Origin of the sequence: Pseudidiomarina terrestris (genome assembly GCF_030466405.1) — a bacterium.
Taxonomy (GTDB): domain Bacteria; phylum Pseudomonadota; class Gammaproteobacteria; order Enterobacterales; family Alteromonadaceae; genus Pseudidiomarina; species Pseudidiomarina terrestris.
Map to the genome: position 1 here is coordinate 346,029 of NZ_JAGGJF010000003.1, position 53,297 is coordinate 399,325.

54 protein-coding genes, 2 tRNA genes and 4 pseudogenes (1 of these 60 only partly in view) are annotated in these 53,297 nt (G+C 51.4%); 36 read left to right on the forward strand and 24 right to left on the reverse strand.

The genetic code is table 11. From position 1 onward, the window contains the following. The 7 genes from trpS to J6J34_RS08440 form a co-directional block, all read left to right on the forward strand. On the forward strand, positions 1-219 hold the end of the coding sequence (gene trpS, locus J6J34_RS08410; protein ID WP_301721170.1) for a tryptophan--tRNA ligase. The gene continues 786 nt to the left of window position 1, outside the view; the window shows 219 of its 1,005 coding nt (coding positions 787-1,005); its start codon lies beyond the left edge, outside the window; its stop codon occupies positions 217-219. A gap of 19 nt (positions 220-238) precedes the next feature. After that, a complete protein-coding gene (locus tag J6J34_RS08415) occupies positions 239-832 on the forward strand; it encodes an anthranilate synthase component II (RefSeq protein WP_301721169.1) in 594 nt (197 codons plus the stop codon). A gap of 184 nt (positions 833-1,016) precedes the next feature. Further along, entirely contained in the window at positions 1,017-2,219 is a 1,203-nt protein-coding gene (locus J6J34_RS08420) for an aspartate aminotransferase family protein (RefSeq protein ID WP_301835418.1), read from the forward strand. 15 nt (positions 2,220-2,234) lie between these two features. Then, on the forward strand, positions 2,235-3,254 hold the full coding sequence (gene astA / locus J6J34_RS08425; RefSeq protein ID WP_301721168.1) for an arginine N-succinyltransferase: 1,020 nt from the start codon (positions 2,235-2,237) through the stop codon (positions 3,252-3,254). A 27-nt stretch (positions 3,255-3,281) separates the two neighbouring features. Next, positions 3,282-4,766 (forward strand): succinylglutamate-semialdehyde dehydrogenase, encoded by a 1,485-nt coding sequence (gene astD / locus J6J34_RS08430; RefSeq protein ID WP_301898866.1) that lies wholly within the window; start codon positions 3,282-3,284, stop codon positions 4,764-4,766. 15 nt (positions 4,767-4,781) lie between these two features. Further along, positions 4,782-5,186, forward strand: a complete 405-nt coding sequence (locus tag J6J34_RS08435; protein ID WP_301721363.1) for an OsmC family protein — start codon at positions 4,782-4,784, stop codon at positions 5,184-5,186. Further along, entirely contained in the window at positions 5,187-6,053 is an 867-nt protein-coding gene (locus J6J34_RS08440) for a 23S rRNA (adenine(2030)-N(6))-methyltransferase RlmJ (RefSeq protein ID WP_301898867.1), read from the forward strand. A 10-nt stretch (positions 6,054-6,063) separates the two neighbouring features. On the opposite strand, the gene J6J34_RS08445 is transcribed toward J6J34_RS08440, so the two are convergent. After that, positions 6,064-6,957 carry a phosphoribulokinase gene (locus J6J34_RS08445; RefSeq protein ID WP_301774748.1) on the reverse strand — a complete coding sequence of 298 codons (894 nt, stop codon included), beginning with the start codon at positions 6,955-6,957 and terminating at the stop codon, positions 6,064-6,066. An 87-nt stretch (positions 6,958-7,044) separates the two neighbouring features. Further along, positions 7,045-7,281 carry a SlyX family protein gene (locus J6J34_RS08450; RefSeq protein WP_301898868.1) on the reverse strand — a complete coding sequence of 79 codons (237 nt, stop codon included), beginning with the start codon at positions 7,279-7,281 and terminating at the stop codon, positions 7,045-7,047. An 87-nt stretch (positions 7,282-7,368) separates the two neighbouring features. Here J6J34_RS08450 and fkpA point away from each other — a divergent pair, with 87 nt between their 5' ends. Further along, complete coding sequence (gene fkpA, locus J6J34_RS08455; RefSeq protein ID WP_301721163.1) at positions 7,369-8,160, forward strand: FKBP-type peptidyl-prolyl cis-trans isomerase; 792 nt, start codon at positions 7,369-7,371, stop codon at positions 8,158-8,160. Between the two features lie 271 nt (positions 8,161-8,431). On the opposite strand, the pseudogene J6J34_RS08460 reads toward fkpA, so the two are convergent. Next, positions 8,432-8,638: pseudogene (locus tag J6J34_RS08460) on the reverse strand (transposase); the annotation flags it as partial. A 62-nt stretch (positions 8,639-8,700) separates the two neighbouring features. Here J6J34_RS08460 and J6J34_RS08465 point away from each other — a divergent pair. The 9 genes and pseudogenes from J6J34_RS08465 to J6J34_RS08500 all read left to right on the forward strand — a co-directional run. Next, a pseudogene (locus tag J6J34_RS08465) lies at positions 8,701-8,951 on the forward strand (IS3 family transposase); the annotation flags it as partial. Between the two features lie 29 nt (positions 8,952-8,980). Further along, positions 8,981-9,187: pseudogene (locus J6J34_RS12515) on the forward strand (polymorphic toxin type 44 domain-containing protein); the annotation flags it as partial. 547 nt (positions 9,188-9,734) lie between these two features. After that, a complete protein-coding gene (locus J6J34_RS08470; RefSeq protein ID WP_301835402.1) occupies positions 9,735-10,310 on the forward strand; it encodes a hypothetical protein in 576 nt (191 codons plus the stop codon). After that, the gene (locus J6J34_RS08475; RefSeq protein WP_301835404.1) at positions 10,301-10,576 is read left to right on the forward strand and encodes an RHS domain-containing protein; all 276 of its coding nucleotides are present in this window, start codon (positions 10,301-10,303) and stop codon (positions 10,574-10,576) included. Before J6J34_RS08470 ends, J6J34_RS08475 begins: the two co-directional genes overlap by 10 nt. A 44-nt stretch (positions 10,577-10,620) precedes the next feature. Then, the gene (locus tag J6J34_RS08480; protein WP_301721156.1) at positions 10,621-10,938 is read left to right on the forward strand and encodes a hypothetical protein; all 318 of its coding nucleotides are present in this window, start codon (positions 10,621-10,623) and stop codon (positions 10,936-10,938) included. 123 nt (positions 10,939-11,061) lie between these two features. Continuing rightward, positions 11,062-11,544 (forward strand): hypothetical protein, encoded by a 483-nt coding sequence (locus J6J34_RS08485; protein ID WP_301898869.1) that lies wholly within the window; start codon positions 11,062-11,064, stop codon positions 11,542-11,544. Positions 11,545-11,579: 35 nt separating this feature from the next. Continuing rightward, positions 11,580-11,798 (forward strand): annotated as a pseudogene (locus J6J34_RS08490) (RHS repeat-associated core domain-containing protein); the annotation flags it as partial. Between the two features lie 66 nt (positions 11,799-11,864). After that, positions 11,865-12,167: a hypothetical protein gene (locus tag J6J34_RS08495; RefSeq protein ID WP_301898882.1), complete on the forward strand. Its 303-nt coding sequence runs from the start codon at positions 11,865-11,867 to the stop codon at positions 12,165-12,167. Further along, positions 12,157-12,537 carry a hypothetical protein gene (locus J6J34_RS08500; protein WP_301898870.1) on the forward strand — a complete coding sequence of 127 codons (381 nt, stop codon included), beginning with the start codon at positions 12,157-12,159 and terminating at the stop codon, positions 12,535-12,537. The genes J6J34_RS08495 and J6J34_RS08500 overlap by 11 nt, the downstream gene beginning before the upstream one ends. Before the next feature lie 359 nt (positions 12,538-12,896). Here the strand turns inward: J6J34_RS08500 and rsd are convergent, their stop codons facing one another. Continuing rightward, positions 12,897-13,367, reverse strand: a complete 471-nt coding sequence (rsd, locus tag J6J34_RS08505; RefSeq protein ID WP_301836843.1) for a sigma D regulator — start codon at positions 13,365-13,367, stop codon at positions 12,897-12,899. 88 nt (positions 13,368-13,455) lie between these two features. Here rsd and nudC point away from each other — a divergent pair, with 88 nt between their 5' ends. From nudC to J6J34_RS08525, 4 genes are all read left to right on the forward strand, one after another. Beyond that, complete coding sequence (gene nudC, locus J6J34_RS08510; protein ID WP_301898871.1) at positions 13,456-14,277, forward strand: NAD(+) diphosphatase; 822 nt, start codon at positions 13,456-13,458, stop codon at positions 14,275-14,277. A 69-nt stretch (positions 14,278-14,346) separates the two neighbouring features. Next, positions 14,347-15,411 (forward strand): uroporphyrinogen decarboxylase, encoded by a 1,065-nt coding sequence (gene hemE / locus J6J34_RS08515; RefSeq protein WP_301721145.1) that lies wholly within the window; start codon positions 14,347-14,349, stop codon positions 15,409-15,411. A gap of 109 nt (positions 15,412-15,520) precedes the next feature. Further along, positions 15,521-16,576 carry an efflux RND transporter periplasmic adaptor subunit gene (locus J6J34_RS08520; protein WP_301721144.1) on the forward strand — a complete coding sequence of 352 codons (1,056 nt, stop codon included), beginning with the start codon at positions 15,521-15,523 and terminating at the stop codon, positions 16,574-16,576. Between the two features lie 2 nt (positions 16,577-16,578). Beyond that, positions 16,579-19,686 (forward strand): efflux RND transporter permease subunit, encoded by a 3,108-nt coding sequence (locus tag J6J34_RS08525; RefSeq protein ID WP_301898872.1) that lies wholly within the window; start codon positions 16,579-16,581, stop codon positions 19,684-19,686. Here the strand turns inward: J6J34_RS08525 and J6J34_RS08530 are convergent. From J6J34_RS08530 to rsgA, 3 genes are read right to left on the reverse strand one after another with little or no spacing between them, the layout of a single operon-like run. Then, complete coding sequence (locus J6J34_RS08530; protein ID WP_301898873.1) at positions 19,683-20,411, reverse strand: glycerophosphodiester phosphodiesterase; 729 nt, start codon at positions 20,409-20,411, stop codon at positions 19,683-19,685. The genes J6J34_RS08525 and J6J34_RS08530 overlap by 4 nt on opposite strands. 5 nt (positions 20,412-20,416) lie before the next feature. Then, positions 20,417-21,286 (reverse strand): archaetidylserine decarboxylase, encoded by an 870-nt coding sequence (gene asd / locus J6J34_RS08535; protein WP_301898874.1) that lies wholly within the window; start codon positions 21,284-21,286, stop codon positions 20,417-20,419. Next, positions 21,283-22,347 (reverse strand): small ribosomal subunit biogenesis GTPase RsgA, encoded by a 1,065-nt coding sequence (rsgA, locus tag J6J34_RS08540; protein WP_301898875.1) that lies wholly within the window; start codon positions 22,345-22,347, stop codon positions 21,283-21,285. Before rsgA ends, asd begins: the two co-directional genes overlap by 4 nt. A 114-nt stretch (positions 22,348-22,461) precedes the next feature. On the opposite strand from rsgA, the gene orn reads away from it, so the two are divergent. The 3 genes from orn to J6J34_RS08555 all read left to right on the forward strand — a co-directional run bounded on the left by orn (position 22,462) and on the right by J6J34_RS08555 (position 23,272). Continuing rightward, positions 22,462-23,016 carry an oligoribonuclease gene (gene orn, locus J6J34_RS08545; protein WP_301774763.1) on the forward strand — a complete coding sequence of 185 codons (555 nt, stop codon included), beginning with the start codon at positions 22,462-22,464 and terminating at the stop codon, positions 23,014-23,016. Positions 23,017-23,093: 77 nt separating this feature from the next. Next, positions 23,094-23,168: transfer RNA gene (locus tag J6J34_RS08550), tRNA-Gly, on the forward strand. A gap of 28 nt (positions 23,169-23,196) precedes the next feature. Further along, positions 23,197-23,272 (forward strand) — tRNA-Gly (locus J6J34_RS08555). A 12-nt stretch (positions 23,273-23,284) separates the two neighbouring features. Here J6J34_RS08555 and dgcN read toward each other — a convergent pair. The 4 genes from dgcN to J6J34_RS08575 all read right to left on the reverse strand — a co-directional run bounded on the left by dgcN (position 23,285) and on the right by J6J34_RS08575 (position 26,109). Further along, positions 23,285-24,289, reverse strand: coding sequence for an N-acetyltransferase DgcN (dgcN, locus tag J6J34_RS08560; protein WP_301898876.1), 1,005 nt, complete (start codon positions 24,287-24,289; stop codon positions 23,285-23,287). A gap of 95 nt (positions 24,290-24,384) precedes the next feature. Further along, a complete protein-coding gene (locus J6J34_RS08565; protein WP_301721131.1) occupies positions 24,385-25,275 on the reverse strand; it encodes a LysR family transcriptional regulator in 891 nt (296 codons plus the stop codon). 60 nt (positions 25,276-25,335) lie between these two features. Next, on the reverse strand, positions 25,336-25,725 hold the full coding sequence (locus tag J6J34_RS08570) for an Lcl C-terminal domain-containing protein (protein WP_301836837.1): 390 nt from the start codon (positions 25,723-25,725) through the stop codon (positions 25,336-25,338). Positions 25,726-25,737: 12 nt separating this feature from the next. Then, the gene (locus tag J6J34_RS08575) at positions 25,738-26,109 is read right to left on the reverse strand and encodes a DUF423 domain-containing protein (protein WP_301721128.1); all 372 of its coding nucleotides are present in this window, start codon (positions 26,107-26,109) and stop codon (positions 25,738-25,740) included. Positions 26,110-26,168: 59 nt separating this feature from the next. On the opposite strand from J6J34_RS08575, the gene J6J34_RS08580 reads away from it, so the two are divergent. From J6J34_RS08580 to J6J34_RS08595, 4 genes are all read left to right on the forward strand, one after another. Beyond that, positions 26,169-27,452: an acetyl-CoA hydrolase/transferase family protein gene (locus J6J34_RS08580; RefSeq protein WP_301721127.1), complete on the forward strand. Its 1,284-nt coding sequence runs from the start codon at positions 26,169-26,171 to the stop codon at positions 27,450-27,452. 153 nt (positions 27,453-27,605) lie between these two features. Beyond that, complete coding sequence (locus tag J6J34_RS08585; protein ID WP_301898877.1) at positions 27,606-29,693, forward strand: cytochrome D1 domain-containing protein; 2,088 nt, start codon at positions 27,606-27,608, stop codon at positions 29,691-29,693. A 53-nt stretch (positions 29,694-29,746) separates the two neighbouring features. Beyond that, positions 29,747-31,888 carry a TonB-dependent receptor domain-containing protein gene (locus tag J6J34_RS08590; RefSeq protein ID WP_301721125.1) on the forward strand — a complete coding sequence of 714 codons (2,142 nt, stop codon included), beginning with the start codon at positions 29,747-29,749 and terminating at the stop codon, positions 31,886-31,888. Positions 31,889-31,997: 109 nt separating this feature from the next. Next, positions 31,998-32,363 carry a MaoP family protein gene (locus J6J34_RS08595; RefSeq protein ID WP_301721124.1) on the forward strand — a complete coding sequence of 122 codons (366 nt, stop codon included), beginning with the start codon at positions 31,998-32,000 and terminating at the stop codon, positions 32,361-32,363. Between the two features lie 53 nt (positions 32,364-32,416). On the opposite strand, the gene purD is transcribed toward J6J34_RS08595, so the two are convergent. From purD to cutA, 11 genes are all read right to left on the reverse strand, one after another. Next, positions 32,417-33,703 carry a phosphoribosylamine--glycine ligase gene (gene purD, locus J6J34_RS08600; protein ID WP_301898878.1) on the reverse strand — a complete coding sequence of 429 codons (1,287 nt, stop codon included), beginning with the start codon at positions 33,701-33,703 and terminating at the stop codon, positions 32,417-32,419. Positions 33,704-33,731: 28 nt separating this feature from the next. After that, positions 33,732-34,583: a class I SAM-dependent methyltransferase gene (locus J6J34_RS08605; RefSeq protein ID WP_301836835.1), complete on the reverse strand. Its 852-nt coding sequence runs from the start codon at positions 34,581-34,583 to the stop codon at positions 33,732-33,734. A 67-nt stretch (positions 34,584-34,650) separates the two neighbouring features. Beyond that, positions 34,651-36,222 carry a bifunctional phosphoribosylaminoimidazolecarboxamide formyltransferase/IMP cyclohydrolase gene (purH, locus tag J6J34_RS08610; protein ID WP_301721361.1) on the reverse strand — a complete coding sequence of 524 codons (1,572 nt, stop codon included), beginning with the start codon at positions 36,220-36,222 and terminating at the stop codon, positions 34,651-34,653. 91 nt (positions 36,223-36,313) lie between these two features. Next, positions 36,314-36,607, reverse strand: coding sequence for a DNA-binding transcriptional regulator Fis (gene fis / locus J6J34_RS08615; RefSeq protein ID WP_301721120.1), 294 nt, complete (start codon positions 36,605-36,607; stop codon positions 36,314-36,316). A 19-nt stretch (positions 36,608-36,626) separates the two neighbouring features. After that, positions 36,627-37,592, reverse strand: coding sequence for a tRNA dihydrouridine synthase DusB (gene dusB / locus J6J34_RS08620; protein ID WP_301721119.1), 966 nt, complete (start codon positions 37,590-37,592; stop codon positions 36,627-36,629). Between the two features lie 124 nt (positions 37,593-37,716). Further along, the gene (gene prmA, locus J6J34_RS08625; protein ID WP_301721117.1) at positions 37,717-38,598 is read right to left on the reverse strand and encodes a 50S ribosomal protein L11 methyltransferase; all 882 of its coding nucleotides are present in this window, start codon (positions 38,596-38,598) and stop codon (positions 37,717-37,719) included. A gap of 5 nt (positions 38,599-38,603) precedes the next feature. Further along, positions 38,604-39,953, reverse strand: a complete 1,350-nt coding sequence (gene accC / locus J6J34_RS08630; protein WP_301721115.1) for an acetyl-CoA carboxylase biotin carboxylase subunit — start codon at positions 39,951-39,953, stop codon at positions 38,604-38,606. Positions 39,954-39,976: 23 nt separating this feature from the next. After that, a complete protein-coding gene (gene accB, locus J6J34_RS08635) occupies positions 39,977-40,438 on the reverse strand; it encodes an acetyl-CoA carboxylase biotin carboxyl carrier protein (protein ID WP_301721114.1) in 462 nt (153 codons plus the stop codon). 29 nt (positions 40,439-40,467) lie between these two features. Further along, complete coding sequence (aroQ, locus tag J6J34_RS08640) at positions 40,468-40,941, reverse strand: type II 3-dehydroquinate dehydratase (RefSeq protein ID WP_301721113.1); 474 nt, start codon at positions 40,939-40,941, stop codon at positions 40,468-40,470. 145 nt (positions 40,942-41,086) lie between these two features. After that, positions 41,087-42,916: a protein-disulfide reductase DsbD gene (locus J6J34_RS08645; RefSeq protein ID WP_301834390.1), complete on the reverse strand. Its 1,830-nt coding sequence runs from the start codon at positions 42,914-42,916 to the stop codon at positions 41,087-41,089. Then, the gene (gene cutA, locus J6J34_RS08650) at positions 42,916-43,236 is read right to left on the reverse strand and encodes a divalent-cation tolerance protein CutA (RefSeq protein WP_301721111.1); all 321 of its coding nucleotides are present in this window, start codon (positions 43,234-43,236) and stop codon (positions 42,916-42,918) included. The genes J6J34_RS08645 and cutA overlap by 1 nt, the downstream gene beginning before the upstream one ends. A gap of 170 nt (positions 43,237-43,406) precedes the next feature. On the opposite strand from cutA, the gene J6J34_RS08655 reads away from it, so the two are divergent. The 4 genes from J6J34_RS08655 to J6J34_RS08670 all read left to right on the forward strand — a co-directional run bounded on the left by J6J34_RS08655 (position 43,407) and on the right by J6J34_RS08670 (position 47,050). After that, entirely contained in the window at positions 43,407-43,700 is a 294-nt protein-coding gene (locus J6J34_RS08655) for a co-chaperone GroES (RefSeq protein WP_301721110.1), read from the forward strand. 38 nt (positions 43,701-43,738) lie between these two features. Next, positions 43,739-45,373 carry a chaperonin GroEL gene (gene groL, locus J6J34_RS08660; protein WP_301721109.1) on the forward strand — a complete coding sequence of 545 codons (1,635 nt, stop codon included), beginning with the start codon at positions 43,739-43,741 and terminating at the stop codon, positions 45,371-45,373. A 277-nt stretch (positions 45,374-45,650) separates the two neighbouring features. Continuing rightward, entirely contained in the window at positions 45,651-46,448 is a 798-nt protein-coding gene (locus J6J34_RS08665; RefSeq protein WP_301775139.1) for a DUF2884 family protein, read from the forward strand. Between the two features lie 86 nt (positions 46,449-46,534). Further along, entirely contained in the window at positions 46,535-47,050 is a 516-nt protein-coding gene (locus J6J34_RS08670; RefSeq protein WP_301721107.1) for a DUF3016 domain-containing protein, read from the forward strand. On the opposite strand, the gene epmB is transcribed toward J6J34_RS08670, so the two are convergent. Further along, entirely contained in the window at positions 47,051-48,064 is a 1,014-nt protein-coding gene (epmB, locus tag J6J34_RS08675) for an EF-P beta-lysylation protein EpmB (RefSeq protein WP_301721105.1), read from the reverse strand. It abuts the gene before it with no gap. Positions 48,065-48,175: 111 nt separating this feature from the next. On the opposite strand from epmB, the gene efp reads away from it, so the two are divergent. The 3 genes from efp (at position 48,176) to J6J34_RS08690 (ending at position 50,206) form a co-directional block, all read left to right on the forward strand. Next, positions 48,176-48,745: an elongation factor P gene (efp, locus tag J6J34_RS08680; protein WP_301721104.1), complete on the forward strand. Its 570-nt coding sequence runs from the start codon at positions 48,176-48,178 to the stop codon at positions 48,743-48,745. Positions 48,746-48,762: 17 nt separating this feature from the next. Continuing rightward, positions 48,763-49,734, forward strand: coding sequence for an elongation factor P--(R)-beta-lysine ligase (gene epmA / locus J6J34_RS08685; RefSeq protein WP_301721102.1), 972 nt, complete (start codon positions 48,763-48,765; stop codon positions 49,732-49,734). 115 nt (positions 49,735-49,849) lie between these two features. After that, the gene (locus tag J6J34_RS08690; RefSeq protein ID WP_301898879.1) at positions 49,850-50,206 is read left to right on the forward strand and encodes a MerC domain-containing protein; all 357 of its coding nucleotides are present in this window, start codon (positions 49,850-49,852) and stop codon (positions 50,204-50,206) included. Here J6J34_RS08690 and trmA read toward each other — a convergent pair. After that, positions 50,190-51,287, reverse strand: a complete 1,098-nt coding sequence (gene trmA, locus J6J34_RS08695; RefSeq protein ID WP_301721099.1) for a tRNA (uridine(54)-C5)-methyltransferase TrmA — start codon at positions 51,285-51,287, stop codon at positions 50,190-50,192. The two genes, J6J34_RS08690 and trmA, sit on opposite strands and share 17 nt — an antisense overlap. 221 nt (positions 51,288-51,508) lie before the next feature. On the opposite strand from trmA, the gene J6J34_RS08700 reads away from it, so the two are divergent. Further along, positions 51,509-53,107, forward strand: coding sequence for a S8 family serine peptidase (locus J6J34_RS08700; protein ID WP_301721098.1), 1,599 nt, complete (start codon positions 51,509-51,511; stop codon positions 53,105-53,107). Positions 53,108-53,297 lie beyond the last annotated feature (190 nt).

Here is a 53,297-nt window from a genome sequence, read left to right on the forward strand (position 1 = left end):
CCCGACTACGAAGGTAAAATGTACGGTCATCTGAAAACCGATACTGCGGACGCTGTGGTGGCAATGCTTGAGCCTATTCAACAGCGCTATCATGAGTACCGTACAGATATGGACTTCCTGAATCAGGTCATGGCGAAAGGTGCTGACAAAGCAAGCAGCTACGCTGACGAGACCTTGCGTAAGGTTTATGATGTTATCGGTTTTGTGCCCCGTCCTTGAGGGCTAAGAGCGACGTACCATGCTGTTGATGATCGACAATTATGATTCGTTCACCCACAACGTGGTGCGTTACTTTCGCGAACTCGGCGCTGAAGTCAAGGTTGTGCGCAATGATGCCATCACCTTGGCCGACATCGCTGCACTGCCTGTCACTGGCATCGTACTCTCTCCCGGGCCTTGCACGCCCAACGAAGCGGGTGTCTGCCTGCAGGTTATCGAGCAACTGGCAGGTAAAGTGCCCATTCTCGGCGTCTGCCTTGGTCATCAGGCCATCGGTCAGGTCTTTGGGGGCCAGGTCGTAAGAGCCGCGCAGGTGATGCATGGCAAAACCTCACAGCTTGAGCATGGTGGCGAAGGGCTGATGAAAGGGCTACCCGCGACCTTTAGAGTGGCTCGTTATCACTCACTGCTACTGGCCCCAGAAACGATACCTGACTGTCTTGTAATTGACGCCTGGACCACCGGAGCGGCAGGCGAGCGCGAAATCATGGCGCTACATCATCGACAATTGCCAGTTTGGGGGGTGCAATACCATCCGGAAGCAGTCGAAACTGAATACGGACATGCGGTATTACAGAATTTCCTTGATGCCTGCGCATCTTTTCGGCGTTAACTATTCAGCATAAACCACTCCAGTCCGAATACTTATGCAAGCTTCCCGCACGCTTAACCTGATTCGCTGAACGCACTGTTTTTTCTGCTCTTCCGCCACGACAATACAGCTATTTTCTGCAATAATACTGCCACTCAAACTATCCGTAAGAGAATCCGAAAGAGAGGAATTTATGGCAGATCAGATGAAGGTTACCCGCGCGACGTTTAACGACGTGATGGTTCCAAACTACAACCCGGCAAAAATGGTTCCGGTAAAAGGCGAAGGTTCACGCGTCTGGGATCAGGACGGCACTGAGTATGTAGATTTTGCTGGCGGTATTGCGGTGAACTGTCTGGGTCATTGTCATCCGGCTATGGTGAACGCACTGACCGAGCAAGGCAACAAGCTTTGGCACCTCAGTAATGTATTCACCAATGAGCCGGCCATGCGGTTGGCGAAAAAGCTGACCGATGCAACTTTTGCGGAGCGTGTCTATTTTGCGAACTCTGGCGCGGAAGCGAACGAAGCCGCGTTAAAGCTGGCGCGTCGCTGGGCGTTGGATAACCATGGCGCTGGCAAAGACCAGATTGTCGCCTTCGCCAAAGGCTTCCACGGCCGGACATTTTTCACCGTAACCGTCGGTGGACAACCTGCGTACTCTGAAGGATTCGGACCAAAACCAGGTGGCATCGAGCACGTTGACTACAATGATCTGGCGGCACTCGAAGCGCAAATGTCAGATAAGACCTGTGCCGTGATGATGGAGCCTCTGCAAGGTGAAGGCGGCGTGATCAGCCCTGACCTTGAGTTTGTCAAAGGCGTGCGCGCTTTATGTGATAAGTACAATGCCTTATTGATTTTTGATGAAGTTCAGACCGGCTTTGGCCGCACTGGCAGCCTATATGCCTACCAGCAACTGGGTGTGACACCAGACATTCTGGCTTCAGCAAAATCTCTTGGTGGCGGCTTCCCCATTGGCGCGATGCTGACAACTGCAGCTATTGCTGAGCATCTTAAACCTGGCACGCATGGCAGTACTTACGGCGGTAACCCGCTCGCTTGTGCGGTTGCTGAAGCCGTGTTTGACGTCGTCAACACTGATGAAGTGCTGGCAGGTGTCAAAGCACGCGAAGAGTTATTCAAAACTAAGCTGGCTGAAATCAACGAACGTTACGGCATCTTTAAAGATATCCGTGGCAAAGGCCTGTTAATCGGTGCTGAGCTGAGCGACAAGTACGAAGGTAAAGCGCGTGACTTCCTGAATGCAGGCGCGGATGAGGGTGTGATGGTGCTGGTTGCTGGGCCTAGTGTGATTCGCTTCACACCATCCTTGATCATTCCTGAAGCAGATGTGCTAGAAGGTTTGGCACGTTTTGAAAAAGCCATAGCAAAACTCGTCGGATAAGACGGCGGAGCCTTTATGTTAGTGGTACGTCCAATTACGCCGCAGGATTATGCGGCGCTTTACACTTGCGCGGTTGAGTCCGGCTATGGCTTTACGTCATTGCCGGTCGATGAGAGCTTGCTGCGCCGACGCATTGCCCGCGCGCAGGAAGCCTTTGCCCGTGAGCACGTCAGTGAACCTGGCGAAGAAGGCTATCTGTTCGTGATGGAAGACACAGAAACCGGTGAAATAGCTGGCTGCAGCGGCATTGAAGCTGCGGTCGGATTAACCGATGCCTTTTATCATTATCGCCTGGGAAAGGTCGTCCATCATTCTAAAGAGCTCGATGTCTACAATGCTTTGGAAACGCTGACCCTGTGTAATGACTACACAGGCGTGAGTGAGTTGTGCACGCTCTTTTTGCGCGAACCCTTTCGAAAAAATCAAAACGGGCGCGTGCTGTCACGTTTTCGGATGCTGTTCATGGCTGAGTTCGCCGAGCGTTTTAGTCAGTTCGCCATTGCCGAAATGCGAGGCATTTCTGATGAAAACGGCGCGTCGCCTTTTTGGGGCTGGTTGGAGAAGCATTTCTTCAACATGGACTTCAATCAGGCTGACTACCTCACCGGAATAGGTGAGAAAGCCTTTGTCGCTGAATTGATGCCGCAGTTTCCACTCTATGTGAAGATGCTTGAGCCTGAAGCTCAGGCGGTCATCGGCAAGGTCCATGACAATACCCGGCCTGCCCTACGTATGCTTGAAAATGAAGGTTTCCGCTTCCGCGGCTACATTGATATTTTTGATGCCGGACCGACGGTTGAAGTGGAAGTGGCCAATATTAAAAGCGTTCGCGCCAGTCAACGGAAACCGGTCCGCATTGCTGACGTTCCGTCTGACAACACAGCTGACGTGATTTTGTGTAGCACGCGCGTGGCAGATTTCCGCGCCGGACGTGCCACCATACAAGAACATCCCGATCATATTGTTATCTCCCCCGAAACGGCTGACCAGTTGCGCCTGCAAGACGGGGATCATGCGCGCTTTGTCGCGTTGTAAGTGGACTCAAACTACGAGGAACACACTATGTCAGAACAAAATTTATTTATCGACGGCGAATGGCTCGTTGGCGAAGGTGACGAATTTAAGTCAATTAACCCAGCGCGCGATGAAGTCGTATGGGCCGGCCGCTGTGCTTCAGCAGAGCAAGTTGACGCTGCGGTCATGGCCGCGCGGGAAGCGTTCATCGACTGGACCGATCGTGAATTCGACGAGCGCCTGGCGATTTGCAAAAAGTTCTCTGAATTATTAGCAGAGAACAAACAGGAATTTGCTGAAATTATTGCCGAAGAGACTGGCAAACCAGTCTGGGAAACCTTGACCGAAGTCGCTGCCATGATCGGCAAAGTTGCGATTTCTGAGCGCGCTTACCATGAGCGTACAGGTACCGTTGAAAACCCAATGCCAGCTGGCAAAGCCTTTATTCGCCATAAAGCGCACGGTGTCGTTGCTGTTTATGGACCTTATAACTTCCCAGGCCATCTACCAAACGGTCACATTGTGCCGTCACTTCTGGCCGGGAATACCGTTGTATTTAAGCCCAGCGAGATGACACCTAAGGTTGCAGAATATACGGTGAAGTTATGGCAACAAGCGGGGTTACCGAAAGGTGTTCTTAACTTGGTGCAAGGATTGGTCGAGACCGGTAAGGCCCTCTCTGCGCATCCGCAGATCGATGGCTTGTTCTTTACGGGTTCTTCAGGCACCGGCCACGTGCTGCACAAGCAATTTGCCGGACGCCCGGACAAAATTCTGGCGTTAGAGATGGGGGGCAACAACCCACTTATCGTGAAAGATGTTGAAGATATCGATGGCGCTGTGCACGACATCGTCCAATCTGCGTTTATCACTTCAGGCCAGCGTTGCACCTGTGCTCGCCGCTTGTTTATTGAGCGCAGCGATAATGGTGATGCCATTCTCGAACGCTTACTCGAAGTGACCAAGCAAATTGAAGTCGGCGACTATGCCGCAGAGCCACAGCCGTTTATGGGCGCGATGATTTCTGCCAAAGCCGCCAATGAGATGGTCAAAGCGCAAAACGATCTAGCCGCTGCCGGTGGCAGCGTATTGGTGCGGATGCAGCAAGAAGATCATCATCTCGGCTTTGTCACTCCGGGTATTATCGACGTGACCAACGTTGAAGACATGCCAGATATTGAGCATTTTGGTCCGTTGTTGAAAGTCTACCGCTACACGGATTTTGACGAGGCGATTAAAGAAGCGAACAACACCAGCTTTGGCTTATCTGCCGGTATTTTATGTGATGAAGAAGACACCTATCGCTACTTCTTTAAGCGTATCCGTGCAGGCATCGTCAACTGGAACAAACCCATCACTGGCGCGAGCAGTGCCGCACCTTTCGGAGGTATTGGTGCCAGTGGTAATCACCGCGCAAGTGCTTATTATGCGGCAGATTATTGTGCGTACCCGGTCGCCTCTGTCGAAGCCGAAAAGGTCAACATGCCAGAGAAATTACTGCCTGGTCTGCATTTCGACAAGCAAGAGGGTTAAGTTATGGCAGCAGCAATGAAATCAACTGTCGAATGGCAACAGGGCATGGTCTTTAAGGCCACCTCAGGCACCGGTCACGACGTCCTCCTCGATGGCGATAAAGCCGTGGCTGGTTCTCCCATGGAGTTGGTGCTTGCTGCGGCAGGAGCCTGTTCATCCGTAGACGTGGTGAGTATTCTGGAAAAAGCACGGCAGCAGGTCACGGGCTGTCGCTGCGAAGTCAACGGTGAACGCGCTGATGCAGTGCCGGCCGTGTTTACGAAGATCCACCTGCATTTTGTGGTGACGGGTAAAGATGTTGCAGAAAAGCACGTCGAACGCGCCGTTCAACTGTCGGCCGAAAAGTATTGTTCGGTCGCAAAGATGCTGGAAGCCGCTGTCGAAATGTCACACAGTTACAGTATCGAGCAGGCCGACTAAGTGAACTATCGCCATAGTTATCATGCCGGTAATTTTGCTGATGTAATGAAACACGCTCTGCAATGGGCGTGTTTGTCGTATCTGCAGCAAAAGGAAAAGCCGTTCTGGTTATTGGACACCCATGCCGGAATCGGTATGTACGATTTGCAGGGCGAGCAGGCGCAAAAAACTGCGGAATGGGAACTTGGCATCAAACGCCTGTTGCAGGCGGAGGATGTACCTGAAGCCCTTACCGGTTACGTGCAGGCGGTGCGTGATTTGAACCTGCCAGAGGACAGCTGCCGCTGGTATCCGGGCTCGCCCTATCTGGCGGCGTTGCAGTTACGTGAGCAGGACCAGCTGACCTTGTGCGAACTTCACCCTGAAGACGCACAGCTTCTGGCCGAAAATGTTGTACAGGATTTTCCCCGGAGCCAACGCATAACCGTTGCTGGCGGTCGGAATGGCTTTGCTGCATTAAAAGCACTGACCCCGCCACCTATCAAGCGGGGCATGGTCTTGATCGACCCACCGTTTGAACAACCGGACGAGTTTGCGCAGGTGATTAATGCGCTGGCTGACGGCACCAAACGCTGGGCGAACGGAACTTATGTGGTGTGGTATCCGATTAAGGATCCCGTGGTTGCCAGTGAGTTTCAACAGGCCGTTGCTGACTTGCCGCAGGTCAGCAAAGCTATGGCTGTTGATTTATTGATTCGCGGAGCGCAAGACTCGAGCCGCTTAAACGGTTGCGGCATGCTGTTTATTAATCCGCCTTATGGCGTGGTGCAACAGTTGCCGACCATCATGAACTTCCTGACCCCTTTTCTTAAACAAGAGCGCGGTGCCGAATGGCAAAGTCACTGGCTGGTGGGTGAAGAAGACTAGTTCTTCAAAGTTAACTCTTCAACCAGCCTGGCTTGCCACCGTGTAGTTTGGCGAACATCATTTCTTCAATCAGCGGTGCCAGTATCAACTCCATCGCAAATACCATCTTGCCGCCCGGTACCACCAGGGTATTCATGCGCGACATAAATGAACCATCGATCATTTGCAGATAGTAGGGGAAATTGACGTTACGCATGCCGCGAAAACGGATCACGACGAAACTCTCATCTAACGACGGAATGTCTTTCGCGCTGAACGGGTTCGAGGTATCTACGGTCGGCACCCGTTGGAAGTTAATATGGGTACGCGAAAATTGCGGCACGATGTGATGGATGTAATCTTCCATGCTGCGCACTATGCTTTGCGTTACCGCTTCGCGACTATGGCCTCGCTCGGCAGTGTCGCGGAGCAGCTTCTGGATCCATTCCAAGTTGACGATGGGAACCATGCCGATCAGCAAATCGACGTACTTAGCGACGTCGTGGTCGGTCGTTTTTACGCCACCATGAAGGCCTTCGTAAAACAGCAGGTCGGTATCATCCTGCACCGGCTCCCAGGGCGTGAAGGTGCCTGGCATCTGATGATAAGGCACGGCGTCATCAAAATTGTGTAGATACCGCCGCACTTCGCCTTTGCCACTTTCGCCATATTCGCGAAATAACGCCTCTAACCGGTTAAAATCATTCGCTTCTGGCCCGAAGTAACTGATATGACGGCCTTGTTCCTGTGCTTTACGGATGGCAACGTCCATTTCCGGGCGCGAGTACAGGTGGAAGCTGTCACCCTCAACACAGGCCGCAGTGAGATCCTGCGAACGGAAAATATGCCGCAATGCCTGACTGGTGGTGGTGGTGCCTGCTCCTGATGAGCCGGTAACCGCAATAATTGGATGTTTGACCGACATGCTGACTCCGTTAAAGTTGAATGAATGTTATACGGGGTCAGCTAACAGCGGTCAAGTTAAGCTCGAATTGCTGGCTCCACCGGGCCATTAATAATGCGGTGGCACATCGGACGCAGGGTCGTTGTTGTCGTTATCGTCACTGCGCTCCTGCAGCTGTTGCAGGCGCTGCCCAAGCAGTTGCAATTTATGCTGCATAAGTTGCAGTTGTTCAGATTGTACGGTGACCAATTGATTGAGAGTTTCAATCGTGTCATCTTGAAACGCTAACCGACTTTCTAAATCGGCAACGCGCGTTTGCAGTTCACTCTCATGCTGTTCAGCCATAGGCAAATGCACCTGTTTATGTGTAGTATAGTGATCGCGACAAATTAGACCTTGTTAGACGCAAGAATTCAATCATGGAGTAAGTGAATGAGCTATTTAAAAAAGACTTTAGCGCTTAGCCTTGTTGCTATCGCGATTAGCGGTTGTACTCAGCAAAAGCAGGAAGCCTATCCTGTTTCTGAAAAAGCACCAACAGAAGAGCAGGCGAAAATGGCTTATGCTCTGGGTGCGTCAGTGGGTACTTTTGTGAACAGTAACCTGGATGAGCAAGAGAAAATGGAGTTCGTGCTTGACCGTAACCAAGTTATTGCTGGGTTTGTTGATTCACTGAAAGCTGAATCGAAGTTAACCGAAGAAGAACAGCAGCAACTACTTACGGATATGCAAAAGCAGTTCACCGAGAAAAAAGCAGCCAATTTGGGTGCTGAAGCGCAAGCAACGGGTGAAGCTTACCGAGCTGAAAATGCCGAGAAAGAAGGCGTTATGGTGACCGAGTCAGGCCTGCAGTACGAAGTGCTGACCGAAGGCGCTGAAGGTGGAAAGCAGCCTGCAGCCGACGATATTGTTGAAGTTCACTACGAGGGAACCCTTGTTGACGGAACCGTCTTTGACAGCTCTGTCGAGCGCGGTGAACCAGCAGTATTCCCACTCAACCGAGTGATCCCAGGCTGGACCGAAGGTGTGCAGTTAATGAGCGTAGGTGACAAGTACCGCTTCGTTATCCCACCTGAATTAGCTTACGGTGATCGTGAAGTCGGTGGCGGCACAATTCCACCGAAATCAACGCTCATCTTCGAAGTTGAGCTGCTTGACGTAAAAGACAAGCCAGCAACTGAAGCAGCGCCTGAAGCAGCTGCAGACGTTGAAGCACAGGGCTAAGCCTTAAGCTTCCTTAAGCTCCCTTAAGAAAGCATAGAAAAGCGCCGTTCACCGGCGCTTTTTTTTTTGCAACCTCAACCCGGATACGCAAGTCACTGTAGATGGCCCCGACGAAGAACAGCAGCGACGCACGCGTTTGGATTTGAGCAGACCATATAGGCTACTGATGACCACCCATTTTATGTAATAGAGAAGGGGTGGCAGACGACAATTGAACTAACAGTTGGTGATGAAATTGAAACCGACGGCAATGGTTCGATGAGAGTCGTCACTCTTTTCTTAAACGCTTTAGTTCAGCCTGTTCTTCGGTTTGAACAGCGTGTTTTTCTGCTTCTGGACCGTACTTCTTAACCCAGGCGTACAAACTATGAACGGAAACATCGAGCCGTCTTGAAACGTCAGCAACAGAATAACCTTTATCGGTAATTTGCCGGACAGCTTCGATTTTAAATTCTTCAGGGTATCGGTTGTTACTCATAAGAACCTCTTTTATGCCATTATCAATGGCTATGAGGTGTCTAGCAAATCAGTGGCGATTCACTTAAATCTAATCACCTGGTGAGCAGCATGAGTGCGGTCGGTCACTGCAGTGACAACGCCGCCTGTGAAGGATTTTTTGGGATACTTAAGCGGGAAAGAGTGAATTATCGCCTGTACCGAACCAGGGATGAAGCGCGTTCAGATATCTTTGATTATATTGAGCGGTTTCATAATCCAAGAATGCGTCGTAGACTGGCAAAACGAGATCAGCAGTTTACTGCGATTTTAAACCGTCCGTGAAAACGGGGTAGAACCCCAACAGGGACGTCAATATCAGGATTTTGGTAACTTTAACTACGGCGCTACTGCCGAGGCTCTCGGTATACCCTCTGATGTCGCCGACAGGGCTGCGGGGATTGCTCAAATAAGAGCTGGAACGTCTGTTTCAGCATGGGGAAATCCGTTGGGTGGGTTTCCTTATGGCGACGATCCAGCGGACCAAATACAGATACAGAAGGGAAGGCAATACTGTCAATGCTCTCAATAATAAAAAAGTATTTGATCACTGTTGGGATGTCGGGCCTTCTCTTTGGTTGTGGCCAACCATCTACTCGGATCGCCTATCACCTTTCACTCTCGCAGTACAACGCAGAGGCCTTGATTCTTGAAGAGAACTACGGAGCCACAACGTCTTTCGTTTATAAGTTATACATATGCGATGAAGGGAGAGTTGGCATGAGCAAGTGCGGTAAGGAGTTGCTTGTTGTTGATAAGCTTCATTTGAGTGAAATCGACGTCAGATTAGTTGGTGAGACATTGATAGTGTCGTTACCTGACATCGCTAGAGTTCATCATTTTAGTAATTTTTGGTATTCGAAGGGCAACCCACTACAGCATCCTGTACCCATTGAACTTGAATTGAGAACGACAAATACTCTAAATGTTCGAGAATAGGCTGCTAGATTAGACAGCTGACATTATGGGAGTTCGGTGTTGATCAGGGTGAATACGGCAGTTAGCAACTTTAACGCTGCATCTGGCACTCTAGGGGTTTTCATGGTAGTTGCCGTTGGAACATGTGGAAGCTTGCTAAGATGAAAAATCCATTATCGCCGTTTTGGACGCTCGTTGTGAGCGTCACCCTCTTCTTATTTGCTTCGCAACTGCTATTGAAATATGCAGATAGCGCGCGGTTTTGGCTGCAACAAAAACTTGCGCCGGTAACGGCAGAAAGTCACACGATTTTTCAAGAAGCGCTAGGAAATCACTACATCGTTGCTCCGTATATGGAGCAATACTACTACTTAAGCCCTTACTATTACACGCCGTTTGATGCCGCATATAATTGGCACAAAATGACCAGCGCTACAGAGTATCAAGCATGTGCAATACGCTCGCAATTATGTATCCCAGGTGTTGTTTTTCATCCAAGCAAAAGTGCGGCTGAAATGTTCGAAATTTATGCGGATATGATGCGGCAAGGCAAGATTCTTGGAAAGGCGTACTACTGTGTTGGCGGTGTGTTGGCGATTGGCAATGACACTATCGACGAACAGGAGCTAAAAGATCGGAAGGTTAAGATATTATCGTTTTCAACGTCAAGTGGCACGTATATAGTTGATGGCCTACCGGAAGATCAGTTGAAACAGTGGAGAGGGCGTTGTTCATAGCACTCAAAAAGCAAAAGAACTATGTTTTGCTTGAAGGCGAGCTGGTTGCGCTTGTTTATAATGATGAATTGTACTTTGTCCACAACGACCACTTAGGTCGCCCGCATAAGGTAACCGATGATGCGAAAGCGGTGGTTTGGGAGGCCGTTTTGCAAAGCTTTGACCGCAGCGTTGTGAGCTCTAGCATAGGTACGCTGAATATCGGCTTCCCAGGTCAAATCAGGACTTTGGTAATTTCAACGACGGTTCTAGAGCTGAGGCTTTAGGTATTCCATCTGATGTTGCCGATAAGGCTGCGGGTGTAATGTTAATGAATAACATCATAGAAGACGAAATCAGGTGCAAATGCACGAAACGGATTGCTGAGATATTTCGAGTTGATAAAGGAAGCTTAGGCGACGATACCGATTTAACAAAACTGTGTGAGGCCCAATCGGCAAGGTTTTGGAAACGTAACGTGGCTGATAAGGTGCTAGATGATATAAGAGATGCTGCGGGTAAAGAGTCGCTCAAACTGCTAAATAGTGGTGAATTCGAGGTGAGAACTTTTGCTGACTATGTCCGGTTTATGCAGATATGTTACGAAGAAAATCCGAGACTTGTTCAAATAGTGATAGGTGAGGTTTGACGTGCCTGCAGAAGCCGTTTCGATGACATCTCCCGGAAATTATTCTTTGTTCTTGGGAGACAACAACTGCCAAGATTATGTAGATAGAGTGATCGATAACTATAAGAAGCTGAGTGACTAAAAATGAAAATCGCGGTTGTTCTTGTTCTTGTTCTTGTGGCTATTGTATCCGTCATGGGGCTCCCATATATCTATCGATTACTTGATCTGTATACGGCAAATCAAGAGAAGTTTCTGCCAATTGCTCAAGCCAACCTCACTGAAGATTTATATAAACTTGATTTTTCACCCCCGCGCTCGGGGTATTTTGAGGTTGGATTGCTATCCAAGGATGGGGTTTCGGTCGAAACTTTGCAGACACTATCGATGAATGGTCATTTAAAAATAGAGCGTGGTCGAGATGTATTATGGGAGATGGATATAGATAAACCTCTTCATTTTCGGTCTCCTAATAATCCCGAAATAGTTAATAAGGCAATTCTATTTCAGTTTCCCGTTAACACGCTGATCAATAGTACACCGTTGAAGATAAGCTACCAGCCTGAAAGTGACGAACCTAACACAAAGTTCCCTATAATTTATGTTTCGATTAGCGCAGCGTACTAGTATAGGGGCTGAATATCGGCTTTACTCCAGGCATCTTGCCTTCCACCCTTCGGGTCATCGCAAGCGATGTTCAAACATGTTCCAGACATGTTTGTCCAGGTCAATACTGGGACAACGAGAGCGGCACATGGCAGAACTGGCATCGTGATTACGACCCAAGCACGGGGCGCTATATTCAGTCGGACCCGATTGGGTTGAGCGGTCGCTTAAACACTTATGCCTACGCATCGTCAAACCCGATTATTAGAACTGACTATTATGGGTTGGCTGACTGTAATCAGCAAAAAGATTGTGTGCAAGAACCACTAAATAGGTACTCTATGGAAAAGTCTGTAAATGCGATAGTCGGATTCGGAGTAGGTTCATCGATGTTTGGTTCTTCGGCTCAAGCTTTGAATAAGACAGCTAAAAAACCAAGAGGTGGAATTGCTGGAGGTGGTCCTAGCGGTCGTTATACGAGCTATTCCCGGCGGTTTTTTGGAAATGGCTGGGGTCGTACGCTAGGTAAAACAGCGATAAGCTCAGTAGCCAAGCTAACTGGAATTATTGGCGCTGGGGTAGGTGCATGGTCCCAGCATTACAATGCATTTCAAGCTTATATGGAGTGCGTCGATGGCAATTGATTTTGACGCACGCAAAGCCGCGTTAGATATTCTAACGAAATTGGACATGGGTAGTATCAAGCTCCAAGAGCTGGAGAATGAGTGGCCTCGCTCTCAAGACCCAGCGTTGAATGGGATTAAGCGCTGGCTTTGGACACTTTATAGTGATGAAGATGACGTACTTACAGTACGGCAATTGTCTGATTGCGATCAAAGGACCTTAGCCAACTGTAAGTTGTTTCTAGCATCAAACTACGAGTTTCCGATGAAAGAATTAACTGCTATCTCCAAAGCAAAGGAAAAGCTACGATGGGGGGTGGAGTGGAACGCAGAGTGTACTCTTCCCGACTACGACAGTTGGCCTTTCCCTAGAGAAATAAAAGACAACTAGGCTGGGTCGAGTCACTTTATGAAAACTGGTCTTACATTAGCGGGTACCTAGGAACTCAATGACCACTTAGCTCGCCCGCATAAAGTAACCGATGACACGAAAGCAGTCGTTTGGGAGGCAGACTTGCAAAGCTTTGACCGTAGTGTTGTGAATTCTAGTGTAAACATCCCCTAATTAGTGCCACGCATTTTTAGAGGTCTGTTTGTTCGTTTTACGGTAGAGTTCAGAGTTCTGTGTCAGCTAGACGGTCCTTACGACACGGTAGCGCTTAGCTACGATGCTGCGGGGAGTTACAGCATCGTGTTTGCTAAAAGTTGCAGAAAGGGAACCAAAAAAGGTTGGCGGTCACGCCCTTGCCGCTAGAGTAAACGATGCTGTTCCAGGGCGTGCAAGAGGCGATCTTCAAACTCCATCCGCAGTTCCAGTGCTTCTGCGAGGCCAGATAAGTGACGGTCAAAGTCGTCGAAGTGCGTATCATCGACACTATTGCCATATTGGTCGTGGAAGGCGAGGGCGACTTCTGTAGTTTCGCTGATCAGAGGGAAAAGCTCAGCGGCAAGCTCTTGCGTTTCAGCGGGCTTATCGCCACAGTTCGCTATAATCTGGTCGTAAATCTCGAAGTGGCCTGCGGAAACGTAATCCACCAGTAATCCACAAAAGTTACGCACATCTTCCGCCGCCGGGAGCGCTGACGTTTCTTTGTCATAAGGTGGCAATCCTGCAAGCTTGAAATATTCGATGAGCAGAAGTTGGCGTTCCTGTAGCCAGGTATCGATCGCCTGATGGGCTCCGCCCCAACGTTGTTTGGCTTGTTCTTGTCGCTTCAGCATGCTTACCTCTCCTTCTATGCGTAGTGTCAATCTTCCGATGATGCTAAGCTTAGGTCAATAGTTTTTACCATATAGATAAAATGCCATTATGACAAAACCTTATCAACGTCCTTCTGCTGACGAGCCGGCCTGGTGGTTTATTTGTGCCGGTGGTGAGATTGTTCTTGATGACGATCATCAGCCTCCTCATGGCCGCGCTGAAGAGTTACCGCTGCCTACCCTGGATGAGTACCAAATTATCTGGTTGGGAGAAGTGCGCGAGCGTAGTTGCTACCTGGTATTGGCCGACTATGGCGATGATGCCTTTGCCGCCCTTGGCGAGTTCCAGTCGCTGCGGCCCTTGATCGAAAAGCACGATGAAGAAATGTTTTCGATGGCGTCACGGGCAAAGCAGATTACGGAGTTTGTTTCCACGCACCGGTTTTGTGGTCGCTGTGGCGCCCGCATGCAAGCGGTTGACTGGGAACTGGCAATGCAATGCCACACCTGTAAGCATCGCTGCTACCCGCGTATTTCGCCGTGTATTATCGTCGCCATTCGCAATGGTAAGAAAATTCTTCTGGCCCGCGGTGAACGACACCCGCCCGGACTCTATTCGGTTCTGGCGGGCTTTGTTGAGTCAGGCGAAACTCTTGAACAGACGCTGGCACGGGAGGTCATGGAAGAGGCAGGCATCAAAGTCAAAAACGTTCAGTATGTCTGCAGTCAGCCATGGCCATTCCCTAATTCTCTCATGATGGGCTTTACCGCAGAGTGGGAAAGTGGCGACCTGCACTTTGATCCTTTTGAGCTGGAAGACGGTGCCTGGTATGGATTTGATGAATTACCGGATATCCCCCTGCCAGGTACCATCGCGAATCGCTTGATCGAAACCGTAAAAGCGCAAATAGAGCAAGAATCTGAGACCTGAGACTGATAGAATAGCGTCGCAATTTTTGACCGGCCAATCTTTAAAGTTAAACATGGGTAGTACAAGCGAATGAGTACTTTGCAGAATGATCTCTATTTACGTGCATTGTTGCGAGAGCCGACAGAGCGCACCCCGATTTGGATGATGCGCCAGGCAGGCAGGTATTTGCCTGAGTATCGCGAGATCCGTAAAGAAGCTGGCGATTTTATGACGCTATGCAAGAATCCGGAGCTGGCATGTGAGGTCACTATGCAGCCGCTGCGTCGATTCCCACTGGATGCCGCCATTTTGTTTTCAGACATTCTGACCATCCCAGATGCGATGGGGCTGGGCCTCTATTTTGAAACCGGCGAAGGTCCAAAATTTGAGCGTCCCGTTCGCGATTTAGCCGCGATCAATAAATTAGCGGTGCCGGATCCTGAGCAAGAACTCGGTTATGTGATGAATGCCGTGCGTACTATTCGTCGCGAACTTAAAGGTTCAGTGCCACTGATCGGTTTTTCTGGCAGCCCGTGGACGCTGGCGACCTACATGGTCGAAGGTGGCAGTACCAAAAACTTCAGCGAAGTGAAAAAGTTGATGTTTGCTGAGCCACAGGCAATGCATAAGTTGCTGGATACGTTGGCGCAGTCGGTCACAAGTTATTTGAATGCGCAGATTGCTGCGGGTGCGCAAGCCGTTATGGTTTTCGATACCTGGGGTGGTGTGCTGAGCCCACGCGATTACCGCGAATTCTCGCTGCGTTACATGCAACAGATTGTGGATGGGCTGACACGGGAAAACGAAGGGCGTCGTGTACCTGTCACCTTGTTTACCAAAAATGCTGGCCCCTGGTTGGACGAAATGGCCAAAACCGGTGCAGATGCTTTGGGCGTCGATTGGACCACAGATCTTGCCGATGCGCGCAAATTAGTGCAGGACAAAGTCGCCTTACAGGGCAATATGGACCCTAGCATGCTATACGCGTCGCCAGCACGAATTGAAGAAGAAGTGGCAAGCATTCTGGCAAGTTATGGCCACGGCCACGGTCATGTATTTAACCTTGGCCACGGCATTCACCCGCAAGTCGATCCAGACCACGCAAAAGCGTTTATTGAAGCCGTGCATAAGCTCAGCCCTGCCTATCACCGCTAATTTGCGGTAAACCTCAACGAATCGGCGGTAAGCGGGGCTGCCGCCGGGTCGTGTCACTGTACAATACCGCCATAGTGTTAGAATTCCTTCACAGCACGTCGGGGAGTAGATGGCGGTGGCAAAATTTTTTAATCCGGTTTCCTTAATCGTCGCACTGTTAGCATTAGCGGCGGCTTATTTCATTTTCATTCATGAACCAGTCATTGAAGAGCAGCGAGCGCAAGACGCCGTTCCTGTTAAAGTGACTGCGGCTGAGATTAAACCTTTTCGCGATATCATTGCAGCTATTGGTACCGCTCAGGCGAATGAGTCGGTAGTGATCACTGCGCAAACCCAGGAAAAAGTGGTCGCGGTTCATTTCAGCGATGGCCAGACCGTATCAGCGGGTGATTTACTGGTTGAACTTGATGCGCGCGAAGAACAAGCCCGCGTGCAGGAGCTGAAGTTCCGCCTGGCAGAAGCGAAACGCCAATACCAACGGTTACAGGACCTGGCCCGCCAGAACGCCGCCTCACAGCAGCAGCTTGAAACTCAGGATGTTGTGGTTAAAGAAATTGTGGCATTACTTGAAGTTGCTGAAACCCAGCTGGCGCAAAAACGCATCGTCGCGCCATTTGACGGCCGTTTAGGTATTCGTCAGATTAGCGTGGGCTCGCTGGTGGCACCAGGACAAGAAATCACCACCCTTGATGACATTACCCCGATCAAACTGGATTTCAGTGTACCAGAACTGGTGTTCGCCAGCCTGGCAATTGACCAGACGATTACTGCGCTAAGCGGTGCTTACCCGGGACGCGAGTTTCAGGGCATCATCCGCAGTATTGATTCGCGGGTAGATCCGCTCACGCGCTCAATTTTAGTGCGCGCCGAAGTTCCTAATGAGAACCTTTTGTTGCGTCCGGGTATGCTGTTGCGGGTCGAGTTATTGCGCAGTGTTGATAGCGTTATGCTGCTGCCTGAGCGCGCCGTGGTCCCCATGGATACCCGGCATTTTGTGTATGTCGTTGACGAAGATAACATCGCCAGAGAGCGCCAGATTACCATCGGTCGTCGTCAGCCGGGCGTTGTGGAAATTCTTGATGGCCTTGAGCCTGGCGAACAGATTGTAACTGAAGGCATCGTGCGCATGCGCGATGGCATCGAAGTTACCATTAAGGAGAGCTAATCATGTTGCTCTCCGATGTCTCCGTAAAGCGTCCGGTATTTGCAACCGTCGTCAACCTGTTACTGATCGTCTTCGGTATTGTGTGTTTTACCATGCTGCCGTTGCGCGAATATCCTGATATTGATCCGCCAGTGGTGTCCATTGATACCAGCTACCCCGGCGCATCTGCAGAGATCGTTGAAACCCAGATCACCCAGCCTATCGAAGACCGGATCAGCGGTATCGAAGGCATCAAAAATATAAGTTCAAGCAGCCGCAACGGTCGCTCCCGCATCACCATTGATTTTAACCTCAGTCGTGATGTCGACTCTGCCGCCAACGATGTGCGTGATCGGGTGTCGCGGGTGGTGGATAACTTGCCCGAGCAGGTCGACCCTCCTGAAGTGTCGAAGGCCAACTCCGATGAAACCACCGTGGTGTGGTACAACCTGCGTAGCGAAAACCTCAGTATTCTGGAATTGACCGACTATGCTGACCGCTATATCGTCGAGCGCTTGTCAGTGGTCGACGGCGTGGCCCGGGTTAACCTCGGTGGTGAGCGCCGGTACGCCATGCGGGTCTGGCTTGATCGCGATGCAATGGCGGCCCGGGGCATTACCGTGGCCGATATCGAAAGTCGCTTACGTTCCGAGAACGTCGAGTTACCTGCCGGTGAAGTCGAATCCGTTGATCGGGAGTTTACCGTCCGCGTGGCGCGCACGTATCTCAACCCCGACGATTTCAGATTACTGGCTATAAAACGCGGTGACAGTGGGCAACTGGTGCGACTCGGTGAAGTTGCGCGGATCGAGATGGGCTCGGAAGACGACAAAACCGAATTCCGCGGTAACGGCATCAATATGATTGGTATTGGTGTCATTAAACAATCAAAAGCGAACACGCTCGAAGTGGTGGAGAGTGTCCGGAGTGAGATCGAAACCATCCAGCAGACCTTGCCGGAATCGATGATCATTGTGCCGAGTTACGATTCGTCCATCTTCATTAAAGGTTCGATCGACGAAGTCTACAACACCCTCGGTATCGCCATGGGACTGGTGGTGGTGGTGATCTACTTGTTCCTTGGCAACATTCGCGCCACCCTGATCCCGGCGCTGACAGTGCCGGTGGCGATCATTGCCTCCTACATCGCGCTCTTTGCCATGGGATTCTCGGTGAACCTGCTGACCTTGTTGGCCTTAGTGCTGGCAATTGGTCTGGTGGTGGATGACTCGATCGTGGTGCTGGAGAATATTTACCGGCGCGTGGAAGCGGGTGAACCGCCCTTATTAGCCGCGTATCGGGGTGCACGCGAGGTTGGTTTTGCGGTGGTGGCGACCACCCTGGTGTTAATTGCGGTGTTCGTGCCTCTGGCATTTCTGGATGGGAATATCGGCCAGCTCTTCACCGAATTTGCGCTGGCGATTGCCGCGGCGGTGCTCTGTTCGAGTATTGCTGCGTTAACTTTGTCACCCATGCTGAGCTCGAAGATCCTCCGTCGCCGCGAACGCACCAGTCGTTTTGGGCGCGGCATGGATAGCTTCTTTAACTGGGTTGAAGAAGGTTATGGGCGTGTTCTAAAACGTACCCTGGCCTACCCGTGGCTGGCGGTGGTGCTGGTGATACTCGCGACACTGGTGTCTTACAACATGCTGAAGCTGGTGCCGCAGGAATTTGTGCCACCAGAAGACCGCGGCACCTTCTTTGTCATGGTGCGCAGTGCTGAAGGCGCGAGTTTCGAATCCAACGCCGCACACATGCGCGAAATCGAAGCCTTGCTCTTACCTTATGTGGATGAAGGCAAGATTGACCGTCTCTTAGTCCGTGCTCCGGGCTGGGGCAACTCAGCAGGTATTGCCATCGTTGGCGCGGTGCCATTCGACGAACGTGAATGGAGTACCTTCGAGCTGATGGACGAAGTCAGTGCCAAGCTCAATCAGGTCAGTGGGGTGCGGGCGTTCGCCTTTATGCGTAGCGGTATCTCCGGTGGCAGCGGGCGACCGGTGCAGTTCGTCCTGCAGGGCAATACCTATGATCAGCTTGCCGCTTATCGCGACATCGTGATTGAGGAAGCGAGCAAAAATCCGAATTTACTCGAGCTTGACAGCGACTTTAAACAAACGCTGCCACAGTTACTGATCCAGATCGATCAGACCCGTGCTGCTGATATGGGCGTATCGGTCGGCGATATTGGCCGTACCCTCGAAACCATGTTGGGCGAGCGGCGGGTGACCACCTATCTGGACCGTGGCGAAGAATACGATGTGATACTGGAAGGTGAACGTGCGGATTATCGTGATCCGACCGCCATCGACCAGATTTACGTGCGCTCTGACAGCAGTGGTGAGTTAATTCCATTAGCGAACCTGGTGACCATTGAAGAGCGGGCCACCTCGGGTCAGCTTAACCGCTACAACCGGATGCGCAGTATCACCATTGAAGCCAACTTAGCCGAAGGCTATTCACTGGGCGATGCCCTGGCTTATTTAGAGAATATTGTGGCGGAAAAACTGCCTGATGATGTGTCGATTGATTACAAAGGTGAGTCGCAGCTGTATCAGGAAAGCGGCAGCTCAGTGATATTTGTTTTCGCGCTGGCGCTCGTCATCGCTTATCTGGTGCTTGCGGCTCAGTTCGAGAGCTTCATTCACCCGCTGGTAATCATGTTGATGGTGCCCATTGCGATTCTGGGGGCGGCTTTTGGTTTGTACTTCACCGATCTCACGCTCAATATCTACAGTCAGATAGGTATCGTCATGCTGATTGGGTTAGCGGCTAAAAACGGTATTCTTATCGTGGAATTCGCGAATCAGCTGCGTGATGCCGGGCATGACTTCGATGAGGCACTGATCCGCGCCTCGCAGCAGCGCTTACGCCCCATCGTGATGACCGCTTTTACCACCTTAATGAGCGCGGTGCCGCTCATCCTGGGCACCGGGCCGGGTGCTGAAAGCCGCATGGTCATTGGTACGGTGATCTTCTGCGGGGTGGCGTTCTCAGCCTTCCTGACGATTTTTGTGATCCCGTCGTTGTACTCGGTGCTGGCACGTAATACCACCTCGCCGATGGCGTTGAGTCATGAGTTAGATGAGCTTCAGCAACGTTTCCCTAAGCACCAGCGCGACAACGATTAGTCGAGGTGCCAGGCCTCTGAGGGCTGCACCTGCAGCCCCTGGAGGACGTTACGGGCAACGCTTGGATGGTTGGTAAAGATACCGTCGACACCCATGGTGTGGAGATCGCGCATATCTTCGGGTTCATCTACCGTAAACACAAACACCTGCAAACCGCGGGCATGGGCGTCGGCGACGAATTCCGGGGTGACAAAGTCGACATCAATATGCACGGACCAGGCTTGTAGTTCACTGGCAAATGCTGCGTAACTCAATGGACATGAGGTGGTGAGCGCGCCGATGAGTTGTTGCGGGTGATCTTCCTTAAGCTGGCGTAACCAGTGGTGATTAAAGCTCGACACCAGCAGCTGTTCACGGCTGAAGCCAAGCTCCGCACGGGCAAAGCGCAAATGTCGGGTTAAACCCCTGGCAATATCGGCACCTTTTAATTCAATATTAACGATGCACCGGCCGGCGATAAACGCCAGCGCCTCATCCAGGGTTGGCACCGGTTGCTGACCGAAAACCTTGAGTTTACGCACTTGCTCTAAGGTCAGATCCTGCAAGCGGCCGGGATGTGCAGTGAGTCGTGCGAGATACCTGTCGTGGAAGACAATCCACTCATCCTGTAGCGGATAAACATCGAGCTCAATAGCATCGGCGCCCGCGTCCAGGGCGCGACCGAAGGCCGTCAGGGTGTTCTCTGGGGCTTCAAAACTCGCGCCGCGATGAGCAATAATCAGCATAAGCGCTAGTCGTCTCGTTCCCCGAGCACCTGTCCCATGCGGGTGACAGATAGGGGCCCAAGATCGTCGTCAAAATCAATGGTGTCTGCAGGGAAGGTGAGTACCACCGTCGACCCAAGCTTAAAGTGTCCCATTTCTTCACCTTTTTTCAGGCGAATCGCCTGATCACCGCTGGCCGGATACTCCCAGCTATGCACGTGCTTACCGGTGGGTGGGGTCACTGTGCCTGCCCAGACGGTGCCGATACTGGCAACGATGGTGGCGCCGACGAGCACCATCGAGAACTTACCAAACTCACCATCAAAAATCGCAACCACGCGTTCATTACGGGCGAATAAATTAGGCACATTGGCGGCAGTTAAAGGGTTCACCGAGAATAAATCGCCAGGCACATAGATCATTTTACGCAGCACACCATCGCAGGGCATGTGAATGCGGTGGTAGTCTTTCGGTGCTAAATAAATGGTGGCAAATTCACCGTTTTTAAAGGCATGAGCATCACGCGGATCGCCGCCCAGCAGTTCGGTCAGGCTGTAATCGTGTCCTTTGGCCTGAAAGATACGACCGTCTTTGATCGGGCCAAGCTGGCTTACGGCACCGTCAACTGGATGCGCAAACTGGTGCACTTCCGTGGCGTTGAGCGGGCGCAAGTCGGCTTTCAGATAGCGCGTGAAAAAGTCGTTAAACGTTTTATAGGCTTTCGGACTTTCTTCAACCGCTTCAGTCATATCGACGTTGTATTTCCAAATAAACCAACGAATAAAGAGTTGTGTGAAGACGCCCGCACGGGCAGCCGCAAAAGCTCCGACTAAGCGCGACAAAGCATGCTTAGGCGTTAAGTACTGCACTTTAATTTTTACATCATCCCAATTCACTTCTTACTACCTCGTGGCATTGCGCGCGATGGCTTACTGGTGGCCATCGACTCTATAATTTTGTGGAAATTGTACAACCGAAGCGGATGCAGGTCACCTGCTTCTACCGCTTGCTGTAATGCACAGCCCGGATCCTGCGGCTGGTGTTTACAATCTCTGAATTTGCATTGGCCCAGAAACGGCCGGAAATCGATAAAGCACCACGCTACACGAGTTTCATCTAAATGCCAGAGGGCAAACTCACGAATTCCCGGGGAATCGATAAGAAACCCGCCGTCAGGCAACGGGTAACGCGTGGCCACAGTGGTGGTATGCTGCCCTAGACCTGAGTTGCTGGAAATATCGCCTACGTCAGCGTCAATATCCGGTAACAGCGCATTCACCAGGGACGACTTGCCGACACCTGACTGGCCCACCACAATCGAAACCTCGGTTTGCAGTAAACGCTTACTGTCATCCAGGCCGCCGGTGGTTTTGGCGCTGACACTCAGTACCTGATAACCAATAGCTTCGTACATTGCCAGTGCTGCGCCAATCTCTTCCCGTTCTGTCGCGCCGACCTCGTCAAGTAAGTCAGCCTTATTGAGAATAATCACCGGGGTAATGTCAATGTCTTCACAGGCAACCAGATAACGATCAATAATCTGGGTTGAAAAGGCAGGCAGCACGCTCGAAATAATTAAAATCTGATCAATATTGGCCGCAACAGGTTTTACCCCATCGTAGTAATCGGGCCGGCTGAGCAGCGAACGCCGCGGTTGCACGGCTTCAATGACGCCTTGTTCAGTGTTAGCACTTTGCCCTGTAAAGCGGCGCCACACGACCTCGTCACCACAGACAAGACTTTCAATACCGCGGCGAATATTGCAACGGTACTGTTGTTCATCATCACCGGCGACAATGGCGTGCTGACCGAACCGCGCAACGATGATGCCGGATTCCGTACCACCTAAACTTGCATCATCGAGCTGTTGCTCGAGATCGTTTTGCTGCAACCGTTTTTGCTGGTTGGCGCGAACGCGGCGTAACTGTCCTTTATTTAACTTTCGATGTTTCCCCACAAGGCTCCTAACTTGGTTGGCAACGTCAATTGTTGCTAATGATACAATATTCTTTGCAACTCCGCCTGAATTACGGACAATAGGCACTACTTAGATGAGTCAGAGGGAAAAAACATGACCGCGACAGCAGATCGACTGATTTGGATCGACCTGGAAATGACCGGGCTGGAACCCGACCGGGACTTCATTATCGAGATTGCGACTATCGTCACAGATCAACAGCTTAACGTACTTGCAGAGGGGCCGGTGATTGCTGTGCACCAGCCTGAAGTGCGCTTGGAACTGATGGATGACTGGAATGTGCGCACGCACACTGGATCCGGTCTTATCGAGCGAGTTAAAGCGAGTGCGCACGACGATGCCGCGGCAGAACGGGAAACCCTAGAGTTTTTGGCGAAGTGGTGCACTCCGCAAAGCTCGCCAATGTGCGGTAATAGCATTTGTCAGGATCGACGCTTTCTGGCCCGCCACATGCCTGAGTTAGAGGCTTTCTTCCACTACCGTAACCTCGATGTCAGCACGGTGAAGCAACTTGCAAAATACTGGGCTCCGGATGTCGCAGCAGGTCTTACGAAACAAGGCGCACATACGGCGCTGGCCGATATTCGAGAGTCGATCGACGAATTACAGTACTACCGTGCGCACTTTTTCGACATTCAAGCCGAATAAGCCGAAAAAGCGGTTGCAAAGCCTGCCGAATTCAGTAAAATTCGCCTCCGTTATCGCATTTGATGACAGAAGTTTAAGCGGGAATAGCTCAGTGGTAGAGCACAACCTTGCCAAGGTTGGGGTCGCGAGTTCGAATCTCGTTTCCCGCTCCAAACTTCACCCTCGAATACCTTTCTTGATGCGGGAATAGCTCAGCTGGTAGAGCACAACCTTGCCAAGGTTGGGGTCGCGAGTTCGAATCTCGTTTCCCGCTCCAAATTTTCTTGTTTTAACCCTCGAGTTTATCCGCAATGCGCGCGACACCATGACGAATCGGGTCGACGCAGGGCAGCCCTAACCGTTGTTCAACGTCCCGGCAGTAGGTCATCGCACCTTCTTCGTCGACCGCAGACGTATTCACCGCAATGGCAATGACTTTGCCTTGAGGGTTGGTCACCCGAGCCAGCATTTCATTGAGCGCGATGGTTTCTTCCAGGCTTGGCAAGGGCCGGTTATCGATAGCCCGCATACTTGAGCGGCCTAACGCATGGCACACCACTAAGGCATCAGGCTGAGAGCCATGCAGGAGTCCCAGACTCACACCAGCAAAGGCTGGATGCGAGAGGGAACCCTGACCCTCGATAATATCCCAGTGCTCCGGGGCATTCGCTGGCGCTAAATCTTCAATGGCGCCGGCAATAAAATCTGCGATCACACAGTCTACCGCGACACCATCGCCGGCGACCAAAATACCGCTTTGTCCTGTCGCGCGGAAGCTCACGTTGCGTTGCCGACGCTGCAGCTCGCGGGTAATCGCTAAACTGGTGTACATTTTCCCGACCGAACAATCCGTGCCAACAGTGAGTAAACGCTTACCCTCACGGCGATAGCCTTTTCCCGTGCGCAGTCGCTGGCGCGGGTGGCGGATGTCGAATAACTCACAGCCTCTGGCCTGGGCCGCGCTTACGAGTTCAGGAATGTCCTGCAGCCGGTCGTGAAGGCCACTGATAATATCCATACCAGAAGCGATTGCCTCGTGAATCACTGGCAACCAGGCTTCATCAATATAACCACCGCTATTGGCAAAACCCAAAACCAAACTTTGCGCGCCAGCAGCCTTAGCTTCTGCAATCGTCAACGCCGGACAACCGGTCGTCACCGTACAGCCCGGCAGACGCAATTCACCGATACATTTTTCCGGACTCCAATCCGCTGCGCTACGAGCCATTTTAATGCTAAGTGGATCCTTGGCATCACCAATAAATAGTAGGTAAGGGGCTTTTAACGGCGTCATCTGGATTCCTTGGATAGGTGGTTAATGTCCGCCTTAGGATAGGAATTTGGCCGTAAAACAACAGTGAATAATAGAAGGTACGCTATAACCTGAAGTTATGACTGCTGATCGAGTAACGCACTTTGTACGAAGGGCAAAAATGCCTGGCTAAGTTTCGATAGCGGTTTAGCGGCCAGATGGAGTGCTCGTATAGGTACCTGAAGTGGAGGTTCGAGAGACGCTGTGGCTACGCGTTGGTCCGGGTTACCCTGAGCCGAAATCGCATCGATAGTACAGCAGCCCAAGCCTTGTGCAACCATGCGCGCGGCAATGTAATAAGTATCGACCTGAATGATCGATGCAGTATCAACCCCGGCCTGATTAAGCTGTTGCCAGAGCAACTGGCCGATAGGGCCACTGTCCCAGATGGCAATCAAGGGTAGTGTGGAGAGTTCAGCGTAGGTTAACGACTGCGGTTGCCTGGCGAAGGTCTCACACGGGTAAAGCACTTTTATTTCAGTGCTGCCGAGTTCGATAGCTTCAACGTTTGGATAACCTGGCGAGGCATAAAGCAATGCGAGCTCACAGTCGCGCTCAACCAGGGCCTGCATGGCTTCATCATTATGGATCGTTTGCAGACGAAAACGCACCTTAGGATAGTGCTGATTAAAGCGGGCAATGGCGACCGGGATAACGTTAAAGCCCAAGGCTGGTGTAATGGCTAAATCGATCAGGCCCTCATCATGGCGCTGAATATTTTGTGCAAGAGCCTTAACGCTGTGCAACTGCCGATAAACCTGTTCCACCGCGGGAAACAACGCCAGCGCTTCGTCGGTGGGAAGCAACTTACCTTTTTCACGTTTGAACAGGGCAAAACCAAGTTGTTGCTCAGCATGCCCTAAAGCTTTGGATACCGCGGGCTGAGAGATATGCAACAGTTGCGCCGCCGCCGTTACGGAACCGGTCGTATAAATTGCGTGAAAAACTTCAATGTGGCGTAAGCGCATAATATGGTGGTGAGAACCATCCAGTCGGCCAGCTAAGATACCGTCATTCTTGCATCGTTTTTAATCGTGAACAAGAACCACTAAGCCATGGTCGCGCACCGACAGGTACTCAACTTTCCCTGACCCAGAGTGTACGGCAGCGACCAATAGTTCGTCGCCATGGCGCATTACCGAAGACGTAAGTAACCACTCACTGTGTACGGGGCCTTTTATGGATTGGGGCGCTTCGTTACTGTTTAGGTGACGCTTCAGCTCCTGTACCGTTGGCAGGCGCCAGTTTACTTCAGTGTCGAGTTGGCCGATGGCGACCTTGGCTTGATTCCACTGCCACCGTTGCGCTGCGCCGGTACATTCGTTAGCCATTAAGGTCTGACCGAGCAGACATGGGTACCATGTCAGCTTCGGCGGAGTCGCTGTGAGTAATGCGCTAAACATCAATGCAATCAGCATCAGACAACGACCTCAGAACTCTTTTAGCATGGCCCAGAAGATCCAGATCCAGCCGATAATAAAGCAAGCGCCGCCAATTGGCGTGACTGGACCAAAGAACTTGGCTCCGGTTACTGCCAGCAGATAGAGGCTACCTGAGAATAGAATAATACCGGCCAGCAGCAGCCAGCCACCGGTGCGCAGCCCGGTGGCCTGCGGATACGGAAGTAACAGCGCCGCAACTAGCAACAACCCTAGCGCATGATAAATCTGGTACTGTACACCGGTTTGGAATACCGCGAGCATTTCGGGACTCAGTTTGCCTTTTAAACCATGTGCCCCGAATGCACCAAGAATTACCCCAAGTGCCATATTGATTGCGCCTAACATTGCGAATAACTTCATACTATCCTTACTCTGAATTCTGATGAGTGTAATCCTAATGTACCGCAAAAGGAGTGAAAATGCGTGTAGAAACAGCGGCAGAAGCCCTAAGTATTCTCGCCGATAACGACATTATATGGTGTCAGTCGATGGCAGCCACCCCGTATAAATTGCTTGAAGGTCTCGCTGAAATCGCCCCTTCCCGCAAAAATATGACCCTGCTGCAGTTGCACACTGAACACAGTGAGATGTTAGGCGATGCCGCATTGTCTGGTCACTTAAGGCAGCGCGCATTCTTTGTCGGAAAGTCCACGCGTGAAGCGGTCAGTGAAGGGCTTGCAGATTATGTGCCGATCTTTTTATCAGAGATCCCAAAACTGTTCCGTTCCGGTGAGCAGCATCTTGATGCGGTATTGATACAGGTATCGGCACCCGACGCTCACGGTAATTGTAGCTTGGGGATTTCTGTTGAAGCGACGCGCGCGGCGCTGCAGGTGGCAAAAAAAGTGATCGCTTGGGTCAATCCAAAGATGCCGCGTACCCATGGCGATTCTTTTGTGCACATGTCACGCATTGATCGCTATTTTGAGCTTGCCCAGGATCTGCCCTTACACCAGCGTCCTCAGCAAAGTAAGACCACCTTACGTATCGGTGAGCGGGTGGCCGAATTGATTAATGATGGAGACTGTCTGCAAATGGGGATTGGTGCGATCCCCGACGCGACCCTGGGCTGCCTGACCCATCACCGGGACTTGGGGATCCATACTGAGATGTTCTCTGATGGGGTACTGCCGCTGGTAACAAGTGGTGTGATCAACAACTCCCGTAAACGCAAGCATCGCGGCCGTATCGTCACGACCTTTGCCATGGGCAGTCAGGAACTGTACGACTTTGTTGACGATAACCCACAAGTGGCCTTCCTTGATGTCGAATACACCAACGATACCGCTGTGATCCGTCAGAATAAGCAGGTGATGGCCATCAACAGTGCACTGCAGGTGGATCTGACCGGTCAGGTGTGTGCCGATTCAATTGGAACCAAAGTCTATTCGGGGGTTGGCGGGCAAATGGACTTTGTCCGTGGAGCAAGCCTTTCAGAGGGCGGACGTTCGGTGATTGCCTTGCCGGCGACAGCTGCCGGGGGCCAGATTTCCCGTATTTCCGCCATGCTTGCGCCTGGAGCTGGTGTTGTCACTACTCGTGCTCACGTGCACTATGTGGTAACTGAATACGGCGTCGCCAATCTGCGCGCGCGCAGCCTCACCGAGCGCGCTGAAGCACTGATTCATATTGCCGCTCCGCAATTTCGCGAGCAGCTCGCTCGTGACGCGCGCGATGATTGGGGACTACGGGTAAAGATTTAACCCGTAGCAGCAATCACAACTACTCATGTGGGGGTACTCCTGATGCAACGGGCTGGCCCCCCCTTCCTTGATATCGATCAATTTCATTCTATGCTCTAGTCTTAGAATGATATCAGCTAGCTTTAGCTGAAAGTCCATCAAGGAGGACGCCCTATGCATTCTAAACTCTCTACTCATCCAAAGTGGTCCCTGTCACCGTTAGCTCTTTTCAGTGGTCTGGCCGCGTTGCTGTTTTCTATTCAGCCGGCAGTTGCCGATGACCACGGTAAGGACGCCTATGCAAAACAATGTCAGGCCTGTCACCAGCCTACGGGAATGGGATTAGCCGGAGCTTTCCCACCGTTAGCGAATAATCCCAATGTTGATGGCCAGCCTGACTACGTCATTGCGACGATTTTGCAAGGCAAATCTGGCCCGCTGGAAGTGAATGGGCAAACCTACAATGCAGTGATGCCACCGATGCAGCATCTCACCAACGATAGCATTGCAGCGATTACGAATTACGTGCTTAGCAGCTGGGGGAACTCGGGTGCTAAGGTCGACGAGCAGGACGTTGAAGACAGCCGGGTGGAGTTGGGTCTAAAAGATCGGGCGGCCGGTAAGCCGCATGCTGATGAAACCGCTGCCGAGGTCAGTTATAAGGGCGCGCCCTCGCAGGTCGAAGGCGGTAAACAAGTGGTCTCGCCTGGTGCTCCGGCGATGAGCGAAGACGAATTTGCAGTGGCACAGAAAATCTACTTTCAGCGTTGTGCCGGTTGTCACGGGGTACTACGTAAAGGGGCAACAGGTCTGCCGCTAACCCCTGACATTACCCAGCAAAAAGGTACCGAGTACCTGAAAGCTCTTATTAACTACGGCTCGCCGGGCGGTATGCCAAATTGGGGCACCTCTGGTGAGTTAACCACCGACGAGATCGACATTCTTGCGCGTTTCATTCAGCACGAACCACCAACCCCACCGGAATGGGGTATGCCGGAAATGATGAACAGTTGGGTGGTTCATGTTGCTCCGGAAGACCGACCAAGCGAACCGCAACATAATTACGACGTCGACAACATGTTTGCGGTGACGTTGCGTGATGCCGGGCAGGTTGCCATTATCGATGGTGCCAGCAAGGAAGTACTGAATTATGTTGAGACTGGCTACGCAGTTCATATTTCACGTGCGTCCAGTTCGGGTCGCTATTTCACTACCATAGGTCGTGACGGAAAAATCGATTTGATTGATCTGTATATGTTTCCACCGCAGGTGGTGGCGGAAATCAAAATCGGCCTAGAGGCAAGATCAGTAGAGAACTCTCGCTTTAAGGGCTATGAAGACAAGGTCGCCATCGCTGGCGCTTACTGGCCGCCGCACTACGTGCTGATGGATGGCCAGACGCTGGAACCGCACAAGATTGTGTCTACGCGAGGTATGACGGTGGACACTCAGGAGTACCATCCTGAGCCACGTGTCGCGGCGATTGTTGGTTCACATAAACACCCTGAGTTCATCGTCAATGTAAAAGAGACCGGTCAGATCAAACTGGTGAACTATGCTGACATCGAGAATTTGCAGGTGACTACCATTTCAGCAGCGCCTTTTCTGCATGACGGTGGCTGGGACAGTTCCGGCCGGTATTTCCTGACTGCTGCGAACGAAAATGACACTATTGCCGTGGTCGATGCGTTGGAGCGTAAACTGGAAGCCTTAATTCCAGTGGAGCGGATCCCGCACCCGGGTCGGGGCGCAAATTTCGAAGATCCTGAACATGGTCCGGTCTGGGCGACAAGTGCTTTGGGTAACGCCAATATCACACTAATTGGCACCGACCCCGAAGGCCACCCAGACAATGCCTTTAAGGTTGTCCGCATTCTTGAAGGTCAGGGCGGCGGCTCACTCTTTATCAAGACCCATCCACTTTCAAGCAACCTATGGGTGGACACGCCATTGAACCCGGATGAGGCGAAAGCACAGTCGGTAGCAGTGTTTGATATCAACAACCTGGGGGCTGGCTACGAGGTATTGCCTATTGCAGAGTGGGCAGACTTAGGTCCAGGTCCTAAGCGTATCGTCCAGCCTGAATACAATATGGCCGGCGATGAAGTGTGGTTCTCGGTCTGGAGTGGCATGGAAGAAGAATCAGCGATCGTTATCGTGGATGATAAAACGCGCAAGCTTAAACATGTCATTAAAGGCGAGAAAATCGTTACGCCAACCGGTAAGTTCAATAATTACAATACCCGCAACGAGGTGTATTGATGGGACAATTCCACAGCAGGCTTGGGTGCGTCTGTAGCGTGGTGATTTGCGCGGTGGCTCTACCAGCCGCCGCGCAGCAAATCAGCAGCGAAGCTACTGAAGAAATTCGTCCAGATGAAATTATAACCGTCGTTGCTCATAGACAAGCTCGCGCTGTGAGCGAGGTTGCCGGTACTGTTTCTGTAATCAGTGACGCGGAGCTGGAACGTGATCTGGTCTTTAATGCGAGCGATTTAATTCGCTATGAAATGGGAGTGGAGTTAGATGACAGTTCTAATCGCTTTGGTTACAGCGGTTTCCGTATTCGTGGTGTTGGTGGCAACCGCACCGCCGTTGTCGTCGATCAAGTAGCTATTGCTGATCGTTTTGCCGTCGGTAGCTTTTCTGATACCGGCCGTGGCTTACTGGATTTGGGGCTGGCCAACCGCGTGGAGATCTTGCGTGGTCCGGCATCGACACTTTACGGCAGTGATGCTCTGGGCGGCGTTGTCGCTGTGCATACCTTGGTGGCGGAGGATGTCCTCACCACACCTCAACACGGGACCCGGGTGCGGCTTGGCTTTGGTTCCGATGCCGATCGTGCTTACGGACGGGTGGCAACGGCATTGAGCTCAGGTCAGCACAGCTTTTTGCTTGCGGGTGCTGCGAGTTCGCGCGCTGAAAGTGAAGCACAGGGCCTAACGGAGGCTGAACGTGATCCGCAGGATATCGAGCAAACAGGTGCCTTGCTGAAATGGCAGTACGCCAGCACCTACGGTGAACTGCAACTGAGCTTTGATGCGCTGCGCGAAGAGCGTGAAACTCAAGTGCGGCATAGCTTAGGTAGCGGACGACAAGCTTCAACCACCGCCCTTCGTGGTGACGACGAGCGCTATGAGTGGCGTTCGATTCTGAGTTTTAACAGTAGCGCGACGCAATTCTATGATCGTGGCGAATGGCGCGTTTTTTTTCAGCAATCGCAAACCCGGCAGGATTCCTACGAGGAGCGCGGGCGTCTGGCTCAACCCTTGTCGATTTATCGCGGTTTCCGTTACGATTACTCTAATTATGGCTTGGCAGCGGACTTAGAGTACGACACCGTTTTTGCCGGCTTGCAGCAGCGTATCGGGTATGGCTTTGAGTGGTCTCAGGCGGAGGTATGGGACGAGCGTGACGCCTGGCAGTTCAACCAAAGTACGCAGGAGTCGACCAAGACTTTGCTGGGCGAGACCTTCCCGTTGCGTGACTTCCCACGCAGCGAAATTTCCGAACTGGGGCTATACCTGCACGACGAAATTCGCCTCTGGCAGGGCGGGCCGACGCTAAGTCCGGGGGTACGTTATGAGTATTATGATCTGGCCACTCAGCAAGACTCATTGTTCCAAAGCCGTTATCCGGATACCGAGGTGACGGACCTGACGCATACCGCGTGGTTGCCCAAACTCGGTTTGCTCTGGCCTGTCAGCACCAACGCAGAGTGGTTTGCTCAGTACGCCCGGGGCTACCGCGCACCGCCGTTTGCCGATGTAAATGTTGGTCTGTATTACCCACAATTTCGTGTTCTTGCCATAGCCAATCCAGATCTTAAGCCAGAACGTGGGTATACTTTTGAGACAGGCCTGCGCTGGCGCTCTATTGACACGCAGCTAAGCGCTACCCTGTATCATAATCGTTTCAGTGACTTCATTGATAGCCGAGCTGCACAAGGCTTCGACCCGCAGCGACAGCTATTAATTTTTCAGTCGGTGAACCGCGATCAGGTCATTATTGAGGGCGTTGAGTTGAGATGGCAGCAACAGTGGCACCCCAACTGGGCTTCCGAGTTCTGGCTCGATTACAGTGACGGCGAAGATCGCGCGACCGGACAGAGCCTGCCGAGCCTGAGCCCTCCCTCATTGCTCGCCGACGTGACCTATCAGGCGTCATCAGGAGACTGGGAAACACGGCTTATTCTGCGAGCGCAAAAAGGGCAAAAGCAACTCTATGATGCAGATAATGCCCCTCTCTTTGCCGCACCGGGCTACGCCACCATGGATTGGTTAGTGCAATGGTTTCCCAGCCACCAACTGCAGCTGGGCGCCGGTGTCTTTAACCTGACGGATCGTCGCTACTGGAGTACTGCGCAGGTCGGTAATTACCCCCAAGATGACCCGATTTTACCGCTTATGGCGGCGCCGGGTCGGCATGTTCGCGCGACATTGAACTATCGCTTCTAGTAAATAATTAAAAAATTTATTGACAACCGTGCCGTTCGCCTCTATATCGTCAGTGTCGCAAAGAGGCGAACGAATTTCCCTGTAGTTGTTGGTCTGGAGGAAGGCACAAATGGCAACGATCAACCGTGATCAAATCACTAAGAAGGCGTTTAACGACTTCAAAAACTATCCGTACGGATTTGCCCGTTCTGGTGACTTTTCAATTCGTGAAAGTGACGTGCTGAGCAAGCATGGTAGCTTAATTGCTGCACTGATCAATGGCGAAGTTGAGCCTATGTCAGCAGAAGAGCAATCGCTACTGGCAGTCGCGCGTGGCGAAAAAGCAGCCGAATCAGACATCGAAAAAGCCTGGTCGAAATATCAGGCACGCATCAATCGACCCAAGGTCGGCAGTATGTATGGGCGCAGCCGTTACGCCGACGAATCCTTTGAAGTGTCGAGCAGCGACGATGAAGACTTGGTCGTCGAGGATTAATAAAAAAGCCGCGGGCGAGGCATCTCGCGCGCGGCTGTTTGCAGTGCAAATGTTTACTGTTCGCGAGCGATCGCCCGGTGAGCAATATCAGTGCGGTAATACACATCTTCCCAGTTGATTTTACTGACTCCGGCATAAGCCTTTTGTTGCGCCAGTTGCACGCTATCGGCAATTGCCGTGACGCATAATACACGGCCACCAGAGGTCACAATTGAGCCGTCGTCCAGCGCTTTAGTGCCGGCATGAAAGACTTTTGTGTCGTTGGTGTCAGCATCATCTAAGCCTTCAATCGTCTTACCTTTTGCATAGCTGTCTGGATAACCGCCGGCGGCCATGACCACACCAACAGTGGCGCGTGGATCAAAATCAATGACCTCCTGATCCAGCTGTTGTTTGCAGGCGGCCAGGCAGAGTTCGACCAGGTCGGATTGCAGGCGCATCATGATCGGCTGTGTCTCAGGATCACCGAAACGGCAGTTGTATTCGAGAACTTTTGCTGTGCCATCGGGTGCAATCATCAAGCCAGCGTAAAGAAAGCCGCTGTAGGGATGCCCCTCTGCAGCCATGCCCTCAACCGTCGGCGCGATAACATGGTCCATCACCCAGTTGTGAACATCAGGCGTGACCACAGGTGCTGGCGAATAGGCGCCCATGCCACCGGTGTTTGGTCCTTTATCACCATTGTCGCGGGCTTTATGGTCCTGGCTGCTGGCAAATGCCAGTGCGGTTTTGCCATCGACCATGACGATAAAGCTGGCCTCTTCACCCACCAGAAACTCTTCGATAACGACCCGGCTCCCGGCCTCACCAAAGCGATTGCCTGCCAGCATGTCGTCAATAGCGGCAAAGGCTTGCGCTTCGGTCTCGGCGATAATGACACCTTTACCGGCGGCCAAGCCATCAGCCTTAATTACGATGGGCGTGCCTTGCTGTTCTACGTAAGCTTTGGCCTCGTCGATAGCGGTAAAAGTTCCATAAGCTGCTGTTGGAATAGAGTGGCGCGCAAGAAAGTCTTTGCTAAATGCTTTTGAGCCTTCCAGGCGCGCTGCGCCCTGTGTCGGGCCAAAGATTTTCAAGCCGGCTTCAGTGAAGCGGTCAACAACCCCGGCAACCAAAGGTGCTTCGGGACCGACGATGGTCAGGCCGACGTTCTTATCTTGAGCGAACGTCAGTAGTCCATCGATGTCATCTGCAGCCAGATCGATATTCTCCAGCTTTAATTCAGTGGCGGTGCCGGCGTTACCGGGTGCCACAAACACAGTCTCTACTAACGGCGACTGCGCCGCTTTCCATGCCAAAGCATGTTCACGGCCACCGCCGCCTATCACAAGTACATTCATGTCGTTTAGGACTCTCTTGTTTTGCTTATCAAGATGATTCAGGTTTCTTAAATTTAAGGGTAAAGCGGTCGCTCTCACCGATGTCTATGTAACGTTGCAGGTCTTCCTCGCCCAATCCTAAAGTGGGTGGCAAGGTCCAGACACCGCGTGGATAATCAGCTGTATCCAACGGATTGGCATTGACGTCACTGGAATCGACAAATACAAATCCAGCTGCTTTTGCTGCTTCAATCGCGACACTTTCTTTCATATAACCCGAGCTTTCCATGTGCGCATCAGGCCGATCTGCCGGTAACCGGTGGTCGACAACACCAAGGATGCCGCCTGGCTTCAGGGCTGTATAAAAGCTCTCAAAAGCGCTTTGCACGGCTTCTATGCCACCGTTCATGTACCAGTTATGCAGGTTGCGGAAAGTTAGTACGCGGTCCGCGCTCCCTGGTGGAGCAATTTCACTGTCGCCGCTTGGCGCAAACTCTGTCATGACCACTGCGCTGAAGGCGGGATCATTGGCAACACGCTCCGCAAACTGTTCGCGTGAGTTGACGTAATAGTCGCGGGTTTCTGATTGTGCGAAATGGGCGGCGTAGAGCTTACCGTTTTCCTTCAGGTAAGGTGCCAGTATTTCCGTGTACCAGCCGCCGCCGGGCCAGATCTCAACCACGGTCATGTCAGGTTGTACATTGAAAAAGCGTAGGGTTTCGATTGGGTTGCGGTAAACATCACGTTCAAGGTTACTGGTGTCACGGGCAGGATTCTCGTTCACCGCCTGCTCGAGTGTCATGCCATCTGAAGCGGCCTCAGAAGAGGGCCCGCTATCAGAACAGGCTGCCAGCATAAACAGGCTGGCAGTCATGGTTACTAATGCAAAGAAGTTCTTCATATCGTTATCCTTTCTATGTCATAAGGTCTTTATAATCCTAGACGTAGGATAGCTTCTCGGCAATCTATTAATGACGAAAGTGGCGCATACCAGTAAACACCATGGCAATTCCGTGCTCATCGGCGGCTTTAATGATCTCTTCATCACGAATAGAGCCACCTGGCTGAATGATAGCCTTAATGCCTGCAGCAGCGGCTGCATCGATACCGTCCCGGAATGGAAAGAAGGCGTCGGACGCCATGACACTGCCAGCGACCTCAAGATTTTCATCGGCGGCTTTGATACCAGCGATTTTGGCACTGTAGACGCGGCTCATCTGCCCAGCTCCGACACCTATGGTCATGCCGTCTTTGGCGTAGACGATGGCATTTGATTTCACGAATTTGGCGACCTTCCAACAAAACAACAGATCTTTGAGCTGATCCGCGGTCGGTTGTGCCTTACTGACCACTTTCAGGTCGGCTTCGCTCACTGCGCCCAAGTCATTGTCCTGCACCAGTAACCCGCCATTTACGCGTTTAAAATCCAGCGCCGGACTGCGTTCAGCAGGCCACTGTCCGGACGACAGCAGGCGCACGTTTGCTTTACTGGCAACGATTTGCTGCGCGTCTTCGCTAACACTTGGCGCGATAATCACTTCGACAAACTGGCGCTCGATAATGGCCTGTGCTGTGGCCTTATCCAGCTCACGGTTAAACGCGATAATGCCACCAAAGGCTGAGGTTGGGTCAGTTTTAAAAGCTCGATCATAAGCGTCTGTACAGGTTTCGCCAATGGCAACACCGCACGGGTTAGCATGCTTTACGATGACACAAGCTGGGTCCTGAAACGACTTCACACATTCCAGCGCAGCGTCGGTGTCGGCAATATTATTGAAAGACAGCTCTTTACCCTGCAGTTGCACTGCGGTGGCCACAGAAGCTTCGTGAGGCTGCGCTTCAGCATAAAAGGCGGCCTGTTGATGGCTGTTCTCGCCGTAACGCAAATCTTGCTTCTTTTCGTACTGGGCGTTGAAGGTGCGGGGAAACTTACTGTCCTGCTTGGGCAAGCGTGCACCAAAATGATTCGCAATCATGCCATCGTACTGAGCGGTATGTTCAAAGGCACGGATAGCCAGATCAAAACGGGTGTCGAAGGTCAGACTATTATCATGGGCATCCATCTCGAGAATGACCCGTTCGTAATCTCTGGCGTTCACGACAATAGTCACGTCCTGATGGTTTTTCGCTGCAGCGCGAACCATCGTTGGCCCACCAATATCGATGTTCTCGACGGCGTCCTGATGCGAGCAGTTTGGCTTAGCAACCGTCTGGGCAAACGGGTAGAGGTTAACCACGACCATGTCGATAGCAGCGATATCCTGCTCTTTCATGACCTCATCGTCTTTACCGCGACGGCCGAGAATACCACCATGAATTTTTGGATGAAGGGTTTTCACCCGGCCGTCCATGATTTCCGGCTGGCCAGTGTGCTCAGAAACATCGGTGACGTCGATATTATGTTGACGCAATAATTTGGCGGTGCCGCCGGTAGATAAAATTTGCACGCCGCGTTTGCGTAAGGCTTCGGCAAATTCGACAATACCTGTTTTATCAGAAACACTGAGAAGAGCGCGTTGAATTGGTCGGAATTCCATCATGGTCACCATTAAGAGTCACTAACTGTTTAGTCGGAAAGTTTCTATTCTGCAAATAAAAAAGAGCACACAAGGCGCTCTTTTTCAGGGGCACTTAGTTCATGCCGTATTTTTTCAGTTTCTTACGCAGCGTACCACGGTTGATACCTAACATGGTTGCGGCGCGAGTTTGATTACCGCGAGTGTACGTCATGACCTCTTCCAATAGCGGCGCTTCCAGCTCAGCGAGCACCAACTCGTACAATTCCTCAGGGTCGTGTCCGTCAAGTTGCTTAAGGAACGAGTTCATTGCTTGTTTTACTGAGTCACGCAGCGGTTTTGGCTGGGCGTTGTTACCAATCGTCGTGAAAGGTGAAACTCGGTCACGATTTCCATTTTGATCAAACATAGGTGCGCTCTATCTCTTCTTAGTTTACTGAGTTAAAAAACGTCGCCAAAGCGTCGAGTTGCTCGTTCGCTGACTCGATCGCCACAAACTGGCGGCGAAATACTGCTGCTGGTTGTTGCTGCTGTAAGTACCAACCAACGTGTTTACGGGCGATGCGAACACCGCTAAATTCGCCGTAGTGTTCATGTAGTCGTTGTACATGACGAATGACCACTTCGGTGATTTCAGCATTGTCCGGTTTCGCCAATTCCTGCCCGGTCTCCAGAAAATGGGCAATCTCTCTGAACAACCACGGATTACCCTGTGCGCCACGGCCTATCATCACCGCATCGGCGCCCGTGTAGTCCAGAACCTGCCGGGCTTTGGCAGGTGAAACAATGTCGCCATTAGCGACCACCGGTAGCGACACCGCCTGCTTCACGGCGCGGATAGTGTCGTACTCTGCTTCACCTTTATACATACAAGCGCGGGTGCGACCGTGAACAGCTAACGATTGAATGCCGGCTTGCTCAGCAAGCTGTGCGATTTCAATCGCGTTACGGTGGTCTGGATCCCAGCCTGTACGGATTTTCAATGTGACGGGAATCTCCACCGCAGCCACAACTGCGTGCAAAATTTCTTGCACCAGCTCTGGATACTGCATCAGTGCCGACCCTGCCATTTTCTTATTTACCTTTTTCGCCGGGCAACCCATATTGATGTCGATGATTTGTGCGCCGTTTGCAACATTGTGTTGCGCGGCTGCCGCCATCAACTCAGGTTCACACCCAGCGATTTGAACAGCAATAATACCCGGCTCGTTCGCATGCCCCATGCGCTTCTGCGATTTCTCGGTCTGCCAGACACGCGGATTACTCGAGAGCATTTCGGATACAGTCAGGCCCGCCCCCAACTCCTTACATAGTTGTCGGAAGGGTAGGTCTGTAACGCCTGCCATAGGCGCCAAGATAACTGGATTATCTAACTGATATGGTCCGATCCGCATCGGTTAAAAACTGCTCAACTCAAGGGTCGGAAATTTTAGGGAATTTGGCGGCGAAAGAAAAGGCTGTAATTTGTACAAAAGCCGCCTTTTTTGCACTTTTTACTCTTGACAATTGTGTGACATTCTACTGTTTACGCAGGGCGTGGAGCATGACCCACTCATCTTGCAGGCGCGGCTCGCTAAAGCTGAAGGTCGGCTCATAGGCCGCTTGTACCTGTTCGATCTGACGTTCCAGTATGCCGGACATGATCAGTTCACCTTGCGGACCGACATAGGCCTGAATGACATCTGCCAGTTCCTGCAGTGGACCGGCAAGGACATTTGCCATCACCACGTCTGCCGGCAATTCAGGCTGCTGGCTAGGCAGGTAAACTTCAAGCTTATCAGCTACACCGTTGCGCTCGGCATTCTCGCGGCTGGCAATCAGTGCCTGTTGGTCAATATCGATACCAATGGCGCGTTTCGCACCAAGCAGAAGGGCAGCGATAGCCAAAATACCAGAGCCACAACCGAAGTCGACCACGGTTTTACCCGTTAAGTCCTGACCGTCAAGCCAGGTCAGACATAATGCGGTCGTCGGATGGGTACCGGTACCAAAGGCCATACCTGGGTCAAGCATGATGTTGACCGCGTCTGGTTCTGGAATTTCCCGCCAGCTGGGGCAGACCCACAACCGTTCGCCAAAGCGGATCGGATGAAAGTTGTCCATCCACTCACGCTCCCAGTCTTTGTCTTCGAGCTGATCGGTTTTGTAATTAAAGCTGTCGTTGAAATAGCGCGACTTCTGCAAATTAGCCAGTACGGGTTTGAGATCTGTGGCAGCTGGGAAAAGCCCGGTCACCAGCGTCTCCTGCCAGTACAGCACTTCGCCAAGGGGCGGTTCAAAAATGGGGTTGTCTTGCGCATCCCGATAGGTAACCGCCAGTGCGCCGTTGCCTTGCAGCATGTCCCCGACTAAGGGGGCATGCTGCTCAGGCGCAGAGACCGTGAGTTGAATCCAGGGCATGGGCGTTAGTGACCACCCATACCAAGTTTCTTCTCCAGATAGTGGATGTTCGTTCCACCATGCTGGAAGTTCTCATCCGCCATAATGTCTTTCTGCAGCGGCACGTTGGTTTTGATACCTTCAATGATAAGTTCGCTCAACGCATTACGCATGCGCGCAATGGCAACGTCCCGATTCTCACCATAAGTGATGAGTTTGCCGATCATCGAATCATAATTTGGCGGCACCCGGTAGTCAGCATAGACATGTGAGTCCCAGCGCACCCCTAAACCGCCCGGAGGATGGAAACGGTTGATCAAGCCAGGTGAGGGTACAAAAGTGTCGGGGTCTTCAGCATTGATACGGCATTCTACCGCATGACCACGAATGACCACGTCTTCTTGTGAGAATGACATCGGGCGACCCGCTGCGATCCGCAATTGTTCTTTGATCAAGTCAATACCGGTGACCATTTCGGTGACCGGATGTTCGACCTGAATCCGGGTATTCATTTCGATGAAATAGAACTCACCGTTTTCATACAGGAACTCAAAGGTACCGGCACCGCGGTAACCGATTTCGATACAGGCTCTGGCACAGCGTTCGCCGATAAACTTGCGCATCTCCGGGGTGATGCCCGGCGCTGGTGCTTCCTCAACAACTTTCTGGTGACGACGCTGCATGGAGCAGTCGCGTTCCCCGAGGTAAACGGCATTGCCCTGACCGTCAGCCAATACCTGAATTTCGATATGGCGAGGGTTTTCCAGGAACTTCTCCATGTACACCATGGAATTGCCGAATGCGGCACCGGCTTCAGCTTTGGTGGTGCTGATAGCGCGCACCAGTTCGTCTTCTTTACGAACGACGCGCATACCACGCCCACCACCACCGCCGGCGGCTTTCACGATCACCGGATAACCAATGCGCTTAGCGACTTTCATGTTGGTCGCTTCATCGTCACCTAAGGGACCGCCTGAGCCAGGTACACAAGGTACACCGGCTTTTTTCATCGCTTCAATGGCGGAAACTTTGTCGCCCATCAAGCGAATGACATCCGCCGTTGGACCGACAAAAATAAAGCCTGAATTCTCGACCTGCTCTGCAAAATCAGCGTTCTCGGCTAAAAAGCCATAACCGGGGTGGATAGCCGCGGCATCGGTGATCTCAGCAGCGCTGATGATACGAGGAATGTTTAAATAACTTTCGTTGGCAGGGGCATTCCCGATACAAATCGATTCGTCAGCCAGCAATACATGCTTGAGGTTACGATCAATAGTGGAGTGCACCGCCACGGTTTTAATACCGAGCTCTTTACACGCACGCAATATGCGCAATGCAATTTCGCCACGGTTTGCAATGACAACCTTATCTAACATGATGATATCCCGAATTGATGCATTTACTCGATCACGAATAATGGCTGATCGAATTCTACTGGTTCGCCGTTTTCAACCAGGATCTGCTTGACCACGCCGCCTTTATCAGCTTCGATTTGGTTCATCATCTTCATTGCTTCAACGATGCAAAGGGTTTCACCCGCTTTCACCTGCTGGCCAACGGAGACGAAGTCGCTGGCGCCAGGCGCCGGTGCTGCGTAAAACGTACCTACCATTGGAGAGCGCACGATGTGGCCGGTAATTTCAGGCTCAGCAGCTTCGGCAGCAGGCGCTGCTGGAGCTGGTGCGGCAGGCGCCGGTGCAGCATGCTGTGGCATTGGTGCAGCATAGTGCATCGGTGCCGCCATTTGTTGGCTGCCGCCACGATGAATTCGTACTGATTCCTCGCCTTCTGTAATTTCTAATTCGGCGATGCCTGATTCTTCGACCAGTTCGATCAGCTTTTTAATTTTACGAATATCCATGATCTGTTATGACCCCATACTAAATTAAGTTAGTTAGATTGACGCTGTTGTAAGTTTGAGACTGCGGCTTGTAAGGCAAGTTCATAACCTTGCGCACCAAAACCACAGATAACGCCAACAGCTAATTCGGCAAGATAAGAGTGACGGCGGAACGCCTCGCGTGCATGAATATTAGACAGATGCACTTCAATAAACGGGAGGTTCACGCCAGCTAATGCATCGCGCAGCGCAATACTGGTATGGGTAAAAGCTGCGGGATTAATAATAATAAAATCAACTTTGCTGCCTGCAGCTTCGTGGATCCATTCCAGCAATTCATGCTCGGCGTTGGACTGTCTGCAATCAAGCGTAACACCCACCGCTTCTGCGTGGTGGCGCAGTCGGCCTTCAATGTGTGAAAGGGTCTCTGAACCATAAAGCTCTGGTTCACGCTGACCAAGCAGGTTCAGGTTAGGCCCGTTTAACAGCAATATTCTGTAGGTATCTTTTGTATTTTCTGCCATTTTTGCTGCGATCTGTTGCGAAGTTGTCTGGTTGTTGAAAAAGTAGGAGATCTTCTGCGGATCAGCAACTTTTTTCTACTGGTAACTTGGCATTATAGTGAATCTAAGTGAAAACGCAGCAAAATACTGGTCTTATCACCGAAGATCACGGCAACTCTTGAGCTTTCTCAAGCTCTTGCAGATGGTTCAGGAAGTCTTGCGCATCTAAATAGCCGGCAATCCGTGCTCCTTGTAACAGTTCACCATTGCGAAAGAACAGTATTGTGGGCAGGCCAAGTACCCGGTAACGCTGCAAAATTGCGTTATTATCTGCTGAGTTCGCTGTCACATCGGCTTGCAGCAAGATGGCATCGGCGAGTGCGTTCTGCACCTGGGGATTACTAAAGGTATAGCGCTCGAATTCTTTACAGGCGACACACCAGTCGGCATAAAGGTCGAGCATCACCAGCTGGTCTTCGCTGGCGCTGCTCACCTGTTGCTCAATAGTTGCGGCTGAGTCGACGCTGATAAAGGGTAACCGCTGGTGCTCCCCTTGCGGCCACCAGAGCACCAGCAGCCAGGCGGCAAGCACCAGCCACAGTGAACTTAGGGTAATACCAGCCAAGCCGTCACTGTCGCGCACTGTGCTCACGATCAGAAAGAGCGCACTCAGAGAAATGAACACGACCCATAGCCAGTCAGCAAGGTGCAGTGGCAGAAGACGTTCAATGAAGAGTACCGCCACCGCAAGCAAAATGATGCCAAAGGCGCGTTTGATGATGGTCATCCAGGCCCCCGCTTTAGGCAAGAGTTTGCCACCTGTGGTGCCGAACAGAATCAAGGGGATCCCCATGCCTATACTTAGCGCATACAGGACACTGGCGCCGACGACATAATCACCCGTCTGGGCAATAAACAGCAGTGCTCCCGACAGCGGCGCTGTGGTACACGGTGACGCGATTAAGCCGGACAGCGCGCCCATCACGAAGACACTGCGATGCGCTCCACCGCGCTGACGTTGACTGATTTGGTTCAGATAGTTTTGCCAGCTGCCGGGCAGTTGCAGGGTGTACACACCGAGCATGCTAAGCGCCAAGGCGACAAAAAGCACCGCCAGTACAATGAGTACCAGTGGATGCTGCAGCATTGCCTGAAAGCGCAGGCCAGCGAAGGCAACCACCACCCCGAGCAAAGAATAGGTAACCGCCATACCCTGTACATAGGCGAAGGATAAAGTGAACGCCCGGCGAGTAGAAAGCCGCTTTTGTGGGCCCATAATGATGGTCGACAGAATCGGATACATGGGCAGGACACAGGGCGTGAACGCAAGTCCAAGTCCGGCAAGCAGGAACAGGCCCAGCAGCCAAAGCAGGGGTTGCTCATTTAACTCATTGAATAGTCCGGAGGTGCTAAATTCCTGGCTATTGGCAGCCACTTGTTCAACGTTAATCGCGACAGCATCAGCGGTTTGCGAGGTCGCATCAGGAATCGCGCGTTCAACCGAGTCGGTGACTGCTGACAAGGGCAAGGTTTTACTGGTCGGCGGATAGCACAGGCCAGCATCAGCGCAGCCCTGATAAGTAACAGTGAAGGACTCCGCAGAGGTATTGGCCAATACCAGTGGTAGTGTGAGTTGCTGTCGGTAAATGATCGACTCACCGAAAAATTCATCATAATGAGACTCGCCCGCTGGATAGTCGACCGGCTGTGCTAGGGGCACCTGCTGATCAAAGCTAAAGCGGTGTTGATACAGGTAGTAGCCGTCAGCAATAGTAAATTGCAGGATCAGGCGCTTACCATCCTGGCGAAAATCAAATTGAAAGGCCTCATCAACGGGCAAAAACTGGGATTGGGCAAAAGGGTCTGAGCTATCGTTGGCAAAGTCCTGTGCAGCGGCGCTCTTTGGCGCGGCCGTCAAACTCAAAGCAAGCAGCGTGAATAACGCGAAAGCAGAAAAACGAGCGGTAGAAATAAGCGCTATCCAGCTGTGCGACATCAGGTTATTACCTCTTTTAACCAACTTAAGTACGCTTCGCTACCTGCAGTGACAGGTAACGCAATAAGTTCTGCAACATCATAAGGATGTGCTGCTTCGACCATAGCAATGAGCGCCTCGAGGTGCTGCTGCGATGTTTTTATCGCTAACATCACTTCTTCATCACTGTGTAAATGATCGTCCCACCAGTAGATTGACGTAGAAGGAGCGCCAATATTAACACAGGCTGCCAGGCGTGCCCGCAAAACCTTTTCTGCAATAGCTTTCGCCGTGCCCTTATCGGGACAGCTGCATAAGACAACTTGAAAGGATGTAGTCATAACGATTCCTTTATTCTTTTTTGCTTGGAAATCGGAAAAAAATTTTGTCTCAAGCCTTGTGTTCCGACTTGTGCCCCCCCATAACTGTGGCACGAACTTTTTAACAGCCCTTGGGATGAATCACAAGGGTAAGTTATCCATCCACAACCTAGGTGTAGGAGTTATCACAGATGAAACTTCGTCCTTTACATGATCGTGTGATCATTAAACGTTCAGAAGCAGAAACCAAGTCAGCAGGCGGTATCGTACTGACCGGCTCAGCTGCGGAAAAATCAACCCGTGGTGAAGTCGTTGCAGTAGGTAACGGTCGTATTCTGGACAACGGTGACGTGAAAGCGCTTGACGTAAAAGTCGGCGACAGCGTGTTGTTCAATGAAGGCTATGGCGTCAAAACCCAGAAAATTGATGGCGAAGAGTACCTGATCATGAGCGAGGCAGATATTCTCGCGATCGTTGAAGGTTAAGCTTCCCCTGGAAACAATTTCGAAAGAGGATAACGAATATGTCAGCTAAAGAAGTCAAATTTGGTAATACTGCCCGCCAACGTATGCTGAAAGGCGTGAACGTACTCGCCGACGCGGTCAAAGTCACATTGGGTCCAAAAGGCCGTAACGTTGTTTTAGAAAAATCCTTTGGCGCCCCTGTCATCACCAAAGATGGTGTGTCAGTAGCGAAAGAAATCGAGCTGGAAGACAAGTTCGAGAATATGGGCGCGCAGATGGTCAAAGAAGTTGCGTCTAAAGCGAATGACGAAGCGGGCGATGGTACGACCACCGCGACTGTACTTGCGCAATCCATTGTCAACGAAGGCTTGAAAGCTGTCGCTGCGGGTATGAACCCGATGGATCTGAAACGTGGTATCGATAAAGCCGTTATCAGCGCTGTTGAAGAGCTGAAAAAGCTGTCTCAGCCTTGCGACAACAACAAAGCTATCGCTCAGGTCGGTACTATTTCTGCAAACGCAGATAGCACCATCGGCGAAATCATTGCTAACGCAATGGAAAAAGTGGGTAACGAAGGCGTTATCACTGTTGAAGAAGGCCAGGCTTTACACGACGAACTCGATGTCGTTGAAGGTATGCAGTTCGACCGTGGCTACCTGTCGCCATACTTCATCAACAACCAGGAAAACGGCACTGTCGAACTCGATAGCCCCTATATCCTGTTAGTTGATAAGAAAATTTCAAACATCCGTGAGCTGTTGCCTACCCTTGAAGGCGTGGCGAAATCTGGCAAGCCGTTGTTGATCATCGCTGAAGATGTTGAAGGTGAAGCCTTAGCAACATTGGTTGTGAACAACATGCGCGGCATCGTTAAAGTGTCAGCTGTTAAAGCTCCTGGTTTCGGTGATCGTCGCAAAGCTATGTTACAAGACATCGCTGTGTTGACCGGCGGTACTGTGATTTCAGAAGAAATCGGCATGGAACTGGAAAAAGCACAGTTAGAAGACCTAGGTACCGCGAAGCGTGTTGTTATCAACAAAGATAACACCACCATTGTTGACGGTAACGGCGACGAAGCTGCCATCGAAGGCCGCGTGACTCAGATCAAACAGCAAATCGAAGAAACATCTTCAGATTACGACAAAGAGAAACTGCAAGAACGTCTGGCTAAATTAGCTGGCGGTGTTGCCGTCATCAAAGTCGGTGCTGCCACTGAGATGGAAATGAAAGAGAAGAAAGCGCGCGTTGAAGATGCTCTGCATGCGACTCGTGCAGCCGTTGAAGAAGGCGTGGTTCCTGGCGGTGGTGTTGCCCTGGTACGTGCAGCGAGCATGCTGGCTGACTTACGCGGTGACAACGAAGATCAGAACGTCGGTATCAAGCTGGCATTGCGCGCAATGGAATCACCATTACGTCAAATCGCAATGAACGCTGGTGCTGAAGGTTCAGTGGTTGCCAACAACGTGAAAAACGGTGAAGGCAACTACGGTTACAATGCCGGTAACGACACCTACGGCGACATGCTGGAAATGGGGATTCTGGATCCAACCAAAGTCACCCGTTCAGCGCTGCAGTTCGCAGCATCTGTTGCAGCTCTGATGATCACCACCGAAGCGATGGTTGCAGAGTTACCAAAAGATGAAGCCCCAGCCCCTGACATGGGTGGCATGGGCGGAATGGGCGGCATGATGTAAGCCCCCGCTTGATCTAGCGTTAACACGAAAACCTCGGCAGTTTTAAATTGCCGAGGTTTTTTATTGTCTGAACTTTGGGTGCTAGTGCTGACTTGAAAGGGGGTGTTGAATCTCGCCAAAATAGTGTTAAAAGCACTAATGAGCATAGTTTTTGTCCCGACCCAAAGAGTAAGCCTGTCATTAAATTATTGATTTAACATGATTAAATATTGTTGGCACTAGAATTGCTTTAGTTTTTGCAACCACTATTCGTGTAACCAAGAACCAAGGATTAATCATGAAAACTCTTATCGCAGCTGCGTTACTTCTTTCAACCACCAGTGCTTATGCACATAACTCATGCAACGCTGAAGTTGAGGGCGGACTTAAAATACAACAAGATTCGATTCAGTTTTTTGACCAAAAAGAAGCCTTGTTATATGAAATAAAGAACGACAAAAGCCTCTGGATAGATGGTAGTGCGGTACAACTTAGCCCAGCTCAACAGGCAGTCGTTACCGAATATTCAGCGCGGATTCATAACGTTGTTCCAGAAGTGAAAATGGTCGTTATTGAAGGTTTAAATTTAGCATCTGATGGCTTCAATATGGCGTTTAATGAGTTGCTAGGGGAAGGGAATACGGCCGCGGACGATTTGAATGAAAAACTAGCGACGATTCGCGCCGAAGTTGATGCCAAGTTTGCTAGCGACCAAGTTATTTACGTAAACCATAACGGCATCGAAGGCGATAACTTTTTGGGTAAAGAATTTGAGCAAGAACTTCAAGCTGCAGTCGAAGACACGGTGCAAAAAGCAATCGGTAGTATCCTCGTTGCAGTGGGCAAAGAAATGATATTTTCCGGTGGTGATAGCCAGGCATTTGAGAAACGTATGGAATCTTTTGGTGCTAAAGTTGAACAGGAAATGGAGTCGCGCGCTGAGCTGATTGAGGCAAAAGCTGATCAATTGTGTCAGTCATTTGCTCAAATCGACAATCTTGAAGAAGCATTAAAAGAACAAGTACAAGATGTGAGTCGCTTTGACTTATTTTCAGTCACAGTCAAGCAAGATTCGCATCACGATGACCAAGCATAAGTCGCGACGGATAGCTTTCTTTATTCATATTGTCACAACTAAAGCGTTGCGTGCATCTTATAGTAGAAGCAGGAATTAGGAGGTGCATGATGAAAAACTTTAATCGAATCACAACTGCATTAGTTGCGACTCTGCTGACGACGTCAGCTTTTGCTGCCGAAGTGAAAGTGAAGTGGGAAGGCGTTGATGATTACCGTGATATTGAAGCGGTGAGTGACATTCAGGAACGCTTTGAGAAACGAGTGATGGAGCGCCTGACAGCGCACTGGCAGGACCTTGGTGAGAAGCTGCCAGAGGATCATAAGTTGGCGATTACCATGACCGACTTGGATCTTGCTGGTCGCATCGAACCGACTTATGGTGTCGGCGGTAGTGGGCATGTAAGGGTTCTTGACAGCTTGTCGTTCCCCACCATGAGTTTTTCGTATAGCTACACTGATGCCAATGGTGAGGTGATTTCCTCGAATGAGGATGTGCGCCTTAAGGACTTAGGTGATGGTTCATCGACCCTGCGTAGCATACACGGTACCAGTAACGATAACCTGTATCGCGAAAAACGCCTGATGACCGAGTGGGTGCAACGGCAGTTTGATGTTCGCTAATTAAACCAGGGTCAGTTCCAGTGGTGTTTTGCTTGGCTCGCCTGCGATTTCACGGACCAGCCGCGGCACCAGGAAACCTGGTAACAATGCACGCAGTTGCGCTGCAATTGCGCAGGCATGGGCGTCAGTCACGGCAAAGTGGCTGGCGCCTTTTACTTTGTCGAGTTGGTGCAGATAGTACGGCAGCACGCGCGCAGCAAATAAGCGTTCACTCAGTTCTGCCAGAGTTGCGGCATCATCATTGATGTCGCGCAACAACACACTCTGATTGAGCACGGTAATGCCAGCATTCACCCAGGCCTGTAAACGTTCCTGCAGCTGCGGGGCGATTTCCCTCGGGTGGTTGGCATGAATCACCAAAATCGCTTGCAGGCGACTAGCGGCCAGTCGTTGCGCCAACGCATCAGTTAAGCGTTCGGGCAGCACTACGGGTAAGCGTGAATGGATACGTATGCGTAGCAACTGCGGTAGCTGCTCCAGCTCGTCCAGCAATCGGGTGAACTGCTCATCCGTTGCCAGCAGTGGGTCACCGCCGCTGACGATGACTTCATTAATGGCAGCGTCCTGACGAATGTAGTTAATGAGTTCCGCCCGTTGCTGTGGACCGAAATGATGATCGGCATAGGGAAAATGACGGCGAAAGCAATAGCGACAATTAATTGCGCAGCCGCCACGCAAGATGACCAGAACACGCGAACGATACTTGTGCAGCAGACCTGGCTGTGAACTCTGCTGCTCAGCCAGAGGGTCGGTGGTAAAACCGGCAGCCTCTTTATATTCATCCTGGTGTGGCATGACCTGCCGCAGCAAAGGGTCATCGCAATCTCCCGGCGTCATTAAGCTCACGAAATGGCGGGTAACTTGCAACGGAAAGAGTTCCCGTGCCGGGCTATGTGCAGCCACCCAATCCGCAGGCAGGCTTAGTGTTTCCGCAAGTTGTCTGGGGTCGCGAATCGACTGGGCAAGCGCCTGTTGCCAGGCCGGGCGAACCGCAATGGAAGCTGTGTCAGTCACAAAGCACTCTTAAAATTCGTTAGTTAGACGTATTATTTTACCTGAAAATAAAGTTGTTATGGTTTATTATTGCGCGCGAAATCGCTAAACCTGTTGGATGAAGAGGAAACTATGGCGAACTACAGCACGAACGAATTCAAGGCTGGATTGAAGATTATGCAAGATGGCGAGCCTTGTGCCATCGTGGAAAACGAAATGGTTAAGCCCGGCAAAGGTCAGGCATTTAACCGAGTGAGAATCCGCAAGTTGATTAGCGGCAAAGTTGTCGAGAAGACGTTCAAATCTGGTGACAGCGTTGAAGGTGCCGATGTTATCGATGTCGATCTTGCCTACCTTTATAATGATGGTGAGTTCTGGCATTTCATGAACAATGAAACCTTCGAGCAAATCGCTGCAGACGAAAAAGCTGTCGGCGATGCAGTGAAATGGTTGGTGGAGCAGGACGTTTGTACGCTAACGTTATGGAACGGCAACCCGATTTCAGTCGCACCACCTAATTTTGTCGAGCTGGAAATCACAGAAACAGATCCCGGCTTAAAAGGTGACACTGCTGGTACTGGAGGTAAACCTGCGACTCTGACTACTGGCGCAGTTGTGCGCGTACCATTGTTTGTGCAGATCGGTGAAGTGATAAAAGTCGATACACGCAGCGGTGAGTACGTTTCGCGCGTACAGAAATAGTAGCGTTAAGCTAAGTGATGCAGCGCTCAAACGCCTGGCAGCCTTCGGCAACGTTGGCAGTGCTGCGTGAACGCGCTGCATTATTAGCACGAATTCGAACCTTTTTCGCGCACCGTGAGGTTCTTGAAGTCGATACTCCCGTATTGGCTCATTATGGTGTCACCGACGTGCATTTAACGAATCTGCGCACGCACATCAGCGGTGAGCCGACACCTTACTTTCTGCAAACCTCGCCTGAATACGCCATGAAGCGGCTGCTCGCCGCAGGTAGTGGTAGCATCTATCAGTTAGGAAAAGTTTTTCGCGACGACGAAACAAGTTCACGGCATAACCCTGAATTTACCTTACTCGAATGGTACCGGGTTGGTTTCACCGCTGCACAACTCATGGATGAAATTTCACAGTTGTTGCAGGAGACGGTCGCGGCACCGCCCGCGCAAAAGGTGGGCTATCAGGAACTTATGATACAGCAGCTGGGTGTGGACCCGCTCGCTGACGATGCGGTTCCGCGCCTGCAGCAGGCGCTATCGGAACGGCCCGAGTTAACTGATCTGGTGAGCAAAGAACAGGATCGCGACACCTTATTGGATATCGCGATGGCGATGGTGATTGAGCCGGCGCTGGACCCTGCAATGCCAACCTTTGTCACTGACTACCCTGCTTCACAAGCCGCGCTGGCGCAGTTGAATGCAGAAGATCCGCGTACCGCCCATCGTTTTGAACTGTTTTATGGTGGTCTTGAACTGGCGAATGGGTATCAGGAACTGACCGATGCTGCAGAACAACAACAACGCTTTCAGCAGGATCGGCTGCGACGTCAGCACTTGCAACGTGATGACGCAGTGGCAGACCCACGGCTGCTGGCTGCGTTAGAACAGGGGCTACCTGACTGCGCAGGTGTTGCGCTGGGATTCGACCGCCTGTTAATGATTCATCTCGGTAGCCCCAGGATCAGCACGGTACTGCCGTTCGCGATCGATCGCGCTTAAGAAGATTTTTCCCCGCCACTTGCTGAAACTAGCGTGATGTTATAATATAACATTAATCCGAAACAGCAGCTGAAGACACTTCGTTATGACACAGCGATCACTAGACAGAACAGGTATGTGGGTAACCGCCGTGTGCGCGTTGCATTGCTTGTTGCTGCCTGTGATTCTGCCAATGCTGTCGTTGATTGGTCTTTCATTCATTGGTGAAGAGCTGCTCGAACGTGTGATTCTGGGCACCAGCATCGTGTTAGGTCTGGTGGCTTTGCTGATGGGCATGCGGCAACATCTGCGGGTGTACCCACTGTTGCTGTTAGTGGCCGGTGGTTTTATCTATTGGCATAAAGACAGCCTTGGTGAAGTGGGTGAGCCTGCCATTATTCTGCTCGGCGCCTCCTTAATCGTGCTGGCACATTGGGTGAACTTAAAGCTCACCCGCCAGGCTTCAAGTCTTCGCGCTAACGCTTTTCAATAATAACGCCCGCTTCAACGTGATGGGTGTAGGGAAACTGGTCGAACAAAGCGCATTTCACGACCTTGTGCGTAGACGATAGGCTCTCCAGGTTTTCCACCAACGTCTCTGGGTTGCATGAGATGTAAATAATCCTCTCATAGTTTCGCACCAGCTCAACAGTATCGGCATCAAGTCCGGCGCGTGGTGGGTCAACCAGTACCGTACGGCAGTCAAAACTCTCCAGTTCTGCTTCTTTCGCGCGCCGCGAGTCTTTTTCACCTTTCATAACGGCACTAAAATCTTCTGCAGACATGCGCACTACGGTGACATTGTCGATCGCATTCAGTTCACAGTTGTAGCGCGCTGAGGCCACCGAAACTTTACTGATTTCGGTCGCCAGGACACGGTTAAAGTTGCGCGCCAGAGGTAAGCTGAAGTTACCGTTACCACAATACAGTTCCAGCAGGTCATGATCCGTTGCTTGGGTTGCTGCCAGCGCCCATTCCACCATTGCCACATTTACTGCGGCATTTGGCTGCGTAAAGCTATTCTCGATTTGTTGGAATTGATAGTCTCTGCCGGCGATGGTCAGCTCTTCCACCACCCAGTCCTGTTCGATACAGATCTTTTGCTTGCGCGCACGACCAATCAGATGCACTTGTGCAAGGCCTTGCAGAGTCCGCCGTAGCAGTTGTGCTGCTTGTTCCCACTCCTCGTCAAGCTGACGATGGTAAAGCAGAGAAATTAACGCCTGTCCGCTGGTGGTGGTAAGAAACTCAACCTGAAATAGCTTAGTGCGAAGCACAGGCTGGCCTTTGATTTGTGTTATCAGTTCGGCCATCAGCGCATTGATAAGCTTGCTGCCGGCGGGAAAACTGTCCATGCGGATTTTTTCGCGGGTTTCTGGATCGAACATGATGTAGTAAAGGTCATCGCCCTCATGCCAGACGCGAAACTCTGCACGCATCCGGTAATGCAAAGCCGGCGACGCAAACACATCCAGCTCAGCGTCAGTATAAGGAGCCAACATACCTTGCAAGCGTTCTTGCTTGTCAGCTAACTGCTGCTGATAGTCTTCTGGCTGTACGGCTAAATGTGTCATGAAGATTCCTTGCGATTACGATGGCTTTAAGTGAGGCCGAATTGTAAACACTGGCGTGTAAAAGTCTAGTTTGCTGCTCACATCCTGTCTTTACAAAAAGCTTGCATCTGAGCATTGCTTAACCAGCTCAATTGTTTCATATTGTTAAAGCGCGCACGATAAAAAGTAGTAAAAGCGCGCTGAACGACAAGATTTCTAACAAGAATAATAAGGTGAACAACATGTCTAAGCATTTTGTAAAGCGCGGTAGTTTTGCCGTAGCAGCTCTCGCCCTTGCGGTAAGTAGCGCTGTTGCCCATGCAGGTAACGACAAAGAGCGTGTCATTATCCAATTTAAACCTGGCAGTCAGGCTAATGTAGAGAAAGCTGTTACTCGCGCTGGCGGTAACAAGCACGTCGATCTTGCTAAGTTCGACGCAATGGCAGTGAGTGTTCCTGCCGCGGCATTGAATGGCCTGCGGAACAATCCGAATATCGTTCTGGTTGAAGAAGATAGCCCTCGCCAATTGTTAAGCTCGCAATACGAGCCAGGCACACCTTACGGTATTGCTCAGGTGCAAGCAGACTTAGTTTCTGATGCAGGTGCCGGGAGTCGAAAAGTTTGTATTATCGACTCAGGCTACGATCTAGGTCACCCGGATCTACAAACATCAGGTGTTACCGGCCGTTTCGATAGTGGCTCGGGTAACTGGTATACCGACGAGAATGGCCATGGTACTCACGTTGCCGGAACCATTGCCGCACTTGCCAATGGTGATGGTGTGATAGGTGTGCTGCCAAACGCTAACCTGAACTTACATATTGTTAAAGTTTTCAGTGCCAGTGGTTGGAGCTATTCATCCTCTCTTATTGCCGCAGCAGATCAATGTGCAACTGAAGGTGCCCAAGTGATCAATATGAGCCTGGGTGGTTCGCGGGCGAACCGCACGGAAGAACGTGCTTTCCGTCAATTAAACGATGCCGGTGTGCTGAGCATTGCTGCTGCTGGTAACGATGGCAATACGCGTCACTCCTATCCTGCGTCTTACGATGCCGTTGTTTCTGTTGCTGCAATTGACAGCACTGAAACCATTGCTGCGTTCTCACAACAAACCGACCAGGTCGAACTGGCGGGTCCAGGTGTTGCTGTACTTTCTTCTGTGCCTCGTGGTACCGGTGAAAAGGTAGCGGTAACTGTGGCGGGTGCTGGTTATGATGCAAATGGTATGGATGGTTCGGCGCGTACCGAAGCTACCGGCAACCTGACGGACTGTGGAATTGGCGATCAAGCCTGTGCAGGTGCATCAGGTGCGGTGTGCTTAATTGAACGTGGTGCGATTTCCTTCACTGAGAAAGTACAAGCCTGTGAAGCAGGCGGTGGTGTCGGTGCTATTGTGTATAACAATGAACCTGGTCCACTGTTAGGTACGCTTGGTGAGTACAGTGCCTCGATCCCGGCGGTCGGTATTTCAGATACAGACGGCGCGGCGCTACTTTCACAGTTGGGCGCGAGCACAACAGTAAGCGTGGTGGATAGTGATTGGGCATTCTTTGATGGCACTTCGATGGCGACACCGCACGTTGCAGGTGTTGCAGCATTAGTATGGTCGCATCACACCAGCTGCACCAACAATGATATTCGTGCGGCCTTGCAGGCATCAGCGAAAGACCTCGGTGCTGCTGGACGCGATAACGCCTACGGCTTCGGTTTAGTGCAAACCAAAGCTGCCGTCGATTACCTGACCGCTAACGGTTGTGGTGGAAGCGGTGGTGATACCGGTGGTGACACTGGCGGTGATAAACCGGGTAAAGGTGGTGGTAAAGGCGGTCCAAAGAAATAAGCCAACCTAAGAACTAACAACCGGTTAAAAAGCTCGCTTTGTGCGGGCTTTTTTTATGCGCATTGAACAACAAACCAGCAGTCAGCATAAAAACATGCAAAAACTTGATTTAGGCGCTTGACGTGGCGACTTAAATCTCTAAAATGCGCTCCACGCTTGAGGCAGGCAACGAAGCCGCCGAAAGTAGCAG

Coding starts and splice junctions, on each gene's coding strand:
- J6J34_RS08415 (WP_301721169.1), top strand. CDS start 239: ATGCTGTTGATGATCGACAATTATGATTCGTTCACCCACAACGTGGTG.
- J6J34_RS08420 (WP_301835418.1), top strand. CDS start 1,017: ATGAAGGTTACCCGCGCGACGTTTAACGACGTGATGGTTCCAAACTAC.
- astA (WP_301721168.1), top strand. CDS start 2,235: ATGTTAGTGGTACGTCCAATTACGCCGCAGGATTATGCGGCGCTTTAC.
- astD (WP_301898866.1), top strand. CDS start 3,282: ATGTCAGAACAAAATTTATTTATCGACGGCGAATGGCTCGTTGGCGAA.
- J6J34_RS08435 (WP_301721363.1), top strand. CDS start 4,782: ATGAAATCAACTGTCGAATGGCAACAGGGCATGGTCTTTAAGGCCACC.
- J6J34_RS08445 (WP_301774748.1), bottom strand. CDS start 6,957: ATGTCGGTCAAACATCCAATTATTGCGGTTACCGGCTCATCAGGAGCA.
- J6J34_RS08450 (WP_301898868.1), bottom strand. CDS start 7,281: ATGGCTGAACAGCATGAGAGTGAACTGCAAACGCGCGTTGCCGATTTA.
- fkpA (WP_301721163.1), top strand. CDS start 7,369: ATGAGCTATTTAAAAAAGACTTTAGCGCTTAGCCTTGTTGCTATCGCG.
- J6J34_RS08470 (WP_301835402.1), top strand. CDS start 9,735: ATGAAAAATCCATTATCGCCGTTTTGGACGCTCGTTGTGAGCGTCACC.
- J6J34_RS08480 (WP_301721156.1), top strand. CDS start 10,621: ATGAATAACATCATAGAAGACGAAATCAGGTGCAAATGCACGAAACGG.
- J6J34_RS08485 (WP_301898869.1), top strand. CDS start 11,062: ATGAAAATCGCGGTTGTTCTTGTTCTTGTTCTTGTGGCTATTGTATCC.
- J6J34_RS08495 (WP_301898882.1), top strand. CDS start 11,865: ATGGAAAAGTCTGTAAATGCGATAGTCGGATTCGGAGTAGGTTCATCG.
- J6J34_RS08500 (WP_301898870.1), top strand. CDS start 12,157: ATGGCAATTGATTTTGACGCACGCAAAGCCGCGTTAGATATTCTAACG.
- rsd (WP_301836843.1), bottom strand. CDS start 13,367: ATGCTGAAGCGACAAGAACAAGCCAAACAACGTTGGGGCGGAGCCCAT.
- nudC (WP_301898871.1), top strand. CDS start 13,456: ATGACAAAACCTTATCAACGTCCTTCTGCTGACGAGCCGGCCTGGTGG.
- hemE (WP_301721145.1), top strand. CDS start 14,347: ATGAGTACTTTGCAGAATGATCTCTATTTACGTGCATTGTTGCGAGAG.
- J6J34_RS08520 (WP_301721144.1), top strand. CDS start 15,521: ATGGCGGTGGCAAAATTTTTTAATCCGGTTTCCTTAATCGTCGCACTG.
- J6J34_RS08525 (WP_301898872.1), top strand. CDS start 16,579: ATGTTGCTCTCCGATGTCTCCGTAAAGCGTCCGGTATTTGCAACCGTC.
- J6J34_RS08530 (WP_301898873.1), bottom strand. CDS start 20,411: ATGCTGATTATTGCTCATCGCGGCGCGAGTTTTGAAGCCCCAGAGAAC.
- orn (WP_301774763.1), top strand. CDS start 22,462: ATGACCGCGACAGCAGATCGACTGATTTGGATCGACCTGGAAATGACC.
- dgcN (WP_301898876.1), bottom strand. CDS start 24,289: ATGACGCCGTTAAAAGCCCCTTACCTACTATTTATTGGTGATGCCAAG.
- J6J34_RS08565 (WP_301721131.1), bottom strand. CDS start 25,275: ATGCGCTTACGCCACATTGAAGTTTTTCACGCAATTTATACGACCGGT.
- J6J34_RS08570 (WP_301836837.1), bottom strand. CDS start 25,725: ATGCTGATTGCATTGATGTTTAGCGCATTACTCACAGCGACTCCGCCG.
- J6J34_RS08575 (WP_301721128.1), bottom strand. CDS start 26,109: ATGAAGTTATTCGCAATGTTAGGCGCAATCAATATGGCACTTGGGGTA.
- J6J34_RS08580 (WP_301721127.1), top strand. CDS start 26,169: ATGCGTGTAGAAACAGCGGCAGAAGCCCTAAGTATTCTCGCCGATAAC.
- J6J34_RS08585 (WP_301898877.1), top strand. CDS start 27,606: ATGCATTCTAAACTCTCTACTCATCCAAAGTGGTCCCTGTCACCGTTA.
- J6J34_RS08595 (WP_301721124.1), top strand. CDS start 31,998: ATGGCAACGATCAACCGTGATCAAATCACTAAGAAGGCGTTTAACGAC.
- purD (WP_301898878.1), bottom strand. CDS start 33,703: ATGAATGTACTTGTGATAGGCGGCGGTGGCCGTGAACATGCTTTGGCA.
- J6J34_RS08605 (WP_301836835.1), bottom strand. CDS start 34,583: ATGAAGAACTTCTTTGCATTAGTAACCATGACTGCCAGCCTGTTTATG.
- purH (WP_301721361.1), bottom strand. CDS start 36,222: ATGATGGAATTCCGACCAATTCAACGCGCTCTTCTCAGTGTTTCTGAT.
- fis (WP_301721120.1), bottom strand. CDS start 36,607: ATGTTTGATCAAAATGGAAATCGTGACCGAGTTTCACCTTTCACGACG.
- dusB (WP_301721119.1), bottom strand. CDS start 37,592: ATGCGGATCGGACCATATCAGTTAGATAATCCAGTTATCTTGGCGCCT.
- prmA (WP_301721117.1), bottom strand. CDS start 38,598: ATGCCCTGGATTCAACTCACGGTCTCTGCGCCTGAGCAGCATGCCCCC.
- accC (WP_301721115.1), bottom strand. CDS start 39,953: ATGTTAGATAAGGTTGTCATTGCAAACCGTGGCGAAATTGCATTGCGC.
- accB (WP_301721114.1), bottom strand. CDS start 40,438: ATGGATATTCGTAAAATTAAAAAGCTGATCGAACTGGTCGAAGAATCA.
- aroQ (WP_301721113.1), bottom strand. CDS start 40,941: ATGGCAGAAAATACAAAAGATACCTACAGAATATTGCTGTTAAACGGG.
- J6J34_RS08645 (WP_301834390.1), bottom strand. CDS start 42,916: ATGTCGCACAGCTGGATAGCGCTTATTTCTACCGCTCGTTTTTCTGCT.
- cutA (WP_301721111.1), bottom strand. CDS start 43,236: ATGACTACATCCTTTCAAGTTGTCTTATGCAGCTGTCCCGATAAGGGC.
- J6J34_RS08655 (WP_301721110.1), top strand. CDS start 43,407: ATGAAACTTCGTCCTTTACATGATCGTGTGATCATTAAACGTTCAGAA.
- groL (WP_301721109.1), top strand. CDS start 43,739: ATGTCAGCTAAAGAAGTCAAATTTGGTAATACTGCCCGCCAACGTATG.
- J6J34_RS08665 (WP_301775139.1), top strand. CDS start 45,651: ATGAAAACTCTTATCGCAGCTGCGTTACTTCTTTCAACCACCAGTGCT.
- J6J34_RS08670 (WP_301721107.1), top strand. CDS start 46,535: ATGATGAAAAACTTTAATCGAATCACAACTGCATTAGTTGCGACTCTG.
- efp (WP_301721104.1), top strand. CDS start 48,176: ATGGCGAACTACAGCACGAACGAATTCAAGGCTGGATTGAAGATTATG.
- epmA (WP_301721102.1), top strand. CDS start 48,763: ATGCAGCGCTCAAACGCCTGGCAGCCTTCGGCAACGTTGGCAGTGCTG.
- J6J34_RS08690 (WP_301898879.1), top strand. CDS start 49,850: ATGTGGGTAACCGCCGTGTGCGCGTTGCATTGCTTGTTGCTGCCTGTG.
- trmA (WP_301721099.1), bottom strand. CDS start 51,287: ATGACACATTTAGCCGTACAGCCAGAAGACTATCAGCAGCAGTTAGCT.
- J6J34_RS08700 (WP_301721098.1), top strand. CDS start 51,509: ATGTCTAAGCATTTTGTAAAGCGCGGTAGTTTTGCCGTAGCAGCTCTC.